General features: G+C 69.4%; 45 protein-coding genes and 2 tRNA genes (1 of these 47 running past the window's edge). 17 read left to right on the top strand and 30 right to left on the bottom strand.

Annotated features, from left to right (window positions below):
* The 13 genes from D457_RS0117480 to D457_RS0117420 all read right to left on the bottom strand — a co-directional run.
* A protein-coding gene (locus tag D457_RS0117480) for a type I polyketide synthase (RefSeq protein ID WP_017581971.1) crosses the window boundary here: on the bottom strand, window positions 1–3719 show its beginning. 4321 nt of this gene lie to the left of the window's left edge; 3719 of the gene's 8040 nt are visible here — the first part of the coding sequence; the start codon lies at window positions 3717–3719; its stop codon lies off the left edge, out of view.
* 432 nt (window positions 3720–4151) lie between these two features.
* Window positions 4152–5417: a styrene monooxygenase/indole monooxygenase family protein gene (locus D457_RS0117475; RefSeq protein ID WP_017581970.1), complete on the bottom strand. Its 1266-nt coding sequence runs from the start codon at window positions 5415–5417 to the stop codon at window positions 4152–4154.
* A 79-nt stretch (window positions 5418–5496) separates the two neighbouring features.
* Window positions 5497–6054: a GTP-binding protein gene (locus tag D457_RS0117470; protein WP_017581969.1), complete on the bottom strand. Its 558-nt coding sequence runs from the start codon at window positions 6052–6054 to the stop codon at window positions 5497–5499.
* A 22-nt stretch (window positions 6055–6076) separates the two neighbouring features.
* Window positions 6077–6436, bottom strand: a complete 360-nt coding sequence (locus D457_RS0117465; protein ID WP_013151545.1) for a DUF742 domain-containing protein — start codon at window positions 6434–6436, stop codon at window positions 6077–6079.
* Between the two features lie 46 nt (window positions 6437–6482).
* Window positions 6483–6908, bottom strand: coding sequence for a roadblock/LC7 domain-containing protein (locus tag D457_RS0117460; RefSeq protein WP_017581967.1), 426 nt, complete (start codon window positions 6906–6908; stop codon window positions 6483–6485).
* Window positions 6909–7002: 94 nt separating this feature from the next.
* Window positions 7003–9585, bottom strand: a complete 2583-nt coding sequence (locus tag D457_RS0117455; RefSeq protein WP_239646133.1) for an ATP-binding protein — start codon at window positions 9583–9585, stop codon at window positions 7003–7005.
* A 729-nt stretch (window positions 9586–10314) separates the two neighbouring features.
* Window positions 10315–11559 (bottom strand): crotonyl-CoA carboxylase/reductase, encoded by a 1245-nt coding sequence (gene ccrA / locus D457_RS0117450; protein WP_017581965.1) that lies wholly within the window; start codon window positions 11557–11559, stop codon window positions 10315–10317.
* 377 nt (window positions 11560–11936) lie between these two features.
* Window positions 11937–13748: an ABC transporter substrate-binding protein gene (locus D457_RS0117445; RefSeq protein ID WP_017581964.1), complete on the bottom strand. Its 1812-nt coding sequence runs from the start codon at window positions 13746–13748 to the stop codon at window positions 11937–11939.
* On the bottom strand, window positions 13745–13936 hold the full coding sequence (locus D457_RS0117440; protein ID WP_017581963.1) for a hypothetical protein: 192 nt from the start codon (window positions 13934–13936) through the stop codon (window positions 13745–13747). Before D457_RS0117440 ends, D457_RS0117445 begins: the two co-directional genes overlap by 4 nt.
* Window positions 13937–13942: 6 nt before the next feature.
* A complete protein-coding gene (locus D457_RS0117435) occupies window positions 13943–15067 on the bottom strand; it encodes an ABC transporter ATP-binding protein (protein ID WP_017581962.1) in 1125 nt (374 codons plus the stop codon).
* Entirely contained in the window at window positions 15064–16134 is a 1071-nt protein-coding gene (locus D457_RS0117430) for an ABC transporter ATP-binding protein (RefSeq protein ID WP_017581961.1), read from the bottom strand. The genes D457_RS0117435 and D457_RS0117430 overlap by 4 nt, the downstream gene beginning before the upstream one ends.
* Before the next feature lie 5 nt (window positions 16135–16139).
* Window positions 16140–17027 (bottom strand): ABC transporter permease, encoded by an 888-nt coding sequence (locus D457_RS0117425; protein WP_017581960.1) that lies wholly within the window; start codon window positions 17025–17027, stop codon window positions 16140–16142.
* Between the two features lie 12 nt (window positions 17028–17039).
* Window positions 17040–18128 (bottom strand): ABC transporter permease, encoded by a 1089-nt coding sequence (locus D457_RS0117420; RefSeq protein WP_017581959.1) that lies wholly within the window; start codon window positions 18126–18128, stop codon window positions 17040–17042.
* A gap of 366 nt (window positions 18129–18494) precedes the next feature.
* Here D457_RS0117420 and D457_RS0117415 point away from each other — a divergent pair, with 366 nt between their 5' ends.
* Window positions 18495–19157: an alpha/beta hydrolase gene (locus D457_RS0117415; RefSeq protein WP_017581958.1), complete on the top strand. Its 663-nt coding sequence runs from the start codon at window positions 18495–18497 to the stop codon at window positions 19155–19157.
* Between the two features lie 123 nt (window positions 19158–19280).
* On the opposite strand, the gene D457_RS0117410 is transcribed toward D457_RS0117415, so the two are convergent.
* The 6 genes from D457_RS0117410 to D457_RS0117385 form a co-directional block, all read right to left on the bottom strand.
* A complete protein-coding gene (locus D457_RS0117410) occupies window positions 19281–19883 on the bottom strand; it encodes a septum formation family protein (RefSeq protein ID WP_017581957.1) in 603 nt (200 codons plus the stop codon).
* A gap of 139 nt (window positions 19884–20022) precedes the next feature.
* The gene (locus D457_RS0117405; RefSeq protein ID WP_017581956.1) at window positions 20023–20529 is read right to left on the bottom strand and encodes a septum formation family protein; all 507 of its coding nucleotides are present in this window, start codon (window positions 20527–20529) and stop codon (window positions 20023–20025) included.
* Between the two features lie 209 nt (window positions 20530–20738).
* Window positions 20739–20812: transfer RNA gene (locus tag D457_RS0117400), tRNA-Lys, on the bottom strand.
* Between the two features lie 311 nt (window positions 20813–21123).
* Window positions 21124–21197 (bottom strand) — tRNA-Lys (locus tag D457_RS0117395).
* Window positions 21198–21373: 176 nt separating this feature from the next.
* Window positions 21374–21565, bottom strand: coding sequence for a hypothetical protein (locus D457_RS0117390; protein WP_017581955.1), 192 nt, complete (start codon window positions 21563–21565; stop codon window positions 21374–21376).
* A 211-nt stretch (window positions 21566–21776) separates the two neighbouring features.
* Window positions 21777–23681: an AfsR/SARP family transcriptional regulator gene (locus tag D457_RS0117385; RefSeq protein ID WP_017581954.1), complete on the bottom strand. Its 1905-nt coding sequence runs from the start codon at window positions 23679–23681 to the stop codon at window positions 21777–21779.
* A gap of 202 nt (window positions 23682–23883) precedes the next feature.
* Between D457_RS0117385 and D457_RS0117380 the strand changes: the two genes are divergently transcribed.
* Window positions 23884–24876, top strand: coding sequence for a MurR/RpiR family transcriptional regulator (locus D457_RS0117380; protein ID WP_026116740.1), 993 nt, complete (start codon window positions 23884–23886; stop codon window positions 24874–24876).
* A gap of 77 nt (window positions 24877–24953) precedes the next feature.
* Window positions 24954–26012, top strand: a complete 1059-nt coding sequence (locus tag D457_RS0117375) for an N-acetylmuramic acid 6-phosphate etherase (protein WP_039831388.1) — start codon at window positions 24954–24956, stop codon at window positions 26010–26012.
* Between the two features lie 166 nt (window positions 26013–26178).
* Here the strand turns inward: D457_RS0117375 and D457_RS0117370 are convergent, their stop codons facing one another.
* Window positions 26179–27684, bottom strand: coding sequence for a DUF885 family protein (locus tag D457_RS0117370; protein WP_051072956.1), 1506 nt, complete (start codon window positions 27682–27684; stop codon window positions 26179–26181).
* Between the two features lie 166 nt (window positions 27685–27850).
* Here D457_RS0117370 and D457_RS0117365 point away from each other — a divergent pair, with 166 nt between their 5' ends.
* Window positions 27851–29071 carry a flavin monoamine oxidase family protein gene (locus tag D457_RS0117365; RefSeq protein ID WP_017581950.1) on the top strand — a complete coding sequence of 407 codons (1221 nt, stop codon included), beginning with the start codon at window positions 27851–27853 and terminating at the stop codon, window positions 29069–29071.
* 64 nt (window positions 29072–29135) lie between these two features.
* The gene (locus D457_RS32725) at window positions 29136–29900 is read left to right on the top strand and encodes a SanA/YdcF family protein (RefSeq protein WP_017581949.1); all 765 of its coding nucleotides are present in this window, start codon (window positions 29136–29138) and stop codon (window positions 29898–29900) included.
* A 102-nt stretch (window positions 29901–30002) separates the two neighbouring features.
* Here D457_RS32725 and D457_RS0117355 read toward each other — a convergent pair whose 3' ends face one another.
* Complete coding sequence (locus D457_RS0117355) at window positions 30003–31451, bottom strand: hypothetical protein (RefSeq protein WP_017581948.1); 1449 nt, start codon at window positions 31449–31451, stop codon at window positions 30003–30005.
* Between the two features lie 169 nt (window positions 31452–31620).
* Here D457_RS0117355 and D457_RS0117350 point away from each other — a divergent pair, with 169 nt between their 5' ends.
* A complete protein-coding gene (locus D457_RS0117350; protein ID WP_017581947.1) occupies window positions 31621–32397 on the top strand; it encodes a GntR family transcriptional regulator in 777 nt (258 codons plus the stop codon).
* A 35-nt stretch (window positions 32398–32432) separates the two neighbouring features.
* On the opposite strand, the gene D457_RS36200 is transcribed toward D457_RS0117350, so the two are convergent.
* The 5 genes from D457_RS36200 to D457_RS0117325 form a co-directional block, all read right to left on the bottom strand.
* Window positions 32433–32582, bottom strand: coding sequence for a hypothetical protein (locus D457_RS36200; RefSeq protein WP_017581946.1), 150 nt, complete (start codon window positions 32580–32582; stop codon window positions 32433–32435).
* A 37-nt stretch (window positions 32583–32619) separates the two neighbouring features.
* Window positions 32620–34029: an amidase gene (locus D457_RS0117340; RefSeq protein WP_017581945.1), complete on the bottom strand. Its 1410-nt coding sequence runs from the start codon at window positions 34027–34029 to the stop codon at window positions 32620–32622.
* A gap of 237 nt (window positions 34030–34266) precedes the next feature.
* On the bottom strand, window positions 34267–34887 hold the full coding sequence (locus tag D457_RS0117335) for a SanA/YdcF family protein (RefSeq protein ID WP_017581944.1): 621 nt from the start codon (window positions 34885–34887) through the stop codon (window positions 34267–34269).
* A 185-nt stretch (window positions 34888–35072) separates the two neighbouring features.
* Window positions 35073–36101 carry a LacI family DNA-binding transcriptional regulator gene (locus D457_RS32720; RefSeq protein WP_017581943.1) on the bottom strand — a complete coding sequence of 343 codons (1029 nt, stop codon included), beginning with the start codon at window positions 36099–36101 and terminating at the stop codon, window positions 35073–35075.
* Between the two features lie 82 nt (window positions 36102–36183).
* Window positions 36184–37587, bottom strand: coding sequence for a glycoside hydrolase family protein (locus tag D457_RS0117325; RefSeq protein ID WP_017581942.1), 1404 nt, complete (start codon window positions 37585–37587; stop codon window positions 36184–36186).
* Window positions 37588–37965: 378 nt separating this feature from the next.
* Between D457_RS0117325 and D457_RS0117320 the strand changes: the two genes are divergently transcribed.
* From D457_RS0117320 to D457_RS0117310, 3 genes are all read left to right on the top strand, one after another.
* A complete protein-coding gene (locus tag D457_RS0117320; protein WP_017581941.1) occupies window positions 37966–39312 on the top strand; it encodes an ABC transporter substrate-binding protein in 1347 nt (448 codons plus the stop codon).
* Between the two features lie 117 nt (window positions 39313–39429).
* A complete protein-coding gene (locus tag D457_RS0117315; protein ID WP_152514265.1) occupies window positions 39430–40371 on the top strand; it encodes a carbohydrate ABC transporter permease in 942 nt (313 codons plus the stop codon).
* Window positions 40368–41273, top strand: coding sequence for a carbohydrate ABC transporter permease (locus D457_RS0117310; protein WP_017581939.1), 906 nt, complete (start codon window positions 40368–40370; stop codon window positions 41271–41273). Before D457_RS0117315 ends, D457_RS0117310 begins: the two co-directional genes overlap by 4 nt.
* Before the next feature lie 307 nt (window positions 41274–41580).
* Here D457_RS0117310 and D457_RS0117305 read toward each other — a convergent pair whose 3' ends face one another.
* Window positions 41581–42231, bottom strand: a complete 651-nt coding sequence (locus tag D457_RS0117305) for a DUF1707 SHOCT-like domain-containing protein (RefSeq protein WP_017581938.1) — start codon at window positions 42229–42231, stop codon at window positions 41581–41583.
* Between the two features lie 880 nt (window positions 42232–43111).
* Here D457_RS0117305 and D457_RS0117300 point away from each other — a divergent pair.
* Window positions 43112–44941, top strand: coding sequence for a UvrD-helicase domain-containing protein (locus D457_RS0117300; protein ID WP_017581937.1), 1830 nt, complete (start codon window positions 43112–43114; stop codon window positions 44939–44941).
* A 193-nt stretch (window positions 44942–45134) separates the two neighbouring features.
* On the opposite strand, the gene D457_RS0117295 is transcribed toward D457_RS0117300, so the two are convergent.
* Together D457_RS0117295 and D457_RS0117290 are read right to left on the bottom strand one after the other, a co-directional pair.
* Entirely contained in the window at window positions 45135–46604 is a 1470-nt protein-coding gene (locus D457_RS0117295; protein ID WP_017581936.1) for a DUF6114 domain-containing protein, read from the bottom strand.
* A 4-nt stretch (window positions 46605–46608) separates the two neighbouring features.
* Window positions 46609–47256 (bottom strand): DUF6230 family protein, encoded by a 648-nt coding sequence (locus D457_RS0117290; protein ID WP_017581935.1) that lies wholly within the window; start codon window positions 47254–47256, stop codon window positions 46609–46611.
* Window positions 47257–47474: 218 nt separating this feature from the next.
* Between D457_RS0117290 and D457_RS0117285 the strand changes: the two genes are divergently transcribed.
* Window positions 47475–49403 (top strand): GMC oxidoreductase, encoded by a 1929-nt coding sequence (locus D457_RS0117285; protein ID WP_051072955.1) that lies wholly within the window; start codon window positions 47475–47477, stop codon window positions 49401–49403.
* A gap of 203 nt (window positions 49404–49606) precedes the next feature.
* On the opposite strand, the gene D457_RS0117280 is transcribed toward D457_RS0117285, so the two are convergent.
* On the bottom strand, window positions 49607–50389 hold the full coding sequence (locus D457_RS0117280) for a MerR family transcriptional regulator (protein WP_017581933.1): 783 nt from the start codon (window positions 50387–50389) through the stop codon (window positions 49607–49609).
* 177 nt (window positions 50390–50566) lie between these two features.
* On the opposite strand from D457_RS0117280, the gene D457_RS0117275 reads away from it, so the two are divergent.
* From D457_RS0117275 to D457_RS0117250, 6 genes are all read left to right on the top strand, one after another.
* Complete coding sequence (locus tag D457_RS0117275; RefSeq protein WP_017581932.1) at window positions 50567–51478, top strand: AurF N-oxygenase family protein; 912 nt, start codon at window positions 50567–50569, stop codon at window positions 51476–51478.
* Between the two features lie 245 nt (window positions 51479–51723).
* Window positions 51724–52650, top strand: coding sequence for an SDR family NAD(P)-dependent oxidoreductase (locus tag D457_RS0117270; protein WP_017581931.1), 927 nt, complete (start codon window positions 51724–51726; stop codon window positions 52648–52650).
* A gap of 26 nt (window positions 52651–52676) precedes the next feature.
* Window positions 52677–53591 (top strand): AurF N-oxygenase family protein, encoded by a 915-nt coding sequence (locus D457_RS0117265; RefSeq protein ID WP_017581930.1) that lies wholly within the window; start codon window positions 52677–52679, stop codon window positions 53589–53591.
* A 321-nt stretch (window positions 53592–53912) separates the two neighbouring features.
* Complete coding sequence (locus tag D457_RS0117260; RefSeq protein WP_017581929.1) at window positions 53913–55430, top strand: flavin-containing monooxygenase; 1518 nt, start codon at window positions 53913–53915, stop codon at window positions 55428–55430.
* 43 nt (window positions 55431–55473) lie between these two features.
* Window positions 55474–55818 carry a DUF4873 domain-containing protein gene (locus D457_RS0117255; RefSeq protein ID WP_017581928.1) on the top strand — a complete coding sequence of 115 codons (345 nt, stop codon included), beginning with the start codon at window positions 55474–55476 and terminating at the stop codon, window positions 55816–55818.
* A 101-nt stretch (window positions 55819–55919) separates the two neighbouring features.
* On the top strand, window positions 55920–56816 hold the full coding sequence (locus D457_RS0117250; RefSeq protein ID WP_017581927.1) for an alpha/beta fold hydrolase: 897 nt from the start codon (window positions 55920–55922) through the stop codon (window positions 56814–56816).
* Window positions 56817–57671 lie beyond the last annotated feature (855 nt).

Here is a 57671-nt window from a genome sequence, read left to right as displayed (position 1 = left end):
CCGAAGGCGCGGCAGCGTCCGTCCGGGGACAGGCCGCGCTGGGCGGAGAACTCCAGGAACATGCCGGGGGTGGCCATAACGGTCGCGCCACTGGCCAGGGCCATGGAGCACTCGCCCCGGCGCAGGGCCGCGGCCGCCTGGTGCAGGGCGACCAGTGATCCCGAGCAGGCGGTGTCGATGGTCAGGGCAGGGCCGTTCAGACCGAGCACGTAGGCGATGCGGCCGGAGGCCACGCTCAGGGTGCTGCCGGTGAGCCGGTACCCGCCGTCCGTGCTGCTGGCCGGGTCGGCCAGGCGCGCACCGTACTCGGTGGGCATCGCACCGACGAACACGCCCACCTGCTGGCCGCGCAGGCTCGCGGGGTCCATGCCGGCCCGCCTGACCGCCTCCCAGGAGGTCTCCAGCAGCAGCCGCTGCTGGGGGTCCATGGCGTCCGCCTCCCGAGGGCTGATCCCGAAGAAGCCGGGGTCGAAGAGGTCGGCGTCGTGGAGGAATCCGCCCTCGCGCGTGTAGGTGCGCCCGGGGGTGCCGGGTTCGGGGTCGTAGAGCGAGTCGAGGTCCCAGCCCCGGTTCTCCGGGAAGGGCCCGATGGCATCGGTTCCCTCCTCCACCAACCGCCACAGCTGTTCCGGGGAGCGCACCCCGCCGGGCAGTCGGCAGGCCATCGCGGTGATGGCGATCGGGTCGTCGCCGGAGACCGCGGGCATCGAACCGACCGGGGCGGCCGGGGTGCGCGGCGCGGACTCCACCGGTTGGGGTGCCGACCCGCCCGGCTCCTCGCCCAGTTCCCGGGCGAGGTGTCCGGCGAGCGCGGCCGGAGTGGGCAGCTCGAAGAGGACGGCGTCGTCCAGGCGGATCCCGGTCTCCTCCTCCACGAGGTCGGCCAGCTCCAGCAGCATGATGGAGTCGAAGCCGAGGTCACGGAAGGCGCGCTGTTCGTCCGCGGGGTCCAGACCGTCCTCTTCGAGGATCCGGGCGCTCAGGGACGCCACCAGCCGAACGGTGCCGCCGCCCGCCGGGGACACCGTCTCGTCAACGGTTCCGGGTTCCGCCGGGGCCTCCGCGGTCCGCACGGCCGGGATGCGCTCGGGCCAATAACGGGTGCGCTGGAAGGGGTAGGTGGGCAGGTCGATCCGGTGCGCGCCCGACCCCCTGAACAGGTTCTCCCAGTCCACGTCCAGACCGGAGGTGAACGCCTGGGCGGCCGCGGTCAGCAGCTGGGCCTGGTCTCCCCGGTCCCGGCGCAGGGTCTCCAGGACCGCGCCGCGCACCTGGCGGGCGGCCAGCACGCGCTCGATCCCGTGGGCGAGGACCGGATGCGGACCGACCTCGACGAAGGCGGTGTGGCCGTCGGCCGCGGCCAAGGCCACGGTGTCGGCGAAGCGGACGGGGTTGCGCAGCCCCAGGTACCAGTACCGGGCGTCCATGGCCGGCCCGTCCTCACCCAGTTCCCCGCCGGTCAGGGTCGACAGGACCGGGAGCCGGGCCGGGCGCGGCCTGATGTCGGCCAGCTGTTCGAGCAGGGTTTCGCGAACCTGTTCGACGTGCGCGGAGTGCGAGGCGTAGTCGACGTCGACCAGCGCGGCGTGCACTCCGGCGTCCACACAGTGGTCCACGGCGGCGCGCACCGAGGCGGGGCTACCGGAGACCACCACGGACTCGGGGCCGTTGACCGCGGCCAGGTGGAGGTCGGTCAGTGAGTCGAGGAGTTCCTGGGCGTGCTCCGCGGACAGTCCGAGCGAGGCCATGGCCCCGCTGCCGCCGAGCGCGGTGAGGGCCTGGCTGCGCAGAGCCACCACCTTGGCGGCGTCCTCCACGGTCAGCACCCCGGCCACATGGGCCGCGGCGATCTCGCCCTGGGAGTGGCCGATCACCGCTGCGGGGCGCACCCCCATGGCCTCCCACACCCGGGCCAGCGCCACCATGACCGCCCACAGGACCGGCTGGACGACGTCCACGCGGGCCCCGGGACCGGCGTAGCGCGGCGCCCCCGGCTCCCCGCGCAGCACCCGGGTGAGGGACCAGTCCACGTGGGGGTCCAGGGCTCGCTCGCACTCCCGGAGTCTGCGGCCGAAGACCCGGGCGAGCTGGCCGTCGCCGTCCAGGAGGGCGCGGGCCATGCCCTCCCACTGCCCGCCCTGTCCTGGGAAGACCAGCACCGGACCACGTCCGTCACGGACGATGACCGGGGCGCCGGAGGGCCGGACGGACTCCAGTTCGCGCGTGCCGCTACCCGCGGAGGCGAGGATGACCGCGCGGTGCTCCATGACCGTGCGGGTGGCGGCCAGTGAGTAACCCACGTCCTCGGGTCGCAGGCCGGGCCTCTTGGACACGAAGGAGTGCAGGACCGACGCCTGGGCGCGCAGCGCCTCCTCTGAACGGGCCGAGAGGACCCAGGGCACGGGGTCGAGCGTGCCCTCCCCCGAGGCCGGGTTGGGTGTGTCCGGAGAGCGCCGGGGCGGCGGGGCCAGTACGAGGTGGCAGTTGGTCCCGCCCATGCCGAAGGAGGACACGCCCGCCAGCGGGGTGTCGGTCGGCCACGGCTCCCGGACGGTCTGCGGAACCAGTCCCAGCCCTTCGAGGTCGATTGCGGGATTGGGTTCGGCGAAGTTCCGGGTGGGGGGCAGCAGGCCGTGGGAAAGGCTGAGCACGACCTTCAACAGGCCGACGATCCCGGCCGCGCCCTCCAGGTGTCCCACGTTGGTCTTGGCCGAGCCCACCCGCAGGGCGCCGGAGCACCCGGAGAAGACCGTGCCGAGCGCGGTGGCCTCGACCGGGTCGCCCACCGGGGTGCCCGTGCCGTGCAGTTCGACGTAGCCCACCTGCGAGGGGTCGATCCCTGCCCTGCGGTGGGCCGCCCGCACGGCCTCCGCCTGACCCTCGGGTTCGGGTCGGGCCAGGTAGGAGGTGGGGCCGGAGTTGTTGATCGCGCCGCCGGCCAGGACCGCGTAAACGTGGTCGCCGTCGGCCAGCGCACGGTCGAACGGTTTGAGGACGACCACGGCCCCGCCCTCGCCGCGGACGTATCCGTTGGCGCGAGCGTCGAAGGTGTAGCAGTGGGCGTCGGGCGAGAGGCCACCGAACTGGGCCACGTACTCGGTGCTCTCGGGCAGCAGAATGAGGTTGACACCGCCGGCCAGCGCAAGGTCGCACTCGCCGCTGCGCAGGCTCTCCATCGCCGTGTGCACGCTGACCAGGGAAGAGGACTGCCCGCTGTCCACGGTCATACTCGGCCCTCGCAGGCCGAGCGAGTAGGAGACGCGGTTGGCGATCATGCCGCGCTGGCCGCCGGTCAGGCTGTGGTGTGATGCGGGTGTGTCCCGCAGGAGGAGCGAGTAGTCGGAAGAGACCGCCCCGGTGAAGACACCGGTCCTCGTGCCGCGCAGGCTGTCGGGGGCGGTGCGCGCGTTCTCGACCGCCTCCCAGCTGAGTTCGAGCATCAGCCGCTGCTGGGGATCCATGGCCACCGCCTCACGCGAGGAGACTCCGAAGAAGGCGGCGTCGAAGTCCTCCGCGCGGTCCAGGTAGCCGCCCCACCGGTGGTCCCGCTCAAGCGGGGTCCACCCGAGCCGTTCCGGCGGCGGGGTGATGGCCTCACGGCCCTCGCACAGCAGCCGCCAGAAGGAGTCCGGGGTCGAAGCCCCCGGAAGACGGCAGGCCAAGCCCACGACCGCGATGGGCGAGCGGGTCACGTTACCGCTGTCAACGTCCCTGGTCATCGCGTTCCTCCGGTCGAACTCGACGTGCTCCCCCGGGCGGGTCCCGGCCCGGGGTCATGTCACGGGGTTGGCTTGCCCGTCACGTGAAGATGCACGCGCACCGCCCTCTTTGCACAGTTCAGGTCCAGAAGTGACCGTCACGGGCCCCGTCGGCGAAACCCGCGTGCTCCGGAGAATCGACAGACAGGACAAGCAAGCCGCATACGACTCCATTGACACATGAACCACATGTACCTCACATGCGGTTTTGAGTCATACGCAGGGTGGATGGTATCCGCGATTCAGGACAGATGACAACGGAACCCTAGTTTTCGGTCATTGGCGCCACCACATTCAGAACGCGACACAACCAGGGATTTAACAACTTCGTTACCGAATAGAAATGCCCAATGTCCGTGGACATTGGGCATGCCGAAGTGTTCCAGGCCTGGCTCACCCTCCGTTGCGCGCCCGGACTTCGGCCAGGTACTTCAGCGCCTCCTCCGGCTGAAGAAGCCAAGAGGCGTAGTCAGGCGGGTGGTCCCAGCCCTGAATCCACCGGTCCGCGATCTCCGGGTAGCGCTGAGCACCATCGATGAGATCGTGGAAGTAATCCGGCAGGTCACCCTGGTCCCACATAGTGGAATTCATTTCCGACCACAGCTGGTTGTGCAGACCGAATTCCCAGAACCGATCGAACGCACTGACCAGGAAGTCCTCGTCGAAATCGCGGTCCCCGTGCTCCATGATCGCCTCAAGGTAGGCCTTCGCGCAGTGCATGGAGTTGTTCCAGCTCTGGCCGACGTAGGGGTCCATCGTGACGACGACGTCGGCCATACCCAGCACCCTCCCTCCGGAGGGCAGGACACCGACGGGGTTGCGCACCTGGGGCGTGACCTCGTCGGTCAGGGTACTGCCGAACCCTTCCACCAACGCCGCGTCCTTGATGCGCTCGTAGTACTCCGGCGCGTAGCGACGCATCAGGTCCTTCATACGGCGCAGCTGTTCCTCGGGGCCCGGCCGGTCGGGCCAGGCGTCCATGGGCCCGCCACGCTTGTCCACCATGACCAGGGCGTGGCAGGGGCCCTCCTGGCTGAGGATCGGCATGAGGATGGTGTTCCCGGCGTCGGCGGCCGAGGCCGCCCAGCCGACGTTGGGGTCGTCGCCGGCGTCCGGCCAGACGTCGTAGATCAGTGCCTGGGCCATGGACCGGGGCCTGGCTCCGCTGAACCGGCTCTGGTCGTAGTCGAACAGCTGGCCGAGCTCTCCGTGGCCGACCGCGACGATGATCAGGTCAAACATGCGGGAGAAGTAGTCGAGGTCGGTCACGGTGACGCCGTGGATGACGACCTTGCCCCCGCGGTCCTCGAAGAACTCCAGCCAGTCGGCCATCTTCACCCGGCGGTCCACCGACACCATGTAGTCGTTGGCCTTGCCTGTCCGGCCCACGAAGGACAGGGCTGGTTTGTCCTTGCCGGGATAGAGGTGGATCCTCTGGTTGCGGACCTGCGGACAGAGCACGCTCCACAGGTCGAGGTCGTACTCACGCTCGTGATTCAGCGACGTGGGGAGGGTGAACTGCGTGACGGAGGACCGCCCCGTACGGATCTCAGTCGAGGACTGCCCCGTGATCACCGTGACGTCGTAGCCATGGGTCAGGAGACCGTGAGCCAGGTGCAGACCGGCGTGGCCAGCGCCGACGATAAGGATCTTGCGCATTGTGTCGCTAACTTTCCTGGGGAACCTACGGGGCCGTGGGGAGGATCGACCGGTTGGGGGTCCACACGCTCCCTGTCTGTCAGGCGACGGGCTCGCTCGCACGGTTGTGCTCGAGCGCGTACCGCAACAGCGTCTTGAGCACGTCGCCGCCGGACGTCCTGTGCCTGGCGTCGAAATCGATGATAGGGACCTCCGGGCTGACTTCCAGAGCCTCGCGGACCTGCTCGGAGGTGTAGTCCAGACGGCCCTCGAACTTGTTCAGCGCAACGATGCAGGGAATGCGTTTGCTGGTCTCGAAGTAGTCGACGGCGTCGAAGGAATCCGCGAGCCTGCGGCAGTCGACCACGACGACGGCGCCCACGGCGCCGCGGACCAGATCGTCCCACATGAACCAGAACCGGGCCTGGCCCGGCGTGCCGAACATGTACATAACCAGTTCGTCGTCGATGGTGATGCGGCCAAAGTCCATCGCGACGGTGGTCGTCGTCTTGTCGGGTGTGACCGAGGTGTCGTCGTGCCCGACACTGGCCTCGGTCATGATCGCTTCAGTCGTGACCGGCGGAATCTCCGACACCGAGCGCACCAAGGTCGTCTTGCCGGCACCGAAGCCACCGGCGATGACGATCTTGCTCGACATCTTCTTGCGATTCGACCTGTTGTCACTGGAAAAGTCGTTCGAGACCACGAAGAGCCCTCTCCAGAACCTGGTTTTCGGACGGACTGCTGCCGGTGATGGTCGGGTGGATGTACACCAGGTCCTGCTCGGCCAGGTCACTGACCAGAACCTGAGTGACTCCCAGGGGGATGTTCAGCTCGGCCGACACCTCGGCGAGAGACCTTGTCTCCCGGCACAGTTTGTAAATACTGATCGACTCCGGCATGAGGGTGCCAGGAGGTTCCTGCCCGGGCTCGGACGTCGAGACCAGGGTTTGCACCATCAGCGGATGCCGTGACCGCGTCCGCCCACCCGTGAAGGTGAACGGGCGAACACGGTTACTCCTTCGCCTGCGGAAGCTCATAGCCGCGGCAACCTCATTCCTGCCGAACCGTTACGGGTCACCGTCGTCAGTTCTGGATGACCTCGCGCAGCTGCGAGCGCAGCTGCGGAGTGAGTACGTGGGCGACGTTGTCCACGAGCTTGGCCATCTGGAAACCGACGATCTTCAGCTCGGTACCGGGTGCGGTGAGCACCGCCATGCAGGAACCGTCACTGATGGCCATGATGAAGAGGTGGCCGTGGTTGAAGCGGACGAGGAGCTGCTCGCACTCTCCTCGCTGGAACAAACTGGCCCCGCCGACCGCCAGGCTGTGCAGACCGCTGGAGATCGCCGCGAGCTGCTCGGCGTGCTCCTCGGGGAAGTCGCTGGAGTGGGTCAGGACCAGGCCGTCGGAGGAGACCACCACGGCGTGCTCCACACCGCGCACGTCCCGGACGAACCGGTCGATGAGCCACGAGAAGTTCTCAACGCTGTCGTTCGTGGATTCAGTCATGCTTGTGCTCTACCTGCCTCGGCCGAGTGTCGTGTTCGCTGGGGGTCTGGGGTGTGGGGGCCCGCGCCCAGGGCGCGGGCCGCAGCGTTGGAGGTCATTCCTTGTCGCCCTCGAGCTCCTCGCCCTCGATGGCGGCGCGTTCCCCGTCGAGGAAGTCGCCGATCTCGTCGCGGATCTGCTCCGCCCGGGCCTGCCCGGTGAGCTTGGGCGGGGTGTCCTCCCGGCCCTTCGGCGGGGGCGGCGGGGTCTCCGAGAGCGCTCCGGGGTGCGGCATCATCCGCAGCGGCGAACCGTGCGGGGTGGCGCTGCGCCGGGGCAGGCCGGCGGCGGTGACCGCGGAGGTACCGCCGGTGGTCGCGGGCGGTGCGTCCTTGGAGGCGCCGGGAGCGGCGGCTACGTTGCTGCCGCTGCCGTTGACCGGCTTGCCGTTGGCGGGCTGCTGCGGGATGGGGCCGGTCGAGGTCACGGGGGCGCTCGTGCTGGGAATCATGGAGGTACGGGTCTGTCCGGGCTGGCGGGGCGTGGCCACGCGCAGGAGCCCCTTGGGGACGATCGTGAAGGCGCTGAGCCCGCGGAAGGAGCGCGGCTCCAGCCTGGTCTCCAGGCCGTGCTTCTTCGCGATCCGGCTGGCCACGTACAGGCCCATGTGCTTGGGCACCTCGTCGTCCAGGACCGGCTCACCGCTGAGGCGGCCGTTGAGTTCGGCCAGCTGTTCCTCGGGGATGCCCACGCCCTCGTCCTCGACGATGATCATCAGGCGGCCGTCTTCCAGCTCGCGGGCGCTGATCACCACCTGTGAGTGCTCGGGCGAGTTGGCGGTGGCGTTGTCCAGCAACTCGGCCAGGAGGTGACTGATGTCGTCGGCGGCCAGACCGGTGATGGAAGCCTGCGGGAGCTTGCCCAGGCTGACCCTGGGATAGTCCTTGATCTCCGAGGTCGCGGCGCGGGCGACGTCGAGCAGGGGGACGATCTCGTCGTGGGCGTCGGACTCGCCGCCGTCGTGCCCGGTCAGCACCAGGAAGTTCTCCCCGTTGCGTCGCATACGGGTGGCGAAGTTGTCGATCTGGAAGAGCTTGTCCAGGAGGTCGGGGTCCTGGGCATCGGTCTCCAGCGCCTCGACCGTCTCCAGTAGCGCGTCGACCAGGGAGAGGTCGCGCATGGCCAGCCCGGCGAGCGCCTCGTTGAGGATTTTGCCCCCGGATCCGTCCTCCGGGTTGAGCAGGGCCTCGGAGACGGCCTCAGCCACCTCCGCCTTGGCCGCCGCGGCTGCCTCGGCTTTCTCCGCCGTGGTCTCCTCGGCGGTGTCCTTGACCGGATGCTCGGCAACGGGTGCGTCGACCGCGGCCGCCGGGTCGGTCTGTTTCGGGGACTTGGCGGACGGCTGCGCCTGGGCCGACCCCTCGGAGTGCTCGGGGGCGGCCTCTTCGTCCGTCCCTGAACGGGTGAGCGCCTTGTCCTGACGCACCTCCTGGGAGACAGTCGGTTCGCTGCGCTCCGCGAAGAGCGTGGCGGCCGACTCGGCGGTGACCACCTGCGGCTGCTGTCCGGCGGCGAGCACGATCACGTGCTGCACCGGCTGACCGTACGGGTGGGGTTGGCCGTAGGCACCGAACTGGCCCGGGTAGATCACCGGCTGTCCCGGGAGGACGTAACCGGGCGGCTGGTAGGGCAGCGTATATGCGCTCTGGTAGGGCAGTGGCTGCGGATGGGCGTAGTGCACCGGATAATGCTGTAGCGGCGGCACGGGCGGCTGCGGCGGGTACTCGGCCTGCGGATACGGGTAGGGTGCGGGCGGCTGGCCCTGGTAGCCGCGCGGGTCTCCCGGGTGGCCGGCGTGGCCGGGACGCCCCTGCTGGCTCTCGGGGTACGGGCTGTTGGGGTACGGGCTATCGGAGTACTGGCTGCCCGAGTACTGGGGGCCGCGCCGGTCTGCCGGGTAGCCCTGGCCCGGGTGGCCCGGGTACGGGTACCCCTGCCCCTGGTAGCCCGGTGTCTCCTGGTAATTCTGATGATCCCGGTAGCCGTTCGGGTCCGGGTGGCCCCGGTACCCGCGGGGGGCCTGGGGGTCGTGCCTGGTGGGCCAGTGGTCCTGTCCCCGCTCCGGCCCCTGGATGTGGGCCTGGTCGCGGTGCGGCGGCCCGTAGGGCGCCTGCGAGCGGTCCGCGTACCGTTGCGGCTCGTAGGGCGCCTGCGGCGGCTCCCACTGGTTCCCGGACGCTTCGGACTCGGCCACGGGCCACTGGGGCCGGGATTCGTGGAGCTGGGCCTGGGGCTCGGGTAGCTGGGCTTCGGGGCGGTGGGGTTCGTGGGCGGTCTGCTGCCCCGGCGTCGACCGGTGGTCGGCCGCGGGCTCGGGGGCGGAAGAGGCCGGTGCCGCCGACTGCACAGGGGCCTCGGGCCGCTCTGTGTTACCTGGCATGGGGCTCCCTGGCATGGTGGGGCCCTCCGGTGTGGGGTTGTCGGTCATGGTGTCCGTGGTGGCGGGGGTGTACGGGTTGCGCGGTTCGGGCTCGTCCAGTCCGACGCCGCGCCACTGACCGACCGGGTTGGCGCCGGTGTCGACATCGTCGACGTCGACGCTCCTGGTCGTGTAGGGGTTCGGGACGCTCGTCCGGGAGGTGGGGCGGTAACCGTTCTCGGCGGACGCGGAGAAGGGTCCGGTGGGGGGCTCCGTCACGGCTGTCTCCTCGCCGTCCGCCGTCTGGTCGGGGTTCCGCGAGTGCGGATGCACGGGCTGATGCACGGGATGTCCTTGCTCGCTCTCCGATGACGAGGATGTCTGGGACTTGACCATCCGGGAGATGGCCCGGCGAAACCTTCCCTCACGCCTGGTTCCGTGCCCATCCTCCGTCGACTTCATCTTGGCCAGGGAGTGGTCATCGCGCTCGTGCGGTGACTGCGCCTGTGCCACAATCTCGTCTCCTCGAATCAGGTGGGCGGATTGGCGGTGGCCCCGCACCACCGCCCTGACCAGGGAGGAAATCGTTTCCTGGGTCTTTTTCGACCCGTGATACGACCAGGCGTCCCGAACGCCGGGGGAACGCCTCGACGGCTCCGTCCGCGGTGGGAGCGCATGCGCGGTGTGGCAGCGGGATCGGCGCCGCGAGCCCGATCCGCAGGACAAGTGTCCGCGCTCCACACAATTGCCGTTCTTCCACCGGGAACCGTCGTTCGGTTCGTCAGACTAACAAAGGATGCCCAGTTTGACAGAAGAATCAAAGAAGCACCGAAAGAGCGCCGGTCGGTACCCTTCTGACGTGCGGGAACACTGAGAAATAAGCTGCTCAACCCATGCGAAATCCGGCCGATTTGAGGTGCTTTGTCGGATTCTTGCCGGGTGTCACCTCTCTCTCAGTGACACCCGGATGTCCCTGCGCCAGCGGGAGACGTCAGCTCGCGATCCGGGTCACAGGTCCAGCCCGAACTGCCCCGGAGCAGCGTTGACCAGGGCCGCCGTGTTCCCCGGCGACTGCTTGTTGTCCCGCATCAATTGGTGCGCCTCGCCGATCTCGTCGAAGGGTACGGTCTTGGTCACACAGGGGTCGAGCTGGCCACCCGCGACCAGATCGATCACCATGCGGCACTGCGCGGGCGAGGCGAAGTGCGAGCCCTGGAGTCGCTTGAGCCGCATCCACAGGAAGCGCAGGTCCACGTCGGCTTGGAAACCCGAGGTGGCACCGCAGATCACCACCATCCCGGAGTTGTCGCACAGGTAGAGAGAGGTGGGCAGGGTGTCGGCCCCGGTGTGCTCGAAGACGATCCGGGGCGAACGCCGCTCCCCCAGCTCCTCCCAGAACTTCCTGCCGAAGGACCGCGCACCGCGCATCCACGAGGCGAAGGCCTGGGGGTCGCTCTCGTCGGGGACCCGGCCCCAGTGGTCGAACTCGGTGCGCAGGATCGTGCCGACGGCGCCGAGTTCGCGGCACAGCTCGGCCTTCTCCGGGGTGGAGACCACGGCAATCGGCTTGCCGCCCGCCTGGCGAGCCAGCTGGATCGCGGAAGTGCCCAGACCGCCCGCGCCACCCCAGATCAGTACCGGGTCGCCCGGGCGCACGACGTTGGGGTACCAGCCGAAGAGCTGCCGGTAGGAAGTGGCGGCGCTGGCCAGGAAACCGGCCGCGACCTCCCAGGTCAGATTGTCCGGTTTGCGGTGGCACTGGACGTCCTGGACCAGGGCGAACTGGCCGAAGGACCCGAAGTTCTGCTCGTAGCCCCACACGCGCATGCTCTTGGAGGCGATGGGGTCGCCGCCCATGCGGATGTCGTCCGCGCTCTCGTCCCACTGGCCCGGGGCGGTGATGACGTGGTCGCCGACCTCGACCCCGCGCACGCCCTCCCCCACGGCCCAGACCACGCCGGAGCCGTCGGAACCACCGATGTGGTACCCCTCTGGCTCCCCTGCCTTCTCCCGCACAGCGATGACGTCCGCCGGGTGGCCCTTGGCCGCCCAGATGTTGTTGTAGTTGATGCCCGCGGCCATCGTGTAGACGAGGACGTGGCCCGGCTTGAGCCCCGGCACCGGCACGATCTCGCGGGCGAAGGCGTCGCGGGGCTCGCCGTAGCGCTCCCGACGGATGGTGAAGGCGTGCATCCGCTCGGGCACGTGGCCCAGCGGCGGAACCTCTCCGAGTTCGTACAGGTCCTTGGGCATAGTGCACCAGTCCTTTCGAGGAGCAGGAGCAGGGGGGCGAACAAGGGGTGTGGAGCGGGGTGTGGAGTCGCCCGAGGAGGCCGGAGTCGGGGCCCCGAGGCGCTCAGGGGGCCCTGGTCTCCAGGGACGGACGGGGTCGGAGGGTGACAACGCGAATGCGCGTGCGAATGCACGGGGGACACTACCTTCATTGCGCCCGAACGCGCATAAAAGGCCCTCCCGATGGACAAAATCCCGCATGCCCGTAATCCCACGGACTCACGTTCGGGTCCGTCCCGGTACCGCTTCCGAACACGCCTGTAGGGGCGAGGCCGCAGGCACTCGCCCCTACAGGGGATCACTCATCCTGCCCGGTCGGGCCGAGAGGGGTTCGGGAATCAGCCCTCGTTTGGGGTCAGATCACCCTGGATCAGCGCCAGGATGATGGGGTTGTCCTCGTAGATGTCGTTCTGCGCGGCCGGGTGGTCATCGTCGAACGCCTGGACACGCACGCCCTCGATGGCCGGAGCGAGATACTTGTAGGTCCAGATCGGAATACGCGGCAGCAACTCGTTGAAGACGATCGCCATGACCCGCACGGCCTCCTTCTGGTCCTCCTCGGACTCGGCACGCCGGGCGGTGTCCACCAACTCCTCCAGGTCGACCTCGCCCTGTGAGGGGCTCTCCACCTTGAGGTCGAAGGACTGTCCCGGAGAGTCCTCGGTACCCGCGTTCTCAGCGAGGAAGTTCATCTGGAAGGCGCCCCAGTAGTCGGGCAGCTCGGGGTTGCCCCAGTGGCGCACGGCGACCTCGAAGTCACCGGCGGCCCAAATACCCCACGGGTTGTCCTCGGGGACGTTGCGCGCCTCGGTCTTGATACCGAAGCTGTTCCATGCCTCCTCGACCTGGGTGGCGGTCAGCTCGAAGTCGCCCCAACCCGAGACACCGATGACCTCGAAACTGGCCTCATCGCCGTCGGGGAGGTACCACTTGCCGTCCTCCTTGGTCCAACCGGCCTCCTCCAGCAGCTCCGTGGCCTTGTCGATGTCCTGGTCGAAAGTCTCGAAGTCCTCGAGCTCCTCGGCGCTGAAGACCTCCTCCGCCTGGATGTCGGCCAGGCCCGCGTAGTGCGTGACCCGGCCGTAGGCCTCACCTCGGGCCACCTGGCCGATCTGGTCGCCGTCGAGGACGTAGGCGAGCGCCTTGCGCACGCGCACGTCCTTCAGCTCGGGCTTGGCGGCGTAGTTGAACATCAGGCCGCAGCCGTCGTAACCAGGGTGCTCGATCCACCGGAAGCCATCGACCCCCTGGAAGGCCTGCTGGTCCGCGGCGGAGGGCGCCAGGGTGGAGTAGTCGACCTCGCCCTGCTGCACGAGAAGGGCGGACTGCCGGTTGTCACCCTTGTGGACGACGACCTCGTCGAAGTTGACCTCCGTACCGCGGTAGCCGTCCTCGTTGCGCACTAGCGTGATCCGCGCGTCCGTCATCTGCGCCCGGTCGAACTTGTAGGGACCGCTGCACACGATCTCATCCGGGTTGAACTCGATGAACTCGGCGTTCCACTCGAGGTGATCGTCGTCGCCCTGGCGGACTCCGCCGTTGACGAGCTCCAGGGCCTGCTCGCCGAAGTCCGCGTACGTGGTCTTGGAGACGATGCGGTGTTTGAGGATGCTCAGTTCGATGTTGGGGAACGGGTCCTCGAAGCCGAGTCGTACGCTCAGGTCGTCCAGCTTCTCCAGGTCCTGGACCTGCGGGAACCCGGTCCCCCACGAGGGGGCCTCCAGGACGCGCATGGCGTAGCTGCGGACCATGTCGTCGGCGTTCAGGTCCGTGCCGTCGCTCCATTTCAGACCCGAGCGCAGGGAGACGATCAGGTCGTCGCCGTCCCACTCGTGCCCTTCCAACAGGAGGTAGTCCCACTCGTGCGCGCCCCAGTTGTAGAAGGCGCCACTGCACAGGAAGAGGTCCCGGTAGACGGAGTTCATCAGCAGCGCGCCGTCCTCGACGTGCACGTTGCGGGTCTGGGAGTCCAGATCGAAGTCGAAGACGCCGGCAAACCTGGTCACGCCGTCGCTGTCACCGTTACCACCGGAGCAGGCGGACAGGGCGCTGGCGCCCGCCACACCAACGGCGCCGAAACCGACGGCCTTGAGCAGCCGCCTCCTGCTCAGCTCGTTCAGGAGGGCGTTGTTCGAGGGGGTGGGGGTCATTCTTGGCGTTTCCTTTCGAGAAGGACGGCGATCCAGCCGAGGGCGAGTACGACCAGGCCGATACCGATGGTGACGACGCTGATGACGAACTCGGCTGTGCCGGGGGAGGTGAACACGGCCGTGAGGGTGCATGCGAGGGTGAGGAACGCTCCGACAAACAGGCCGAAGCGTCCGATGAGGAGCAGCAACTCACCTCACCCCCTGGTGACGACGTGGCAGGCCAGCAACCGGTCGTGGCTGCGGACCAGCGGAGGCCGTACGGTGTCGCAGCTGCCCTGGGCGTAGATCGGGCAGCGCGGGTGGAAGTCGCAGCCTGGCGGCAGGTCCGTGAGGTCGGGGATGTCCGCGCTGCGCAGCCGGACCCGCTCCTTGTTCTTCGCCAGGTCCGGGTCCGGCTCGCAGACCGCGGAGATGAGCGCCTTGGTGTAGGGGTGCTGGGGATCGTTCACCACGTGCGGGGTGGGTCCGTGCTCCACGACCTTGCCGAGGTACATGACCGCGATCTCGCCCCGCCAGGCGAAGTACTTGGCCACGGCGAGGTCGTGGGTGATGAACAGGAAGCTCACGCCGAGTTCGTCGCGGAGCCTGCCCAGGGTGTTCAGGAGGCTGACCCGGATGGACACGTCCAGCATCGACGTGGACTCGTCGGCGATGATCACCTCGGGGTTCATCGCCAGAGCGCGAGCCACGGCGACGCGCTGGCGCTGGCCGCCGGACATCTGGTGGGGGTACTTGTCCAGGTAGTCCTCGGCCGGGGTGAGGTCGACGCGCTCCAGGAGTTCGGTGGTGACGCGGCGGGCCTCGTCGCGGCCCTTGACCAGCTTGTGGCGGCGCAGTCCGGCGGAGACCGTGGAGTAGACGGTGCGGACCGGATTGAGGGAGGCGTAGGGGTCCTGGTGGATGTACTGGACCGAGCGCCGGAAGGCGGCCCGCTCCTGCTTGTTCATCGTGGCGACGTCCTTGCCGCGGAACAGGACCTCGCCCGCGGTGGGGTCGGACAGGGCGGCGGCCATGCGGGCGGTGGTGGTCTTGCCGCAGCCGGACTCCCCCACCAGGCAGAGCACCTGGCCGGGGCGGACCTCCAGGTCGACCCCGGCGACGGCGGGGACCTCGCCTCTCGAGGTCTTGAAGATCTGCTGGGCGCCCTTGAGGGACAGCACCGGCGGTTCGGCGCGGCGCTCATCGGAGCCGAGGGCCCGGGCGGTCGCGGCGGCGCCGATGACGGTCCCGGGGGCCGGTTCAACCGTGCTGGCGGCGCGCGGGGCGGTGTCGTCGTGGCGCGGTTCGGCGTGGGCGGGGTTGACGGTCCGGTCAATCAACGGGAGACCCCCTCGGCGTGGAGTGCGGCGTCGGTGGAGCGGAAGCAGGCCGCCGTGTGGCTCAGGCCCGCGTCGCGGTGCTTGAGCACCTCGAGCACGGGACGGGTGGCGGTACAGGAGTCGAGAGCGTGGGCGCAACGGGGCGCGAAGGAGCAGCCCGGGGGCAGCGCGTTCAAGCTGGGCGGGCCGCCGGGCAGGGACTCGGGCACGTGGAGGTCGCCCACGACCGGCGGCACGGAGTTGATCAGAGCCGAGGTGTAGGGGTGCCGGGAGCGGTAGAAGATGTCCCGGGTGGTGCCGGTCTCGATGAGCCGTCCCGCGTACATGGTGCCGACGCGGTCGGCGAGCTCGGCGGCCAGGCCGAGGTCGTGGGTGATGAAGACCATCGAGAAGTGCAGCTCCTCGCGCAGCTCGGCGAGGCGTTCCACGATGGAGCGCTGGGTGAGGATGTCCAGGGCCGTGGTGGGCTCGTCGAGGATGAGCAGCTGGGGTTCGAGGGCCAGGGCCAGGGCGATGAGGCTGCGCTGGCGCATACCGCCGGAGAGCTCGTGCGGGAAGCTGCCCAGTACCCGAACCGGGTCGAGGCGGACCATCTCCAGCAGCTCGGCGGAGCGTTCGAGGATCTCCTTGCGGGGGCGGCGCCGCCCGGCGCGCTCGTGGGCGCGGAAGGTATCGAGGAAGTGCTCCTCGATCTTGAGCACCGGGTTGAAGGCGTTCATGGCGCCCTGGAAGACCATGGCCGCCTCGTTCCAGCGGAAGCGGCGCAGCTTCTCCTTCTCCAGGGTGCGGACGTCCACGCGGGTGCCGTCCTTGCGGCGGAAGAGGATCTCGCCCTTGGGGACGACCCCGGTGCGCGGCAGCAGCCGCAGCAGTCCGAGGCCGAGGGTGGTCTTTCCGCAGCCGGACTCGCCGACCAGGGCCATGGACTGGCCGGGGTAGAGGTCGAAGGAGACGTCGTGGACCGCGGTGACCCGGGTCCTGCGGCCGGTGCGGTAGCCGACGTCGACCCCGCGGACCGACAGCAGGGCCCCGTTGTCGCTGTCCCGGGCGGTGGGGTGGTCGTTCACTGGGCTCACCTGTCCCGGAGTCGTGGGTTGAGGGCCTGTTCCAGGGAGCGGGTCATGGTGACCAGCCCGATCTGGAAGAGCATGATCATCACCATCGGGGCGACGAGGAAGGGTGCCGCCTGGGGCAGGAGGAAGGCGTTGTTGTCCCAGGCCTGCTGGATCATCAGCCCCCAGTTGTCGGCGGTGCTGGGCAGCAGGCCCAGCAGGTACATGCCGACGACCGCGTAGATGGCGTTGGTGATGGCGATGATGAAGTTGATGAAGATGTAGCCCGCCATGTTGGGCAGCACCTCGACGCACAGGATGCGGGTGGTGCCCAGGTCCTGGAGGCGGGCGGCCTCGATGAACTCGCGTTCCTTCAGGGTGAGGACCTGCGCGCGGATGGACCGCATCAGGTAAGGCCAGGTGACCAGGCCGATGATGAAGGAGACCACCATCGGGGAGGAGGTCCGGTAGAAGGAGGCGATGACCAGCATCAGAACGATGAAGGGGATGGTCATCGTGATGTCGGTCAGCTGGAGCAGGAAGTGGTCGACCCTGCCCCGGACGTAGCCGGCGATCGCGCCGAGGGTGACCGCGATGGCGACGGTGATGAGGGCGGCCATGAGACCGACCATGATGGGTTCGCGTCCGCCGAGGATGAGCTGGGTGAGGGTGTCCTTGCCCTCGTGGTTGGTGCCGAGCCAGTGCTCGGAGCTCATCGGACCCCAGATCTTGCTGACGTCCGTGGGGTTGTGGTTGTCGATGAGCAGGGGGCCCACGAAGGAGAAGAGCAGGACGCTCAGGACCAGGCAGAGCCCGATGAACCCGCTGGTGCTGCGGGTGATGCCCTGCCAGATGCTGCCCCAGACGCCTGTGGCGGGCGCGGGACCGGTTGCGGTGGTGACTGCCATGCGTGCGTCCCTCTACTTCCGGATACGAGGGTCGAGCCTGCTGTAGAGCAGGTCCGCGGCGAGGTTGGCGATCACCACGCACGAGGTGATGATGATGAGCAGCCCCTGGAGGAGCGGGTAGTCGCGGTAGTTGACCGCGTCGAGCAGGAGTCCGCCCACGCCCTTGTAGACCAGGACCTGTTCGACGAAGATCGCGCCGCCGACGAGGGTGCCGAAGGAGATCGCGATCTGGGCGACCAGCGGCAGGACGGCGTTGCGGCCGACGTAGGCGGTGGCGATGCGGCTGTCCCGCAGGCCCCGGGCCCGAGCGACGGTCACGTAGTCCTCGCCGAGCACCTCGGTGGTGGAGGCCTTCATGACGAGCATCCAGGTGCCGATGATGGCGAGCACGTAGGTGAAGATCGGCAGGGCCGCGTGGTAGAACGCGTCGCCGATGAAGATGAGCGTGAACCCGGGCTGGACGCCGGGGCTGAGGGTGCCGCGGAGTTCGATCGGGTTGAACCAGCCCAGGTACATGCCGCCGACGACGACGAGGAGCATCGCGATGAGGTAGTTCGGGACGGCGCCCAGGACCGAGGCGACCACGCTGAGCACGTGGTCGAGGAACTGGTTGCGGCGGTAGGCCATGACCATGCCCAGCGCGAGGCCGAGGACGATGGCGATGAGGGTGCCTGCGCCGATGCTGAAGAGGGTCCAGGGGAGGTAGGCGCCGATGGCCTCGGTGACGCTGAAGGCGGGGCGGTTGATCGTGTTGCCGAGGTCGAGCGTGGCGAGCCCGACGAGGAACTCCCACCACTGCCGCAGGAGGGACGCCTCCGGGTCGTAGGCCAGCGAGTTCATCGCGATGGCCCGCGCCTCGTTCATCGACATGCCGCCCTGGGTGAGACGGCCCGCCATGACGTCGATGGGGTCGCCCGGCATCGCGCGGCCGAGGAAGAACGTCACGTTGGCCACCACGAAGACCACGACGAAGGCCTTGCGGACCTTCACGAAGACGTAGTTGCGCCAGATCCGGTTCAGGAGGGGGTTGTTCTTCCGGGGGGCGGCGGGCCCGGATCCACCTGTGTCCGGTGGTGGGGAGGCCGCGATTTCGGTGGCCACGGGGCTCCTTCGAGCAAGGGGGCACGGCGGTGTCGGGGACCGTGGGGGCATGGCGATTTTTTGTTAGGAAACTTTCCTAATAGAACATCACGGTAACGCCACCCGTGTGCCCCACACCACCCTCGTGACCAAACGGCGTCTTTTGCGCGACCCGATCGGCATCACAAAAAGAACAGAAGACAACAAACCAACCCATAGTTCCCAAGGGCATCTGGCCGCATCCGGCCACCTGAGTCACACATGACATTTGTGGGTGTTGTGGCTCTTGAGACGCTTCGTACTGTTACGGCACCACTACACACGCCTGCCGAAACGGGCCCCAGCCCCCGCCCCATCCCGGTGGTCGCAGAACGGAGGGGAACCCCCGTGCCCCGAGCACGCACCATCATCCGAACGGCCTCGGTGGCCACCGCCACCGGACTGGCCCTCTCTCTGACGGCGGTCCTCCCCGCCGCCGCCGACCCGGCAGGCGAAGCCTCCCCCGGCTACCCCGTCAACCAAGCCGAGTGGCCAGACCGGATCAGTCAGTACCACGCACAGGCCCGCGCGTACGGCGACGACCACCCGTACAGCTCCGGGGCGCTCTGGGCCACCCCGCAGGCGTGCACCTTCACTCGGAACCCGCCGACCGAGCCCGCGGTCGAACTGGTGCGGGATGGCTATCCCGAAGCCCTGGTCATCGCCGCCGACCTCGACGCCAACACCCATTACGCGGGCGGACCAGCCCTCGCCGAACGGCTGGACAGTCCGCTGCTCACCGTCGTGGACGAGGGCGGGCACAGGTTCGCCTTCATGCCTGACCAGTTCACCGAGGAACTCGGCTATCCCTGTGTGAACGAGGTCGTGGCGGCCTACCTGATCGACGGCGAGGTACCCGGCGACAAGGAGTGCACGGGGATCCCCCGCTCCGCGGAGCCGCTTACCTCCCACGCGGACAACGCCCCGACCGCACTCGCGCCAGAGGTCACCGAACCCCTGGAGCAGGTGTTCGTGGGCCCGCTGGGGAGCGGGAACCGCGCCGGACCGTGAGGCCGGGCCCTGGGGTCAGCCGGTAAGCACCCGTTGGCGGGACCACGACAAAACGGCCCGCGCCACCGGATGGCGCGGGCCGTTCACGTTCCAGAGGGCTACCGCCGGGTCGACCGGCGACGGCTACAGCTGCGAGTCCTCCAGGCTGCCGGTGGACTGGCTGCCGTCCATGTGCCCGACCAGGCACAGGTAGTCGCGGCTGCCCATCTCCCAGCCCTCCTCGGTGGGCCACAGCGAGGTCTGGTCGAGGGCCGAGGTCAGGTACGGGGAGCCGACGAAGTCCTCGAAGGCGTCGATACAGCCCTCGTCGACCATGTCGGAGAGCTCGTCCTCGCCCGGGTAGGCACCGCTCTCGTCGACCACGCCCTCGTAGTAGACCTCGAAGTCGTGCGGCTCGTCGCAGTCCACGATGGGGACGCTGCTGACCGTGTCGTCGTAGTCGGTGGTCCACTCGTTGAGGCAGTCGCCGACGGCCAGGATCATCACGTCCTGGTCCTCGGGCTCCACCTCGACCGGCTCCTCGGTCTCGAAGGGCTCGGGCTCCTCCGTCTCAACCGGCTCCTCGGTCTCCGCGGGCTCGGCCGCGGGGCCGGGGTCCTCAGCACTGTCGGTGAAGGCGGGGGGAAGCAGGGGCAGTCCGCACGCCGAGAGGGACAGTGCGGCACCGGCGGCCACAGTCGCCAGGGCGATACGGCCGAGCAGGGGGTGACGCGCTTCGGACAACATGACGGCTCCACTGGATCGTTGGTCTCCCACCGACCCGGAAGAGTGAATCGGCGTTACTTATCCAGACGCGTCCGGACAGCAGAAGGTTTCGCCCAGTTCGCGAACCGGCCCCGGCAGGGCCGAAGCCGGTTCGAACGGGTCAGGGGTTGGCAACTCCGAGACTGCCGGTGACCGGATCGCCGTCGACCACGACGTAGCAGAGGATCTCGCGGTCGTCGAGAAGGTCCCAGGTCTCGACGTTCGGCTGGAGACTGCCGATGAAGATGTCGGACTCGGTGACGTTCTCACCGAGGAAATCGTCGAGGGCGCTTCCTTCACAGATCTCCTCAGCCGACCTCCTCACAGAGGTGTCGCCCGGGAAGTCTCCGTCGGGAAGGTCCTCGGCGTAGAAGAACTCGGCGTTGTGCGGCTCGGCGCAGTCGATCAGCGGGACGTCGCTGACCTCCTCGTTCTCACCGCCGGGAACGGCGAACATCTCCTCCTCGTTGAAGCAGTCCCCGACCTCGACGTCCATGGCGTTGCCGGTCCCGAGGAAGGCGTTGACCAGGCCGCAGGCGGAGAGGCTCACGGCCGCACCGGCGGCGAGGAGGGCGAGGGAGGTGTTACGCAGGGCAGGGGAAAGGAGGGCAGGGGTGGGGGAGGACATGGAGGAGCTCCGGATTCTTCGTGAAGGGGCCCGCCGGTCGGGGGGTGGCGGGCAGGAAAAGAATTCACCAGCTGGTACGCGGTGTCAACGGGATTCGGGGGGATACCGCGCCGTGCGGGGGCGGTGAGGGCGGCGAAGGCAGGTAGTGCAACGGGAACGGCCCCGGTCGGTGGACGCGATGTCCTCCGACCGGGGCCGTCGTACTGCTGTGCGCCATCAGGGACTCGAACCCCGGACCCGCTGATTAAGAGTCAGCTGCTCTGACCAACTGAGCTAATGGCGCCTGTTTTCGCTGTGAGCCCTGCGGCTTTCTGCGGCAACGGAGTTAACTCTACCGGAACTTTTGAGCCCTCCGAGCCAGGAAGGGCCCGATGTGCGCCACGCCATGCAGGACGCCCGCATGAGCGGGGCTCAGGCGGGGAAACAGCTGCCCGGGCAGCACTCTCGGGTGGCACTCCGGACTCTCGGGTGGCACTCCGGGCGGGGTTCTCCGACGCACCTCGGAGACCCCACCCTCGGGGCGCAGCCCGGGCATACGGGAACGGCCCCGGTCGGTGGACGTGATGTCCTCCGACCGGGGCCGTCGTACTGCTGTGCGTCATCAGGGACTCGAACCCCGGACCCGCTGATTAAGAGTCAGCTGCTCTAACCAACTGAGCTAATGACGCCTGTTTTCGCTGTGAGCCCTGCGGCTCTCTGCGGCAACGAAGTTAACTCTAGCAGGAGCGTGAGGTGGTCGCGAACCGGTTTCGGGGCCGGCCGGGGTCGGCCCCGTCACATCGCGGCCCTCGCCCCTCGGGCTCTTTCGAACCTGACGGGCGCGGTCCGGGCGGCCTGCTCCGGTTTAGGAGAAGGCCATGACCAGGGCGATGATGATGCCGATGGTCAGGACGACACCGACGCCCGCCAGCACCAGCGGCAGGATCGGGCGGCGCGGAGCCTCCTCGGGCTCGGGGTTGTCGTCGACGAACCGGCGGAAGTGCTGCGTGGTTCCCGCCGGGTCCGGGTCGAGATTGGGATCGTTGTTCTGCGTCATGGAGCTGACACTAGCGACTCATGAGACCGCTGAGCACCCCCTGGGGCAGATCTGGTCGATCTCACAACTCTCCATTGGGCTGGCCGGAACCCGGACTTTTCGAAAACCCCTTGTGAGCGCCGTTGTGGCTGATGTGACTGCTGTGACTCCGCTTTCCCGGGCCGAGAATTTTCTCTGCCTGAAAGCCGCCCGTAAGACCGACCGCGAAGACTCAGGAGCGGGGTTCGGAGCCCGGTCGGTACTTCCCCGCGGCCGTGCCCGACCCCAAGGGCCCGGCGCGCAGCACGGCGGCCATCCGGGCCGTGGGCGAGACGCCGTGCGCCGGGTCCGCCCGTTCCACCAGCCGGACCAGCTCCGCGGCGGGGTGCTCCGGATGGGCGTCCAACCAGGCCACCGCCATCCGCAGCGCCAAGGGAAGACCACCCGCCAGCTCCGCGATCCGCCGCAGCGCGTGCGGTGGGCAGCGGCCGGATCCCAGCAGGGAGCGCAACAGGGCGACCGCGTGTGCCTGCGGCAAAGCGTCCACCGGAACGGCCCGCAGCCCGTCCCGGATCAGCAGGTCGGCCAGCCAGTGACGGCTGGCCACCACGGCCGAGCTCCCCGGGGTACCCGGGAGCAGGGGCCGTACCTGGTGGGCGGTGGCGGCGTTGTCGAGCACGAGCAGCACCCGGCGCCCCGCCATCAGGGAGCGCACCCGGGCGGCGGCCTCGTCGGGTTCGGTGAAACCGCGGTCCGGGTCCGCGGAGTCAGGGTTTCTGGGGTTGGCCGTCCCCGCGGACAGGGAGCGGACGAGGCGGCCCAGGACGTCCGCGGGGTGGAGGGGGCCACCGTCGGGGCCGCGCAGGTTGACGTAGAGCTGGCCGTCGGGGAAGTGGGTGGCCACCGAGTGCGCCCAGCGCACGGCCAGGGCGCTGCTGCCCGCCCCGGCCGGGCCCCGGACCAGGACGCTGCCGGGCACGGGGGAACAGGGGTCCACGAGGCGGTCGATCTCGGCCAGGGTGTCGGCGCGGCCGACCAGGGTGCGGGGGGCCGCGGGGAGTTCGGCCGGGATGAGGCAGGTGGCGGGCCCGGTGGCGGGTTCGGGTCCGCGCCGGGCGGCGCAGGGCTTGGTATCGGGGTGGGCCCGCTGACGGGGCACAGCCGTTCCTGACCCGGTGGTTCCCGGATCGGTGGTTCCCGGTTCCGGGGTTGTCGATCGGAGGGCCACCGGCGGGGCGGCACTCCGCAGGGCCGCCCCGGGCCAGACGACGCCCTCCGCTCGGGAGCGCAGACCGAGCCTGGAGTCGAGATCACCGCGCAGGATTCCGTGGAAGGTCTCCTGGAGTTCGCGGCCGGGGTTGGCGCCCAAGCGTTCGGCGAGCACGGAGCGGGCCCTGGCGTAGACCCGTAGGGCCTCGCTCTGGCGTCCGGCCCGGTAGAGGGCGATCATCTGGACCCGGATGAGGGGTTCGCGTTCGGGGTGGTCTGCAGCGATGGGGCCGATGCTGGCGGCGACGCGTTCGTGCTCGCCCCGGGCCAAGGCTGCGTCGAACCCCCGTTCGGCCACTCGCAGAAGCTCCTCGTTCAGGCGCGGGACGTCCTGTGTGTGCAGCAGCGGCGCGGCGACGTCGGCCAGGACCGGGCCGCGCCACAGGCGCAGGGCGTGGGAGAGGAGGTCGGCGTGGGTGTCGGTCTCCCCACGGGCGGCGGCCAGGTCCGCCCGGCCGGCCAGGGCGCGGAAGAGCAGGAGATCGGAGCGGTGGTGGTCCAGGTCGATCCGATAGCCGCCGTCGGCGCCCTGGATGAGCGGGGCGCCCAGGTGCTGTTCGAAAAGGGCGCGGGCCCGGGCGATGTGGACCTGGAGTGTGCCCCGGGCGGCCTGGCCCGGGGTGTCCCAGACGCGGGCGATGAGGTCGTCGGTGGACACGACCCGGCCGGTGTTGAGTAACAGGGTGGCCAGGAGGGCGCGGCGGCGGTCCCCACGCAGGCTCAGCGAGACACCGTCGACCTGGACCCCGAAGCGGCCCAAGAGACTGACGTAGAGTCCCTGGGAAGCGGGTTCCAGCCGAGCGGGTTCGGCGGGTTCGAGTTCGACGGTCGCCTCGTCCCGTGTTCCCGGCGGGTCGAGCAGCGACACGGATTCATCCCCCCTGTGAGGCCGACACGGATGTGTTCGGGTGCCGACGTGTCGCCTCCCTCCCAGGGTGCCGCCTGAGCTGGGATCACGCAATCAGAACAGGGCCACTTGCCGCACGGGCCGTCCCTTGAAATCCTTGAATCTCCCGGTTTTTCCCGTCAGTGCGTTGACTCAGCACCACGACCGAAAGAAACTTTCCTCCATGGCGCAAATTCCGAAGTCGTCTGGTGACCGTGCGAACCGGGGTGACGTTTCCTCGTCACCGGTCCCGACGACGGTCCTCCGGATCAGGTCACTGCTCCCTTCCCTGGCCCCCGCCGAACAGCGGGTGGCCCAACGGGTCGTGGACGACCCCGAACGCGCCGCGGCCTCCTCCATCACGCAACTCGCCAAGGACTGTGCGACCTCCGAGGCCACCGTCATCCGGTTCTGCCGCACCATCGACTTCAGCGGCTACCGCGAGCTGCGGCTGGCCCTGGCTACCGAGGCCGGGCAGGCGCGGGGGGCGCGTGCCGACTCCGCGGAGCTGGCCAGCGACATCAACCCCGACGACACCCTCATCACCGTCGTCCAGAAGATCGCCTACACCGACGCCCGCGCGGTGGAGGAGACCGGTGCGGCCATGGACGTGGAGGTCCTGCGCTCGGTCATCGACACGATGTCGAACGCGCGGCGGATCGACGTGTACGGGGTGGGCGCGAGCGCGTTCGTCGGCGCCGACCTCCAGCAGAAGCTGCACCGGATCGGGCTGACGTCGTTCGCGTGGTCGGACGCGCACGTGATGCTGACCAGCGCGGCCCTGCTGGAGGAGGGTGACGTGGCGATCGGGATCTCGCACCGCGGCACCACCATCGACACCGTGCAGGCGCTGTCCGAGGCGGGCCGCAGGGGCGCGCGGACGGTGGCGATCACCAACTTCCCCCGGTCCCCCATCGGTTTCGCCGACCACGTGCTCACCACGGCGGCGCGGGAGACCCTGTTCCGCTCGGGTGCCACGGCCTCCCGGCTGGCCCAGCTGACGGTGGTGGACTGCCTGTTCGTGGGGCTCGCGCAGATCCGGTACACGGACAGCATGAGCGCTTTGGAGACCACCTACGAGGCGGTGCGGGGGCTGCGGCTCAGCGACGACCGCAGACGTCGGCGGAGCGGTTCACCCGCCACCGACAACGACGGCACCACCGGAAACGACGACTGACCCGCTACCCGCGTCGGTTCCGTGGTTCGGCCCTTCCGGGCGCGGCCCGGCGCGGCCGGATGGAAGGACAAGCACGGGTGCGGACCGAACAGGAGAGCGCAGTGCAGGGCGGCACGGAACAGAACCCGCAGGACCGGGGACCGGACGGACGGGGGCCCGGCAGCGGGCCGGGCCGAGGAGCGGGTAGCGGGTCCGGTAGCACTGACGCCGTGATCGTGCGGGCGCCCACCGAGGCCCGTAACTCGGGTACCTACGACATCGACATGATCCCGGCGCTGGACATCCTGCGGCAGATCAACGCCGAGGACACCACCGTCGCGGCGGCTGTGGGCGCGGTGCTGCCGGAGCTGGCCCGCGCGGTGGAGCTGGGGGTGGCGGCGCTGGAGAAGGGCGCGGCCATCCACTACTTCGGGGCGGGAACCTCGGGGCGGATCGCCGCGCAGGACGCCGCGGAACTGCCGCCGACCTACGGAGTTCCCGCGGAGTGGGTGGTGGCCCACCACGCGGGCGGCGGCGAGGCGCTGGTGCGCGCCGTGGAGGGGATCGAGGACGACTGGGAGTCCGGTCGGATCGACGCGTCCGGAGTGGCCCCCGGTTCGCTGGTGGTCGGCCTGGCGGCCAGCGGGCGGACCCCTTACGTGGGCGGTGCGCTGGAGGCGGCCCGTAAGCGGTCGGCCGCCACGGTGTTGATCAGCGCGAACCCGGACGCCCCGCTGGCCGGGGGCGCCGACGTGCACGTGGGTGTGTCCACGGGCGCCGAGGTGATCGCCGGGTCCACCCGGATGAAGGCGGGCACCGCGCAGAAGCTCCTGCTCAACGCGTTCTCGACCGCGGTGATGGTGCGGATGGGGCGGACCTACTCGAACCTGATGGTGGGTGTGGACGCCACCAACGGCAAGCTTCGCGGGCGAGTGGTGACCATCCTGGTGGAGGCCACCGGCCTGGACGAGCAGACGTGTGCCGAGGCGTTGACGGGGGCCGAAGGCGACACCCGGACGGCGCTGGTGTCGCTGCTGGCCGAGGTGGACGCGGCCACGGCGGCGCGGGCTCTGGAGAAGGGCCGCGGCCGGGTGCGCGCGGCCCTGACCGAGCTGGGCCTGCCGGGCCAGCAGGCCCCGGGGATCCAGGCATGCTGACCACAGAGGTTGAGCACACCTAGATCGTTGATGGGGGTGGCTCCCCCGTATTCCCCGTGATCTTGCTACCAGAAGCAAGTTCGGCGCCTTGGGTTCCAGTGGCTCCGGGCTTCTGGTAGCAAGATCATCCCGGGAGAGGGGCCGCCTGGTGTTTCGCGGACGGGGGTCAGGTGTCCAGGGCGGCGGGGATCAGGCCCAGGGGCGGGGAGCCGAGCTCCAGGAGGGCGCGGTGGAAGCGGGGCAGGGAGAACTCACTCCCCCACTGTTCCCTGGCGCGTTCGCGTAGCGCCATGATCTCCAGCTTTCCCCAGGTGTAGCGGCCGTAGGTGGGGTCGAACGTGGCGCGCCGGGCCTCAGAGAGGGCCGCCGGTCCCTGGAGCGGGGTGTCCTCGCTGAAGCGGGCCGCCGCCTCCTCCACGGTCATCGTGCCGGTGTGCATGCCGATGGCCACGGACAGCCGGGTGACGCGGATGAGCGCCTCCAACCACACGCCGATCTCGAAGTGGTCGGCGGTCCAGTCCGGGTCCCCGAGCCGCTCGGCCGCGTACGCGCCGAAGCCCTCCTCCAGACACATCTCCTCGGCGTAGTGCGCCCAGCCCTCGGCGAAGGTCATGGAGTGCAGGGCCCGCCGGACCTCGCTCGGGGCGCGGCGCAGGGCACGCCCGTGCGAGAAGTGGCCGGGCGCGACCTCGTGGACGCTGACCGCCGGGAGGGTCGTGTGGCTGAACTGCTCCAGCCACTCGGCGGCCTCCGTCTCGGACAGCTCCGAGTCGGGCGGGGTGATGTAGTAGAAGGACGGGTTGTCCTGCTCCCAGGGCCCGGACCAGGCCATCATCGCGGTGGCCCAGCGCAGCGCGGGCGGGGGCACGTCCACCCGGCACTCGCCATCGCCGTAGGGGGCCAGCCCACGTTCCTCGGTGAAGTCGAGGGCGATCCGCGTCCAGGTGCGGGCGGCGCCGAGGACCCCGTCGGTGTCGGGGTGCTGTCGGGTGAGTTCGCGGCTGAACTCCATCGGGTCGCGCCCCGGGGCCAGCCGCTCGGTGGCCTCGGCGAGCTTGGCGCGCAAGCGGTCGCGTTCGGCGTCGGCGCGTGCGGCCAGGGCGTCGAGGTCCACCTCCATGGCCTCGCCGGTACCCATCAGACGGCTCAGCGCCTCGGTGCCCAGCGCGGCGCTGTCCGGGCCGTGTTCGGCGGCGTGCTCGACGTGGTCCAGCAGCCGTGCGTGGGCTGCCAGGGCCTCGCGGCGCACGTCCTCAGGGACGCTGTCCGGGATACCTTCGGCCAGCCCCCGGACCGCGCCAAGGAGAGACTGCGCGATGGGTGCCGAGAGGCAGTCCAGTGCGGCGGTCGCGTTGTCGGCCAGACTCGGCCAGAGCCGCAGGTGTGCGGTGCGGGCGGCGTCGCGCTCGGCTTCGGGCGCGTACTCGCGGTCGTAGCCGGACAGGTCCATCTCACCGGCGTGGTAGAGCGGGTTAGCGCGGTGCCACTGGAGTTCGCCCAGCTCGTAGCGGAGGGCGTTCTCGAAGGCGGAGAGGTGGGCCTCGTCGTGGGGGTCGGCCAGGGGTTGGCCGCCCAGCTTCGCCAGGGCGGCGCTCACCCCCTTCGGGGAGAGGTCGGCGGCCCGGCCGTCGTACTCGTGCATCCCTGCGCCTTCTCGCATGCCGCCGGGCATGAGGTCGGCGATCGCGCGCAGCCGCGGGGAGAGTTCGTCATCGTGTGACCGTGCAGAACTTTGAGACTGTGCAGAGCTGTGTGGCTGTGCAGGATTGTGTGACTGTGCAGGCATGCGCAGACTCTAACCTTGGACAGCCGCACCGGAAGAAAGGTTTTTCGCGCGTATGTTCCCCCAGCCCAGCCGTTTCCTTCGTACCTCGTGGTCGCGGGACCCCTTCGCCCTCGGTTCGTACTCGTACCTGCCGCCGAACCCGCTCGGTGCCCACGTGCGCACGCACCTGGCCGAGTCGGTGGGCGGGCGGGTGCACTTCGCCGGGGAGGCGACCTCGGCCCAGGCGCCCGCCACCACCGCCGGAGCCCTGTTGAGCGGGCGCCGGGCCGCCCGGGAGATCCTGGAGACCGCCCGGGAGGGGCAGAGCGTCACCGTGGTGGGGGCGGGGTTCGCGGGGCTGGCCTGTGCCCGCAAGCTCGTGAAGGCGGGGCTGCGGGTGACCGTGCTGGAGGCGCGGGAGCGGGTCGGCGGCCGGGCCTGGACCACGTGGGTGGACGGTATGCCGGCCGACCTCGGCGCCTCCTGGATCCACGGGCACAAGGGCAACAAGATGACCAAGGTGCTGCGGCGCTCCGGTGGCCGGGCGCTGCCGTTCGACTACGACAACGCCGCCGGGCGGGACCGGGCGGCGCTGCGTGAGCTGGGACGGCTCACCAAGGACATGGACGACCGGCCCGACGCCGACACCGCCCCCATCTCCGCGGTACTGCCGCCGGACCCCTCGCCCGCGCTGCGCTCGGCGGCCAACATGGTCTACGCGCAGGAGTACGGGGCCGAACCGCACCAGCTGTCCATCACCGCCGACGAGGAGGGCGTGGGCGGACGCGGCGGCGACCTGCTCCTGCCCGACGGCTACGACCGGCTGGTGGAACAGGTCCGCGACGGTCTGCCCGTGCGCACCGGCGCGGTCGTGACCGGGGTCGGGTACGACACCGAGGGGACCGTGGTCCGACTGCGGGACGGGGAGGAGGTCCCCGGCGACCACTGTGTGGTCACGCTGCCGCTGGGGGTACTCAAGTCCGGGTCGGTGACCTTCACCCCCGAGCTGCCCGAGGAGAAGCGGGCGGCCGTCGACACCCTCGGTATGGGCCTGCTCGACAAACTCTGGCTCTGGTTCCCCGAGGTGTTCTGGGCGGCCGACGCCGACGTCATCGAGTGGTCGGACCCCGAGGACCCGGGGCTGTGGTCCTACTGGGTCAACGGGTACAAGGCGTTCGGCCGGCCGGTTCTGCTCGGTTTCAACGGCGGGGACCAGGCCCACCGGGTCGCGGGGCTGACCGACGAGCAGGCCGTGGACAGCGCGATGTCCGCGCTCCGCCGTATGCACGCTTGAGTTCCGGACACCGGTGCCGAGCATCGCTCGGAACTCCGGCAGGGTTCCGGTCGTCTCCCCTGATGTGACGACCTCCGAATCCCAGAATCCCGACGTCGACCCCGCATCCGAGGACCGCGTACCCGAGAACGACGCCGCGGAGGGCAGCTCCGGGGCGCTGCCGCGACGGCACCGTCTGTTGGCCCTGCTGGCCGTGTCCGCCCTGATCCTGGCGTGTGTGCCGTTCGTGTGGATGCTGGCCTCCACCGGCGACCAGCGCCACACCGCCGAGACGGTGCCCGACCGGCCGGTGGCGATCGTCCTGGGCGCGGGGGTGCGTCCGGACGGCCTGCCCAGCTATCTGCTGGCCCAGCGCCTGGACCTGGCGGTGGAGCTGTACGAGGCCGGAAGCGTCCAGGCGGTGCTGGTCACCGGGGACAACGGGGTCGAGCACTACAACGAGACCGACACCATGCGCGACTACCTGGTGGACGCGGGTATCCCGGAGGACCGGGTGGTCGGTGACCACGCCGGGTTCTCCACGTGGGACTCGTGCGCCCGCGCCAAGGAGGTGTTCGGGGTGGAGGAGGCCACGGTCCTCACCCAGGAGTTCCACCTGCCGCGCGCGGTGCGCCTGTGCCGGGCGGCGGGGATCGACACGGTCGGGGTGGGCGGTTCCAGCATGAGCGAACGCGCTTTCGCCACCGTCTACGGGTGGGCCCGCGAGGTCCCGGCGTCGGTTCGGGCGCTGGGCACCGTGGTATTCCAGCCCGACCCCAGGTTCCTAGGCGACTACGAGAGCGGTGTGGACGACGCCCTGGCCGCGCACGCCGGAGAAGAGGCGCGCTGACCCGAAGGGCTGAACAGACGGCGAAACCCGCGCCCGTGCCTGTTCGGGGCTCCGGGAGCGGGTTTCGCCGTGGCTGGTCCGTCTGGGGTTCAGCCGTAGGGGTCAGCGGCCCCCGCCGAAGAGGCGATCGAACAGGCTGGTGGGCGCCTGCGGCTGCTGCGGGGCGGGGGCCTCGGGAGCCTCCTCGGCCTCCGGCTCGGACTCCACGCCGACCAGGGCGCAGAACTCCTCCATGCCATCCGGCAGCGCCCAGGCGCGCAGGGTCGCGGTGAACTCCTCGTCCTCCCACGCCGAGGCCGGGAGTTCGGCGATGGTCCACAGGACCTTCAGCGTCTCCTCCTCGTACTCGGCCTGGGCGTGCTCCTCCGCCGTGTAGCCCTTGGAGCGGGGGCCCAGGACGATCTCCAGGGCCGCACCGGTGACCAAGGCGCGCGACTCGTCCTCGCCCTTGATCAGACCGGGCAGGATGTCCAGGCGCAGCCGGCGGGCGCGGTCCCCGGCGCGACCCAGCGCCAGGAAGCCCAGGACCTGCGGGGAGCGGTTGCCGCAGTGCGGCCACGACTCGTTGAACAGACCCTCGTAGCCCACCGAGGTCCCGCCGCCGCGGCCGATCCGGCGCAGCCCCTCGCGCGGGGTGTTCTCGCCGTGGATCAGGACCAGCGCCACCGAGGCGGCGAAGGAGTTGTAGAGGTTGCCACTGGCCATCTGGTGGGTCAGGGCGACGGTGGTGTCGACGTCCGCGGGGTCGGCGACCAGACCGAGCGCGAACAGCTCCGCGGGCAGCGGCTCACCGCTGTCCAGGCCCTGGGTCATCATCTCGCGCATCGAGGTCGGGGCCTTGGGTGTGGGGCGCAGATCCTTGGCGAGCAGCATCTGCGAGGCACCGGTGATCTCGGAGGAGATGCGCTCGGCGTCGGCGGGCAGGAAGCCCAGCAGGTAGCTGACCCACTCCCCCGCGCGGTCCAGGCCGCCCCGGTTGGCGCCGCCCTTGAGCAGGGTGACCAGGTCGGGGACCCGGGCCAGGACGGCCTCGTAGGTGTCCAGCTCGGCCTGCAGGAGCTCGGCGCCGTCGTCGGCCTCCAGCACGGCGAGCCGGTTGCGCATCCGGTGGAAGTACTGCTCGTCGGGGGCCTCCTCCATCCAGGTGCGATACTGCGCGCGGACCTTCTCCGCGTCGTTGGAGACGGCCCAGGCCACCTCGTCGCGCCACTGGTCGAGGTCCCTGGCTTGCGGGAAGCGGTCCTCGGCGTGCGCGCTGACCAGCTCGAGGAGGAGGCTCAGCGGGCGCCAGCGGTCGGTGGGCGGGGTCTCTTCGGCGATCGCGATGTCGACCAGGCGGTCCACGGCCTCGGGGGCGGCCCGGTGACCGGGTGCGGGGAAGTGGATGATGTCGTGGAGGTCGGACAGGGCGCTGTCGCTGGCCGCGACCTGTGCGAGCAGCTCGGGGATGCGCTCGCCGCCGTCGGGGGCCAGAGCGGCCCAGTCCACCGCCTCCGCGCTCTCCACGTTCTCCGTGTTGTCGTTTTCTTCGTTTCCCGTGGTCGCGTTCATAGGCCCGATTATCCCGGCTCAGGGGTTCTGCGCGAATCGGCGGCGGGGTCGTGCTTCTCACCGGCCCCGGGGGAACCTTTCGGTGGGCTCTCGGGGGTGGCCCGGCGCAGGCCACCGGGCCCCGACGCCCGATAGATTGCTGTTCAGGCGGCTCAGAAAGGCACAGGTTATGCACGCGTGGGGATCCCGATCGGACGAGGACGACCCTCAGGACAAGACCCTGCGGCGGCTCCAGGACCTGATCCGGTTCGAGATGGTGTCTCGGGCCGATGAGGGCCGGGCCCGCCTGCCCAACGAACCCCTCCTGATGAGGACCTACGACGCGAGCCGGGACACCGTGCGCGAGGCGCTGAGACGGCTGGTGGAGGCAGGGCTGGTCCTCCGGCGCCCGGGGCTGGGCACCCTCGCCATCGGAGACCAGCGCAAGCTGCCGACCGACCTCCCCCCGCCCCGAACCCCCCTGGCCGAGCACGTGGGCGCCGTCCCAGGCCGCCCCCGGGTCCTTTTCTGGGGCCTGGTCCCGGCACGGCCCGTCGTGGCCCGGGAACTCGACGGGGTGGAAACGGGTGACCCCTGCCTGTGCGTCGACTACGTGCTCGTCCGGGGTGATCAACCGGTCGGGGTGGTCACCAACTACCTGCGCGCCGGGGAAGCCTCCCTGTTGGACGAGACCGCGTTCGACTCCGACCTCTACGCGCTGCTGGAGCACGCGGGCATCGGGTTCGACGCCTTTGACGTGGCCGTGCAGGCGTCCCGTGCCGACAGGAGCGTCGCACCGCTCCTGGATGTCGAGGCGGGCGAACCCGTGCTGTGGCTGGAGCAGACGCTGCGTAACGGCGAGGGCGAGGTGTTCGGCCTGGCACTGTGCCACTTCCAACGCGAGCTGCGGCTGGACTTCGTCGGTATCTCGCGGACGCGTCGGCGGACGGCCCCACCGGAGGTGTAGGCCGCCCGCCGCCCGGCTCAGCGGGACCGGTGGGATCAGTGGGCGACGTCGAACCCGAAAGCCGGTTCGGTGTACCTCTTCTCAGGAACGTCGTGAAGCAGCTGGGCAAGGGCGAGGAACTGCTGTTGCAGCGCCACGATCGCCTCCCGCTCCGTCGGGTCGGTGGCCAGGTCCTGAAGGTTCATCGGTGTCTCCTGTCGTGGTTCTCGTTACGGCCGTCGTTCACGCGGCGGCCGGGACCGGGCCGGGCTCCTGGAGATGGAAGTCCGTCCGCCGCTGGAGGGCGTCGCCCGCGCGCAGCACCAGCGCGTCCTCCCAGGCGCGCCCCGCGATGGTGAGGGAGAGCGGGGTGTGCTCGGTGGAGAGGCCGATGGGCACCGCAAGGGTCGGCACACCGACCGGGTTCCAGTAGAGCGTGTGGATGGACCGCATGGCGTTGAGCGGTTCCGCCCCGGAGAAGTCAGCGAGCGCTGGTGCCCCTTGGTGCCCGGTCGGAGTGATGACGAGATCGACTTCGTGGAAGACTGCGGCGACCCGCTCCCGAACGACGCGGCGCACCCGCTGGGCCTGAATGTAGTCGGCCGCGCTGAGCACGGAGGCGGCTCCCAGGCTCACTCGGAGCCCCTGGCTGTAGTCGTCCCACCGTTCCTTGAGGTCGGGCAGGTGGTAGGTGAGCGCCTCGCTCGCCATCACAACGAGGTCGATGACGGAGGCTTCCTCGTACATCGGCAGCGTTACCGGGACGATCGTCGCACCAGCCTCCTCGAGCTGGCGCAGGGCGTTCGCGAAGAGCGCGGGCTGCGCGGGATCGATGCCCTGGAGGGCGTACCGGTCCAGGTCGTCCACGCCGATACGCACACCGGTGAGATCACCGTTGAGAGCACCCGGGTAGTCGTCAACGGGCTCCCGCGAAGCGAACCCGTCAGAGGCGTCGGCACCAGCGAGTACGGACAGGAGCAGAGCGCAGTCCGCGGCGCTGCGCGCCATGGGACCGATGTGGTCCAGGGTGTGGGCCAACGGAACGATGCCCGACCTCGGGACCCGGCCGAACGTGGGCTTGAGCCCGGTAATGCCGTTGTAGGCGGCGGGCATACGGATGCTTCCGGCCGTGTCGGTGCCGAGCGCGCCGAGGAACATGCCCGCGGCGACCCCCGAGCCGGAGCCCGAACTGGAGCCGCCAGCCCATCGGTCGCTGTCCCAGGCGTTGCGCGGCACCGGGAAGGGCTTGGCGGCGTCCGGGATCCCGGCCGCGAACTCCATCGTCGTGACCTTGCCCGTCACGATACCGCCGGCCTCCTTCACTCGCCTGACGACGGCGGCGTCACCGGCGGTCTCCCCCCAGGCGGGGTCCAGGATGAGGCTGTTCGCGGTCGTGGGCCCGCCCCTGGCAGCCATGTTGTCCTTGATCCCGACGGGGATCCCTTCGAGCGGGCGGATCGGAGCTCCACTGGCGATGCGTTCGTCAGCGGCGCGGGCGGCTTCCCTCGCGGAGTCGTCGAAGCGGGTGATGTAGACACCGAGCTCGCCGTCACGGGCGTCGGCGTTGGCGAGGCCCTCCTCGACGAGCTCGGTCGCGGTGACACGCCCCTCGCGCAGGTCCACCGCTGTGTCGGTGATGGTCCGGGTTTTCATTCCGGTTTCCCCTCTGTGTCGCGGACCGCCAGAGTGGACCGGGGAATGTTGCGCGGCACGACACCGCGCATCACGACCGAATAACGGAGATGCGGATGCTGAACCCCCTGCTCAGCGTGGGTTTTCGTGAGCTCCGAGGGTGCTGGGTAGCGGCTGAGGGCCGCGTAACTCCCCTGTTCGCGGCTCGACTGCGGAGTTACGCGGGAACGGGGTCTTTCAGGAGGGCTTCAGGAGCCCTCAGCTGTCCTTGTCGGTGAGCTCGCCGCGGGCGGGTTCGGGGCGCAGGACGGCGTCCTTCAGCGCCTTGGCGGCCGCGCCGACCTCCCGGGCGTAACCGATGAGGGTGGAGCGGCGGCGGGCGCCGAGGCTGGGGTCGCCCACGCCCACGGCGTCGATCCCGGCGGCTCGGGCCAGGGAGACGGTGCGAGGAAGGTGGAAGGACTGCGTGACCATGGTCGCCGCGTCCACCCCGTAGAGCCCCTTGATCCGCACACAGGTGTCCCAGGTGCGGTAGCCGAACGGGTCCGCCGTCACCCGGTCAGCAGGCACGCCCCGGGTCACCAGGTAGTCGGTCATGGTGTCGGTCTCGCGGCGGGAGACCTCCCGGTTGTCCCCGGAGACCAGGACGCGGTCGACCTTTCCGGTCTCCATCAGCCGCACAGCCAGGTCGAGGCGGCGTGCGAGCAGCGGGGAGGGGCCGTCGGCCCAAGCGGCGGCGCCGAGCACCACCGCGACGGGCCGGTGGGGCACGGTCTCCACGCTCCCGCGCCGACCCGTACTGGCCAAGTAGGTCCAAGCGAAGGGCGACAGTCCGAGGGCGAGCACGCCTGCTCCGGCCGCCACGATCCAGATACCCACAGCCGAGTGTCCTCCCCGTTCGGCGCGCGGCCCCTGCCGCGCGGCCACACCATCATGGCGCACGGCAGTAGTGGGCGGTCCGGTGTCTCAGCTCTCGAGGCGGACACCCTCCCGATCGGGGCAGGCGTGTGTTCAAGCCCCTCGCGTTGCCTCTCCCGGCGCCGCAGGCTTCAGTTGGCACGGGGTCAGTCGGACCCGGTCCGGCCTCCGTTCACCGTCTGGTGAGGGGTCGCCTGAACGGGGCGCGTGCTGCCGCGGACCACCAGGCGGGTGGGAAGCGTCATGGTCGGTGGAGGCTCACCACCGGATTCCAGGAGGTCGACGAGGATCTGGGCGATGAGGTTTCCCTGCTCGGCCACGGGCTGCTCGACGGTCGTCAACTCCAGGACGTCGGCGAGTTCGTGGTTGTCGAAGCCGACCAGCGAGATGTCATCGGGAACCCGCAGACCGCTGCGACGGATGGCCTGGAGCGCCCCGAAGGCCATCTCGTCCGACTGCGCGAAGACGGCGGTGGGACGCGTGGCGCCGCTGAGGAGGGTGCTCATGGCGCGCTCACCGCCCGCCACGGTGTAGTCCCCGACCGCCTCCAACTCGGGCCGGTAGCCGATACCCGCCTCGTGCAGGACCTCGCGGTAGGCGCGGGAGCGGTCGCGCGGAGTGGTGAAACTGTGCGCGACCGGGCCGCCCCCGCAGATGTGCGCGATGTCGCGATGACCCAGCATGACCAGGTGGCGCATGGCACTGGTGGCCCCCGCCACGTCGTCGATGCGTACGCACGCGAAGCCGTCCACCTCCGCTCCCACCAGCCCCAGGGGCACGCCGAGCCCGGACAGGGTGGCCGCCTGCTCCTCCGACAGCGGCATGCTCAGCACGGCCACCCCGTCAACCCGGCGCCGCAGCGGCATCGCCTCGAAGAAGCGGTCACGGCTGACCGCGTCGGCGAGGTTGTACAGCAACAGATCGAAGCCCTTCGCCCTGAGAACCTCTTCGATACCCACGATCAGCTGCCCGAAGAACCACCGGTTTACGTAGGGCGCCACCACAGCGATCGTCTGGGTGCGCCCGCTCGCCAGGCGCGAGGCGCTCGGTGTGATGGTGTAGTCCAGTTCGCGCGCGATGCGCACGATACGCAGGCGTGTGCCCTCGGCGACGCTGGGCAGACCGCGAAGAGCGCGTGACACCGTCGCCGTGGAGACGCCGGCCCGGTTCGCCACATCTGCAAGGCTCGCTCCCACTGTTCTTCCCCTCGATCAGCACCAACCACCTCTGACCGGCACCTGGCGGCCCAGACGAAGCCTAGTGCGCTCTCGTCCCGGCCCGGGGCCGCGTCGCGCCGGGTGGCAGGGCAGACCGATGAAGCGGCCCCGGAGCGGGTTCGTCGGAGCGCAGCGCGACCGAAACGTCGTCACGGTCCGCGTAGGGATCCCGTACGCGCCTCACCTGGACCGGGAGGGTTCGGTGGTCGGCGCCACGGGCCCAGCAGGCACCCGGATCGCGCCCGTAGGACACGGCACAGGCCACGAAGACCCCGTCCGCGTACAGTTCCAGGTACTCGCCGAACAGCAGTGCGCGCAGATTCCCGACGGGGCGACGCAGCTCCGTCTCCTGGACGGATCCGGTCCGCCCGCACCGCACCCGCAACCCGTCTGACGCCACGTCCACGGTGAACCCCGACTCCGCGCCCCGGAACACGACCGTCGCCGGTTCACCGCCCACGGTGACGTCCACGACCGCGTCCCACACCGGGGCGCCCGGGTCCGAGGGCGGGCACAGGTAGGTCTCAACGCCGTGCCACCAGCCGAGCCGGGGGCGACCGTCCTGGTCAGTCTCCAGAACCTTGGGTTGAGCGAGCATTCCCCGGCACGGAGCACCGTCGTCGGCCAGGCCGTACCGGCGCTGGACGGTATGCAGCAGCAGCCGCTCACCGCCGGGGCCGTCCACGAGGCGGGGCGCGTAGGGGCCGGGCGGTGCGAGCGGCCCGAGCCGCTCCCACTCCCCGTCAAGACTGTCGGCCCGCCACGCCTCGATGTGGTGGGAGGGAGCGATGGAGCCGAGCAGCAGCCACCCTCCTGGGACTCGTTCGAGGATGGGGCACTCCAGCTCGTCGACGTCGCCGGGCACGAGGAGCGGAGGTCGCACGGTCCACTGGTGCAGATCGTCGGAAACGGCGAGCCCCACGCAGCCGGAGCGTTCGACGGGGCCGTGCGCGGTCCTGGCACACACGAGCATGGCGTAGCGGGCCCCGAAGAGCCCGCCCTCCGGCTCGACGATCCACGGATCCCGCCAGGCCTCCTGATGGCCGGTCCGGTACCACCGTTCGTCCGGACGCACGACCACTCCGCGAACGCGCCGCCATCCCGAGGCGTCGTCAGCTCGGGTCCGTGCCAGGCCCACGGCCTGCCGACGGTGTCCGTCATCATGCACCCCCGTGTAGGCCATCGCCCAACCGTCCCCGTGGCGCAGTGGGTGCATCGTCCACACGCTGGTGTCGTCGAACTCGCCGGACGGGCCCACGCCGAAGGCGGGTCCGAGCGGTTCCCAGCGCACCAGGTCGTGGGAGACCGCCCGACCGTAGGAGGTCTCCAGCAGGCTGACGTCGGAATGCTCGGTCCAGGGGGCCTGCAGGTGCAGGAGGACGTAGGGCGGGCCTCCGACGACCGCGAAGTCGTTGAGGCAGGCTCCCGGGGGTGCGTAGCGCATGGTCCTTGGTCCCGTCGGTGATCGGTGTCGGAGCGGCGCGGCCGTACTGCGGATCGCCGGGGCTTCGCCGCCACCGAGAGCGTGAAGAGGGAATGTAATCGCTTGCACAATACCAACCAACGAGACCCGACAGGCATGCAGACCCAGCGGGCAGTTCAGCGAAGCTTTATCTCCAATCCGTGTTCAGCTAGGCGCCTACCGTGCATCGTTCGTAACGGAGATGCAACGAGTGAATGTAAGCGATTGCATTTCTGTTTCACACGACTAGCGTTTGGTGGCACAGCTCACAGGACACCAGATGTCCGGCGCACGCCCCTCCCCCTGAGGCGGCACCGTCGCCGAACACGGCCGACACGCCGGGTGCCCGCCTAGGAGGAGATGAACGTGCGATCCAAGCGAACCGAACCACGTGGTGCCCTGCGCGCCGTGGCCGCGCTGGCGGCCCCGGTCCTCGTCATGGCCGGATGCGGCACCGGTGGAGGGGCAGCCGGACCCGGAGACGGCGAGGGCATCATCACGGTCTGGGCACACCAGGGCCAGGATCGGGAGGTCGCCGCCCTCCAGAACGCCGTCGACGCCTTCGGCTCCGCCCACCCCGGCGTCACCGTGGAGCTCACTTTCATCCCCGAGGCCGACTACGCGACCACGATCGCCACGACGAGCCCCGAAGAGCTGCCCGACGTACTCGAATTCGACGGCCCCACCATGGCCAGCCTGGTCTACAACGGCAAGCTCTCCCCGATCGACGACTTCGTGTCCGAGGAGGTCGTCACCAACGCCACCGAATCGATCCTCTCCCAGGGCACGCTCGACGGGTCCCTCTACGGCTTGGGAATGTTCGACTCGGGACTCGGTGTCTACGGCAACGCAGCCCTCCTCGACGCGGCTGGTATCAGCTACCCCGAAGGGTTGGAGGACGCCTGGACCGCGGAGGAGTTCACCAACGCGCTGGCGGACCTGGCCGCCGAGGACGGGGACGGCCGTGTCCTGGACGTCAAGCAGAACTACGGTTTCGGCTCCGGCAGCGAGTGGACGACCTACGCGTTCTCGCCCGTGGTCTGGTCCGCCGGCGGCTCGCTGATCGAGAGGGACAGCGCGGACGGCGCGCTGAACGGCCCCGCCGTCGTCGAGGCGCTGAGCCTGGTCCAAGAGTGGGCCGCCTACACCGACGCCAACACCGACGACAACGCCTTCGTCTCCGGAGATGTCGCGCTGTCCCTCGTCGGGCACTGGGAGTATCCCAACTACTCCGAGGCCCTGGGCAGGGGTCTCGTCGTGCTCCCCCTCCCCGACTTCGGCAACGGCGTCAAGACCGGTCAGGGCTCCTGGGCGTGGGGGGTCTCCGGCACCTCAGAAAACGGCTCCGCCGCTGGCTCGTTCATCGATTTCCTGATGGCGGACGAACAGGTCGCCGCCCTGACCGCGGCCAACGGCGCGCCTCCCGGCACGAAGTCCGCCGTCGAGGCGAGTGACCTGTACGGTCCGGGCGGAGACCTGGAACTCTTCGCCACCCAGCTGGCGCGGACGTGCGGCGCGGGGCCGGTCGACACCGACTGCGTGTCCGTGCCCCGGCCGGTGACCGCCGGATACCCGGTCATCACACGCCAGTTCGCCGACGCCTTCACCACCATCTGGGACGGAGGCGACGTCGCCCGAGCACTCGACCACGCGGTCACCGCGATCGACACCGACTTCGCCGACAACGACTCCTTCACCATCTCGTAGTCGGCCCGGCCCACAACGGCCGGACGCCGCACCTTCTACCCGGGCCGCGCCCGCCACAGAGCGCGGTTCCGGTGCGGTGCCCGGCCCCGCGTATTCCTGCGACGCTAAGGATCCTCCATGAACGCTCTCGCTCCGCCGGGTGCTCCCCGGACACGCCCGAAGGCACGCGGCGAAGGGTGGACGGGGCCGCTGATGGCCCTGCCCGCCGTCGCCGGGCTGGGCCTGTTCGTGGCGCTGCCCTTCGCCATGGCCATCGGGCTGTCACTGTTCAACGTGCGCCTCGACTCCTTCCGGCAGCCCGACTTCTTCGCCCTGGAACAGTACCGGCGCATCCTCGTCTCACCGGAGTTCAGCGGCGACTTCTACCGAGCGCTGGGCAACAACGTTCTGTTCGCGGCGGTCATCGTTCCCCTGCAGACGACAGTCGCCCTGGCGCTCGCACTCCTGCTCAACCGTCCGCTGCGCGGCATGCCGGTGTTCCGGACGTTCTTCTTCATGCCGGTCGTCTTCCCGATGGCATTGATCGCGACGGTCTGGCGGCTCATTTTCGACCCCAGCCAAGGAGGCCTGCTCAACTCCGTGCTCGGGTTCGCGACCTTCGGCATGTTCTCCCCGCACGACTGGCTCGGAGCGGCGGGCACCGCCATGCCGTCGATCATGCTGCTGTCCCTATGGCAGGGGGTCGGTTTCCAGATGGTCATCATCCTCGCAGGCCTGCAAGGCATCCCCCGACAGCTCTACGAGGCCGCGGAAGTCGACGGAGCGGGCCGCTGGCAAAGGTTGTGGGCGGTCACCCTGCCGGGGCTGCGCAACACACTCGTCTTCGTCGCCCTGGTCACCACGATCCTGTCCTTCCGCCTGTTCGACCAGGTGTACATCCTGACCCGCGGTGGCCCCGACGGAGCCACCAGCACGGTGATGCACCTCGCGGTGACCACGGCCTTCGCAGAGAGCAACGTCAGTCGCGCGGCGGCCATGACCGTCGTGCTGTTCGTGGTGGTCCTCGCCGTCACCCTGCTGCAGCGCCGCATCGTCGCCCAGGAACGGGAGATCTCATGACCGTGCTCGCCACCCGACCGGCCGTGCCCGAACGTGCCGCGGCACCGCGCCGCAAGCCGATGCGGCGGCTCCACCCGCTCGTGCGGCGCGGACTCGACTACCTCCTGATGAGCACGGTAACGCTGCTCTTCGCCTCACCGATCCTGTACATGTTCGTCGGCAGCCTCAAGCCCGATGACCAGGTTCTCGGCGGATTCTCGGTCTTTGTCCCGAGCGACTTGTCCCTGGACAACTACGCCGGCGTCTTCGCCACGTTCAACAATCCGAGCACCGGGTACTTCCTGAACTTCCTGGGCACGTCGCTGATCGTGACCAGCGTCGTCGTCCTGGGAGGCCTGGTCGTGAACTCCCTGGCCGCATACGCCCTGGCCCGGCTTCGCTGGCGGGGGCGCGATGCCGTCCTCATCCTGGTCCTGGCCCTGGTGGTACTCCCCTTCGAGGCGATCGCGGTACCGCTCTTCTACCTGCTCAACGACTTCCGGAACACCCTGGCGGTGCAATCGGTACCGCTGATCGCCAACGCCTTCTCCATCTTCCTCTTCTACTCCTTCTTCCTGAAGCTCCCGAAAGAGATCGAGGAGGCCGGGCGAATGGACGGCGCCGGCCCCCTAAGGATCTTCGTGCAAATCATCGTCCCCATGAGCAAACCCGTTTTCGCCACCGTCGCCATCCTGTCCTTCCTCACCCAGTGGGGCATGTTCTTGTGGCCGGTGCTCATGGTCAGCGATCCCGCTGTGCGGCCGCTTCCACTGGCGATCAGCGTCTACCAGGGGCAGCCGCCGTTCCAGTGGGGGGACATCATGGCCTTCGGGGTGATGATGGTGCTGCCCATGCTCGTCGTGTTCCTGGTCTTCCAACGCTGGTTCGTGCGCAGTGTGGCCTCAACGGGGCTCAAGGGCTGACCGTGTCGGCAGTATCCGGTACACCGCCACCAGCCAGGCGATAACGCGACCGGCTCACACGGCCCGAACACCTCAGGCCGTGTCAGCGCAGGCGCCGACCGCCCACGGTGTTGCGCCGGTCTCGGGTCAGGAGTCCTCGTCGGTGAGTTCCCCACGCGGGTTCGAGGCGCGGGTTCGAGGCGCGGGTTCGAGGCGCGGGACGGCGTCCTGAGAACCGTAGAGCCCACGGAATCGCACGCGGGTGCCCCGTGTGCGCCAGCCGAACGGATCCCGCCTCCGCCAGAGCAGCCGCCCCGGGAGCAGGAGGTCACCCGAAGAGGTCACTCCAGCCGCCGGACTTCTTGTAACGGACCCTGAGCGTGCCGCCCTGGCTCTTGCCGGAGATGACGAAGTGCGGGGTGCCGTGGCGCGGGATGGAGTCGATGTCCGAGCGGATGCTGCCGAACCACGAGGCGTCCATGTTGATCTCGGCGGTGGCCCCCTCGGGCAGGATCAGGTCCGCCGACCCCCAGGAGGAGTCCAGCCACACTTCGATGACCGGGGTGGTCAGGCGCGCCTCGCGGAAGTCGAGTCTGGCGGTGCTGAAGTGGGCATCGACCTCGACCCGGTGGGGCACAGTCCACTCGCCCTTGCGCACGACGGGGTAACCGTGCGCCTTGAGGACCAGGGGCTGGCCACCCACGAGGGGTTGACGGCCCGTGGGCGAGAGTCCCCGGCCGCCGCCGGTCGGGGCTGCTCCGGTGGGTGCGGGACCGCCGAACCCGGCCGCCCCGGCGGGCAGGTCGGCCACGACGGGCCGCAGATCGGCGTAGGTCTTGGCGGCGTAGACCGCGCTGAGGCGCTCGTCGAGTTCTTCGAGGTCCAGTCGGCCCTCACCCGCGGCCTCGCGGAGGATCTCGGCTACCTGGTCGCGCTCGGTGTCCGAGATGCGCATGTGGTTCATGTCGTCGGGGGCCACGTGCTCGTCCCGCTCCTTCCGCCTGTTTTGGTCACCACCAACGTTAGGGCATGGGGCCGGTTCGGGGATTCCCGAGTTCGCGGCGCCGACGGCGGAGAGAGCCCGTTTGTCGTACCCGGCGAAGAGGATGCGTTCCGAGCCTCAGGGGCCCCTGGGTTCACACCTCGCGCGGCCCCGCCCTGGACCGCCGCGGTTTGCCCGCGCCTCACCGCTTTGGAGAGCACGGGGACTGGGTACCGCTTCTCTAGGGTGGTTGAGGACGTGGTTGAGGACTCTGCCGGGGTAGGACGGACCCCGGCAGAGTCCTGAACCACGCGTCGTGCCTCCCCCGGGTGGCTACACAATGTCGCACCGCACACCTTCCTGCACAGAGCGTGTCCGAAACCGGCCAGACTGTGAAACCAGACCCGGGATTCCCTCATGTTTCCGGACCCCTGCCACCTCAGTCCCACTCTCGAATTTCGGCCACCCGCACCCCGCAGGCCAGGACGCCCTCCCCTCTCCCAACTCCCCCAGGAGAAACAGGACGGCGCTGCCCCGAGACGCGAGTTTCGGCCAGCACTATAACCCGCATTTTGGACATAGGCCGCGACTGGAGAACCGCAGGTCACGATCCCCCTCCGCGGGTGCCGTCGAAAATCTTCGCGAGACTCTCGAACACCCTTCCGCAAAGCATCCTTTGAACTGCGAAAATGCCATCCTCAAGGCGATCCGCGCGATCGCCGAGAATCGCCCTCCAAGCGGCGTTTGCCCAAATTCCCCGGCGAGCATCTTTCCAGTGAGAGCGGAGCCACCCGCCGGCTCCACCCTCGCCAGACACCATCCGCTCCGACCGTCCGAAAGAGCCGCCATCAGGTCGAAGACCGGAGGAATCCACGACGTGTCCGCCCTCGCGATCGCCCCGACGTTTCTCAGCGACTTCACCCGCCTCACGCCCGACGTCCAGCTCAACACCCTGGCCGTGATGCGCGCCTACCAGGCCGGTGACCAGCCCGGACTGGAGTCCGTCGCGGGCGCCGCCGACCCCCGGGTCCGGGTCGTCAGCATCGCCCCCGACTGGTCCGGCGTCATCGTCCCCGACCCCGACGTCGAGCCCGGCACCGAGGACGCCGGGCAGGACGAGGCGCATGACCCGCCCTACCGGCTGCTCACCGTGCGCCCGCGCGACGAGGCCCTGCGCTACGCCCGCAGCCTGCGCCCCGAAGCCCTGCCCGACACCCTCGTCGAGGCCGGGATCGACCCCGTCGACCTCACCCCGATCGGCCCGCCCGAGCTCGCCGGAGCGCTCAGCTCGCCCTTCGCCCAGTGGCAGATCACCCTGCACCCGGACCAGCACCGGATCACCGAGGCGCACTTCAACGGTTCGGCACAGATCACCGGCGGCCCGGGCACCGGCAAGACGGTGATGGCCCTGTACCGCGCCGCGCACCTGGCCGAACTGGATGCCGCCGCGCACCCCGGGGACACCCGAGAGTCCGTCCTGCTCACCACCTACAACCGCGCCCTGGCCCAGTCCCTGGCCGACCGTCTGGACCAGCTGCTGCCCGACCCCGGCACCCGCTCCAGGGTCAAGGTGGCCACCATCGACAGCCTGGCCCGCTCCATCGTGCAGACGCACACCAGCACAGCCCCACGGATGGCCGGTAAGGACGAGCTGGCCCAACGCTGGCGCGCGGTCGCCCTCGCCGACGGCCTGCCCTTCTCCGGCCGCTTCCTGGTGGACGAGTGGGAGCAGGTGATCCTGGCCAAGGGTCTGGAGCTGCTACCCGACTACATCCGCTGCGAGCGCAGCGGCCGCGTCCAGCACCTGGCGCCCGAGCACCGGCGGCAGGTGTGGGAGACGGTGCGGCGCTACGTGGGCGCGATGCGGGTGGAAGGACTGTGGTCCTACCCGCAGCTGGCCGGTGAGGCCGCCCGGGTACTGGGCCGGTCCGGCCCGCTGTTCCGGCACGTGGTGGTGGACGAGGCCCAGGACCTGCACCCGGCGCAGTGGCGGATGCTGCGCGCCACGGTCCCGGAGGGCCCCGACGACCTGTTCATCGTGGGCGACCCGCACCAGCGGGTGTCCGACAACCGGGTCTCGCTGGCCTCGCTCGGCATCAACGTGCGCGGCCGCGGCCACCGACTGCGGGTCAGCTACCGGGTGACCCAGGAGATCCTGGACTGGAGCATGCCGATCCTGGGCCGCCGGGCCGCCCTGGGGATGGATGACGACGCCGACACCCTGGCCGGTTACCGTTCGCTGCTGCGCGGACCCGCACCGGTGGTGCGCGGCTGTGAGAGCCGGACCGAGGAGCTCACCGCGCTGGGCGAGTGGGTCCGGGTGTGGCTGGAGGCCGGGGTGAACCCGAGCGAGATCGCGGTGGCCGGGCGCAACCAGTGGGTGGTGCGCGGGGTCACCAAGGAGTTGGCGGCCCGCGGCGTACTGACCACCCCGTTGGAGGGCGCCGGCGACACCGCGGCGGTGCGGGTCGGCACGATGCACCGGATGAAGGGGCAGGAGTTCCGCTGCGTGGCTCTGGTCGGGGTGAGCGACCACCTCCTGCCGCCCAAGGCCGCGCTCGAGGCGGCCGAGGGCGACCAGGTCGCGCTGGAGCACGCCTACCAGCAGGAGCGGACGCTGCTGTTCGTGGCCTGCACCCGGGCCCGGGACGCGCTGTACGTCTCGCATGTGGGACAGCCCAGCCGCCTGATTTCGGAGAACTGGTGAGGTGAGGGCCGGGTTCGAACCCGTGAGTCCCTGAATCGCCCGCAGCAGCCGGGTCCCGGTCAACCGGCCGGGACCCGGTCCAGTTCGGCTCGGATCCGGTTTCGGGAACGGGAAACGGGGGCGCCGTCGCTGCGGCGCCCCCGTTCTTGATGCTGTTCTCCGGGGCAGAGGTTCCCCGAGGTCTGTCGGGGAGCTAGGCGGTCCCGCCGTACTGACCGTTGAGGTTGGGGATGGTCATCGAGTCGGTGGAGGCCATCGGGTTGTCCACCTCCACGCCGGTCACGTACATGATCGGCAGCAGGAGCGGCGGCGGGAAGTCCGGCGTGAAGGTCAGCGGAATGCCCAGCAGCCGCACGTGCATGCGTGTCACGTGCATCTCCACGTCACCGGTGAGGTTCATGGTGGGCAGCCCGAGGCTGCGCCGGGTACCGAGGTCGTCGAACCACAGTTCGCCGTTGCGGATATCGCCGCGGCTCATGGTGAGCCGAATGTAACGCTGAGGGCCGTCTGCGGTCGGGCACTCCACCACACCCCGGTAACGGGCGCCGTACATGGTGAGGCTGTCGGCGGTGAGGCCGGAGTCGCGGACCGAGCCGCGGAAGCAGTCGTAGTCGGAGTCGACCATGACCTCCGGGTACTCGTCCTCCTCCTGGGCGGCCTGGCAGGCCAGGACCACGGCGAGGAAGTCTTCCTCGTCCTCGGTGACGGCGTCGTCACCGATCCTGAGCTGGCACTCCTCGGGATTGGCGTCCTCGTCCTCCTCCAGCTCCTCCTCTTCGTCCTCCTCCTCGCCGTCGGTCTCGTCCTCGGTGTCCTCGTCGTCGTCCGGCTCCTCGGGGTAACCCTCTCCGGGGTCACCCCTGCCGGGCTCCTCCGAGGCCTCGTCCGAGGGTTCCTCGGAGGGCTGTTCCTCGGACTGTTCCTCGTCGCCCCCGGGGAGGAACCAGTCCCAGGGCCAGCCCAGGTTGGGGGCGGGCGCCGAGGCGACGGCGACGGCGACGGCGAGTGGCAGGGCGAGCGCGACCAGGGGCCGGGTGCCGCCCTGCGGGTCGGTGACGGTCTCGGTCTCCGCTGTCGCGATGCCGTGGTCACCGGGGGTTTCGGCACGTGTGCCGGTGCGGGTGCCGGGGGTGTCCCCGGCGGAAGTGCTGCTGGTGTCGCTGTCCGCGTCAGCGCTGCCCGTGTCGGCGGCATCGGCGTCGGTGTCGTCATCGACCCCGTCGCGCGCCTCGTCCTCGGGGGAGGCCGCAGCCCGGCGGCGCTTGCGAGAGCGCCGCCGGGCGTCGGGTGCCCACGCGAACACGAGAGACCCGCCGACGATTCCGAGCAGCATCCCGATGACGAACCCACCGAAGTTGGAGGTCACGAAGGACACCAGCGCGAGCATGACCCCGACCAGGCCGAAGAACACGTGCTGGGCGGGCTGGAACCAGCTCAGCACGCCGAGCACGATCAACAGGAACGCGATGAGCGGACCGGACACCCCGGCGATCCCCGCGTAGATGATCAGGTCGATCGGCAGGATCAGGCTCTGCGCGGCCGGTGCGACCAGCAACTCGATGCCGGCCGCGATGAGAAGGACTCCGCCCCAGAACGGACGGGTCCGTCGCCAGTCGCGGAACCATCCCCATCCCGAGCGAAGCGGGTTCAGTGCGTGGGCCATGGGATCAGAAGCACTCGTGGTTACCGGGCTTGATCGCCAGGTTCAGTCCGGACAGGCGCAGGGAACCGGAGGTGACCGCCCAGGTGGTCAGCTGCATGTCGGAGACGGTGATGCTGTCGGACTGGAGTCCGAAACCACCCGCGGGGCCCTGACCGCCCTCCGCCTTGTCCAGGGTGCTGGCGTCACGGCCGATCTCGATGGCGCTGAACTCGGCGTTGCCCTGGAGCTGTTCGATGTCGATGACGAGGTTGCTGCCCTGGACCGGGTTGGTGGCCCCGGCGTTGATGACGAGAGTGGCATCACCGATGGGCAAATCCCACAGGGAGGACATGCACAGGTTGTCCAGTTCTGCGGTGTTGATCGTGGACAGGCCGACGGGGCGGGCGGAGCCGTCCACCGAGTTGGCGACGTCGCCGTACTGGCTGAAACCGTTGCCCTCGAGCGAGTCCGCGGACATCTTGAAGCTGTCTCCGGAGACCGCGAAGGAAGCGGCGAGAAGGCCCTGGGTGGTCATGCCGCCGAGAACCGCAGCTGCCACAAAACCGGGGACGGCGACGAGGGCGAATCTGCGCCAGCGTGTTCCACCGCTGCCTTCGGGCTGCTCAGGCATGTCCTGAGTAGCCTCGGGCGCCTCTTCGGGAGCCTTGGGCATGTGAACCTCCAGTGTTCCGCCGCTGGGGGAAGCGGCGAGGGGGAACGAAACTTGCGCCGAAGCACGCCACGCGTGTTACATGGAACACACCTTACTCGGCGGTAGTGACGAACATTACAATATGGGTTGTCACATTTCTAGATGGCGCATTCATCGTTGCGGACTCGTATCCGGCGCATTACGGGCAACCGCTTCCGACCTGGAGAGAGACCCAAGCCATGTCCCCTCAGCGCATAGAAGACCCCGCCGACGGCAGAGCACAACCGGATGACAGCGGCGTGAACGGTGCCGCCCCGGACGACGCCTTCGACTACGACGTGGTGGTGATCGGCTCCGGCTTCGGCGGGTCGGTCAGCGCCCTTCGCCTCACGGAGAAGGGGTACCGCGTCGGCGTCCTGGAGGCCGGGCGCCGTTTCACACCCGAGACGCTCCCGTCCTCGTCCTGGGACGTGAAGAACTTCCTCTGGGCCCCGCAGGCCGGGATGTACGGCATCCAGCGCATCCACCTGCTGCGCGACGTCATGATCCTCGCTGGTGCGGGGGTCGGCGGCGGCTCCCTCAACTACGCGAACACGCTCTACCACCCGATGGACGCGTTCTTCGATGACCCGCAGTGGCAGCACATCACCGACTGGAAGTCGGAGCTGTCGCCCTTCTACGACCAGGCCCGCCGCATGCTCGGCGTGCGCACCAACCCCACCGTCACCCCCTCCGACGTCCACCTGAAGGCGGTCGCCGAGGACATGGGCGTCGGTGACACCTTCCGCCTCACCCCCGTCGGCGTGTGCTTCGGCGACGGGGAGGACGGCGAAGGCAACAAGGCGGCCCCCGGCGAGTCCGTCGGCGACCCCTACTTCGGCGGCGCGGGCCCCGACCGCAAGGCCTGCAAGGAGTGCGGCGAGTGCATGACCGGCTGCCGGCACGGGGCCAAGAACACCCTGACCGAGAACTACCTGTACTTCGCGGAGCGTGGCGGCGCCGAAGTACACCCCCTGACCACGGTCGAGCGGCTGCGTGAGCGCCCCAAGTCCGAGGGCGGCGGCTTTGCGGTGGACACCCTGCGCACGGACGCGCCGCGGCGCCGGTCGAACGCCCGCACGTTCACCGCGCGCCAGGTCGTGGTCGCGGCCGGGACCTACAACACCCAGACCCTGCTGCACCGGATGCGGGACAACGGGATGCTCCCCCGGTTGTCCGAAAAGCTGGGCACCCTGACCCGGACCAACTCCGAGGCCCTGGTCGGCGCCATGAGCAAGCAGGTGCCGCCACCCGAGGACCTCACCCAGGGCGTGGCGATCACGTCCTCCATCCACCCCAACGCGAACACCCACATCGAACCGGTCCGCTACGGCAAGGGCTCCAACGCGATGGGGCTGCTCACCGCGATCCAGGTGCCGGGCGGCGGGAAGATCCCGCGCTGGCTGCGCTTCCTCGGGCTGGCCGCGCGCCACCCGTACGTGTTCATGCGCAGCTTCTCCAACCGCCGCTGGTCCGAGCGGATCATCATCGGGCTGGTCATGCAGTCCCTGGACAACTCGCTGACCACCTCGGTCAAGCGGGGCCTGCTGGGCGGGAAGAAGAAGCTCACCTCCCGGCAAGGGCACGGCGAGCCCAACCCCACCTGGATCCCCGAGGGGCAGGAGGCGGCCACCCGACTGGCCGAGCGGATCGACGGCTACCCGGGCGGCACCGTCGGCGACATCTTCAACATCCCGATGACCGCGCACTTCCTGGGCGGCTGCCCGATCGGCAACAGCCCCGAGAGCGGCGTGATCGACCCCTACCACCGGCTGTACGGGCACCCCGGGCTGCATGTGGTGGACGGTTCGGCGGTCACCGCGAACCTGGGCGTGAACCCGTCCCTGACCATCACCGCGCAGGCCGAGCGGGCGATGTCGATGTGGCCGAACAAGGGCGAGGAGGACGCCCGCCCGGCACAGGGCGAGGACTACCGGCGTACCAAGCCGGTCTTCCCGCGCAACCCGGCCGTCCCAACCGGTGCCTTCGCCGAGCTGCGCTTCACGAAGTCGCTGCCGCTGTCCGTGGTGAGCTCCACGGAGCCCCCCGGCGGGGAGACGGCCGAGGAGATCGCCGAACAGATCGAGGAGAAGACGGCCGAGATCGGCGCCGAGACGCCCAAGATCTGACCCGGTTCCGGTCCGAACCGGGCCGCACGCGGGCCCGGACACCTGAGCGGTGTCCGGGCCCGTGATCTGTCCGGGTTCGAGCGGTGGGGGCCGCTGTGCGGAGGGTCGAAGTCTTCGGGGGTCGAAGCTGTCGGGGGTCAGAGCGAGCCGGGTGCCGGGGAGCACGGCTCTGTGTTGCTGTTGCTGTGGCTGTTGCTGTGGCCTCAGGGGCCGTGCGGGTCCTCCGCGTCCTGGGTGCTCAGGCCCTCACTCCGCAGGGTCTCCATCCCGTCGGCGAAATGGTCGCCCATGATGTTGGTGAGGTGGTTGGCCATCTCCTGGGCCAGGACCGCGTCCACCGCCTGCTGGGCCAGGGGACGCACGTGGCGGATGAGTTCGGCGATCTTCGCGATGTCCTCGGGCTGGAGCACGCTCCCCGCGGTGTACTCGGCGATGATGTGGTCGGAGACCAGGCGGATCATGTGCTCGGAGACGTGACCGATCTTGTCGCGCAGGTTCTCGGCTATATCGAGCACCGAGCCCACGGTCATGCCGAGCTTGACCAGTTCCACACCGGCGTGCAGCAGGCGCGGGCTGGGCACCCGGAAGCGCAGACCGTCGCGTTCGAGCACACCGAGGTCGAGCGCACGCTTTATGGTCTTCGGGGTCACCCCCTTGCCGAACAGTTCCCTCAGGTCACCGAGGCTGATGTAGTCGGCGATCTCGTCGCTCCAGGCGTCCCCGATCGCGGATTCGAAGCCGAGGACCTCGGACAGGTCGCCGCCGCGCTCCCACACCTGGAACATCTCACCGATGTTGGCGAAGGTGTAGCCGCGGCGGAGTAGCTGGCCGATCAGCCGCAGGCGCGCCAGATGTGCTTCGGAGTAGATGCCCACGCGACCCTGGCGTCGAGGCGGGGCGAGGAGACCTCGGTCCTGGTACACCCGGACGTTGCGCACCGTCGTGTCGGCGAGCCGGGCGAGTTCGTCAATGCGGTATTCGGCCATGCAACCCAGCCTAGAGACCCCGGAGAGCCGTACTCATCAGTAAATCCGTCCCTCCGTGCCGTTGAACGATGTCAACGAAGATTGTAACGTTCAGGAGAATCGGAGTGAACGGGGTCACATCACTCGAACCACCCGTTCGGCGCGCCTCCGACACGGAACACCCCCTGGAGGTACCCCATGTCCGTGGCAAACGCGCAGACACCGAAACTCACCGATCGCGAGGACATCGCCAAGCGCCTCCTGCGCGGCTCCGCGAAGGCCTCCTTCGATCCCCTCGTGGAGATCGACTGGGACGCCCCACTAGAGGACAAGTGGGGCATGCGCCCCGAGCGGGTGTCCATCTATGGCACCCACCTGTGGGACCGGCTCAGCGAAGACCAGCGCAGGGAGCTCTCCCGCCTGGAAATGGCCAGCACCATGGCCACCGGCATCTGGTTCGAGACGATCCTGATGCAGATGCTGGTCCGGCACGCCTACCACAACGACCCCACGACCCTGCATGTCCAGTACGCGTACACCGAGATCGCCGACGAGTGCCGCCACACGGTCATGTTCGCCAAGGCGATCGAGAAGCTGGGCTCCAAGGCCTACCGCCTCGACCCGGTCGCGCACGTGCTGGGCAACCTCTTCAAGGCGATCGCGCACGGCCCGCTGATCTTCGCGGGCGCGCTGTTCGTCGAGGAGATCCTCGACCAGCTACAGCGGGAGATGATCGACGACGACAGCATCGAGCCGGTCGTGCGCTCCACCTCCCGCATCCACGTGATCGAGGAGGCCCGGCACATCCGCTACGCCCGCGAGGAGTTCCACCGCGACTGGATCAGGCGCGGCCCCGTGGACAAGGCCTACTCGCGGCTGGTCCTGGGCCTGGTCACGTACTACTCGGCCACCCGGCTGATCCACACGAAGGTCTACGAGCAGGTCGGCCTCGACCCCAAGGAGGCCTACCGGGTGGCGCACCGCAACCCGATCTTCATCGACAGCAAGACCGAGCTCTCCCGCAAAGTCGTGAAGACCCTGGACATCGCCGGGGCGATCACGGGGCTGGGCCGGTACTTCTGGAAGAAGGCGGGCCTGCTCGGCCGCTGAGCAGCTGAGCAGCTGAGCAGCTGATCGATTGAGCCGCCAGCCGCAAAGACACCGGTAAACACAGAGCCGCAGGTGAGCAGCCCAGGGGCCGTGCGCTCGGACGCACGGCCCCCTTCCGTGTGGGTCAGACCGGCTTAGCACCCCGGAAACCCGGAACTTACCCGCGAGTAAATTTCTGGCGACACCCCATTGCATTGTGACAATGCTCGTTGTAACGTTCCGGCAATGACTGTGGAGGAGATCACATGACGACCCCCTTGCCGCGCCACCTGAGTCGGCTGCCCGGCCAGAACGCCATCGTCACCGGCGCTTCCGGCGCGTTCGGCAGCGCCACCGTGGCGGTCCTGCGCCACCTCGGCGTCAACGTCGTCGGCATCGACCGCAAGGCCGCCCCCGGTGTCATCGCCTGCGACATCACCGACGACACTCAGGTGCGCGAAGGGGTCGCCGAGGCCATCGAGCAGCTCGGCGGTCGCCTGGACCTGCTCATCCACTACGCCGGGGTCGGCCCGTCCGTGGACATCGGCCACCTGCCCGACTCCCACGCCCACCAGGCGCTGGAGGTCAACCTCCTGGGCACCTGGCGAGTCACCGCCGCGGCGATGCCCGCTCTGCTCAAGAGCCGGGGCCGCGTCATCATCACCGCCTCGCTGCTGGCCAACCTCCAGCTGCCGCTGGCCGGCGCCTACACCGTCTCCAAGCGCGCGGTGACCGCCTACGCCGACTGCCTGCGCGCCGAGTACGGCACGCACGTCGGGGTGACCACGGTCTACCCGGGCTTCGTCGACACCCCCATCCACGAGAGCTCGCGCGCCACCGGCGCCTCGCTCGACGGGCTGGTCCCCGCCGAGACCGAGCGCGACACCGTGATGACCGTGGTCCGCGCCGCGGGCGCCAAGCGCGCCCCGCGCGACGTCGCCTGCACGGCCTTCGGTACCGCGGCCCTCCACCTGACCAAGCACTTCCCCGGCACCACCGAACAGATCGTTTCGCTCCAGCTCGGTCTGCTCCTCACGGACGGCGCCTTCGCGGAGGCGGAGATCGCCCAGGGGCTCCACGCGCGACACGGCTCCCCGTACGCCCAAACCAGCGCCACCGCCGGCGCGACTGCCGGCGCCACCGTCCGCTCGACCGTCAGCGCCGCCCCCGCCCCCGCCGCCAGCACTTCTTGAATCAGCACTGTCTGAGGAGGAACCCGATGACCGCCGAAGTAATCGCCAAGCCTAAGGTCACCGACCGCGAGGACATCGCCAAGCGCCTCCTGCGCGGCTCCGCCAAGGCCTCCTTCGACCCCCTCATCGAGATCGACTGGGACGCCCCAGTCGACCCGGACATGTGGGCGATCCGCCCCGAGCGCATCTCCATCTACGGCACCCACCTGTGGGACCAGCTCAGCGACGAGAAACGCAAGGAGCTCTCCCGTCTGGAGGTCGCCAGCGTCGCCACCATCGGCATCTGGTTCGAGACGATCCTGATGCAGATGCTGGTGCGGCACGCCTACCACAACGACCCCACCTCGCTGCACGTCCAGTACGCGTACACCGAGATCGCGGACGAGTGCCGCCACACGGTGATGTTCGCGAAGATGGTCGAGAAGCTGGGCTGGCACACGCACCGGCTCGACCCGGTCACCTTCCACCTCGGCCGCGTCTTCAAGGCGATCGCGCACGGCCCGCTGATCTTCGCGGGCGCGCTGTTCGTCGAGGAGGTCCTGGACCAGCTCCAGCGCGAGGCCGTCCCGGACGAGCAGATCCTGCCGCTGGTGCGCGCCGTGGCCCGCATCCACGTGACCGAGGAAGCGCGCCACATGCGCTACGCCCGCGAGGAGTTCCAGCGCGACTGGCCCGAGCGCGGCGCTCTGAACAAGGCCTACAGCCGGATCGTGCTGGGCCTGGTCTCGTACTACTCCGCGACCCGCCTGATCAGCCCGAAGGTCTACGAGCAGGTCGGGCTCGACCCCAAGGAAGCCTACCGGGTCGCCAAGGGCAACCCGCACTGGGTCGAGACCAAGACCTGGGCCGCCCGCAAGGTCGTCGGCACCCTGGACACCGCCGGTGCGATCTCGGGTCTGGGCAGGTACTTCTGGAAGAAGGCCGGTCTGCTCGGCCGCTAGGGCTCAGCGACTGGAACCAGCACCCCAGAACCCCCGAATCCCCGAGAACGCAGACCGCCCCGAGAGGATCACCTCTCCCCAGAACGCCGTCGTCGGAAGGCGAAACGCGCCACGTCTTCCGACGGCGGTCCCCCAAACGTCGGGGGCTGAGAGCGTAACGCGCCACGCGCTCAGCTCCCGACACCCCCTCCCCCGGGGGCGAAACGCGCCACGTCCCCGGGGGACTCATACTTACCGGTCGGTATGCAGGGGTCGGCAAGCAGAGTCCGCCGATCCGCAGGAGTCCAGGGCCGCACCGGGCCGCACGAAGGGAACAGCATCGTGACCGAAGCAGTACCGCACTACCGGGTCGCCGTCATCGGCTCCGGGTTCGCCGGAATCGGGATGGCTGTCCGCCTCAGGCAGGCCGGGCTCAGGGACTTCGTGATCCTGGAGCGGGCCGACGGCATCGGCGGGACCTGGCGCGACAACTCCTACCCGGGTGCCGCCTGCGACGTTCCCTCACACCTGTACTCGTTCTCCTTCGCGCTCAACCCCAACTGGAGCCGGAGCTTCTCCCCGCAGCCCGAGATCTGGGACTACATGAAGCGGGTCGCCGGTGAGCACGGGGTCGACCAGCACGTCCGCTACGACAGCGACGTCAAAGCCGCCCGCTGGGAGCCCGACCGCAACCGCTGGCGGATCGAGACCTCCAGCGGCACCGTCACCGCCCAGTTCCTGGTCAGCGGCGCCGGTCCACTCGCTGACCCCACCTACCCGGACATCAAGGGCCTGGGCACCTTCGAGGGCAAGCTGTTCCACTCCGCCGAGTGGGACCACGACCACGAACTGACCGGCCGCAAGGTGGCCGTGATCGGCACCGGCGCCTCCGCCATCCAATTCGTGCCCAAGATCCAGCCGCAGGTGGGCAGGCTGACGCTGTTCCAGCGCACCGCGCCCTGGGTGATGTTCCGCCACGACCGCGACATCACCAAGGCCGAGAACTGGCTGTACAGGAACATCCCCGGCGCCCAGCAGATCGCCCGCAAGAGCATCTACTGGGGCCGTGAGAGCTACATCTTCGGTTTCGCGAAGAACCCCAAGCTGCTGGGGATCGTGGAGCGCCTGGGCCGGGCCAATATCAACCGCAGCGTCAAGGACCCGGAGCTGCGCCGCAAGCTCACCCCGACCTTCCGCGCCGGGTGCAAGCGCATCCTGATGTCCAACGACTACTACCCCGCGCTGGCCAAGCCCAACGTGGACGTGGTCACCGAGGGCATCGTCGAGGTCCGCCCAAACGCCGTGGTCACCCGGGACTCCTCCGGCAGGGAGACCGAGCACGAGGTGGACACGATCATCCTCGGCACCGGGTTCCAGGTCACCGACCCACCCATCGCGCACCGCATCTTCAACCCCGAGGGCCGCTCGCTGGCCGAGCACTGGGGCTCCGACGTCCAGGCGTTCCGGGGCACGACCGTCAGCGGCTTCCCCAACGCGTTCGTCCTGGCCGGGCCGAACACCGGCCTCGGACACACTTCGCAGGTCTTCATGATCGAAGCGCAGATCCGGTACACGATGGAGGCGCTCAAGTTCGCCTGCAAGAACCGGATCGACCGCCTGGAGCCGCGCCCCGAGGCCCAGCGCGCCTACACCGAGATGGTGCACAAGTCCATGCAGGGCACCGTGTGGGTGACCGGCGGCTGTGACAGCTGGTACCTGAACGAGGAGGGCCGCAACACGACGCTGTGGCCCACCTTCACCTGGAACTTCGCGCTGCGCACGCGCTGGTTCGACCCGCACAACTACGACCTGCGCCGCATCCGTTCGGCCAGGAAGAACAAGGAAGCCGTCCCGGCCTGAGCACGCCGGGGACCACAGTCGGAGCCGGAGAAGGAGAAGCAGTATGAGCGGGTTCGATGACGAGGAAGAGGAGTACCGGGGCACGGTCACCATCGTTCTCCAGGATCCCCCGGAGAGCGGCGGCTCCGGGGAGAGCTTCAAGGTCAAAGCCCACCTGGCCGGACACTTCTCCCCGCTGACCGGCGACTACCGGTGGAAGGGCCGCCTGTCGGCCGACCCCGGCCTCACCGAGGCCTACAAGAGCGGAGCGCGCACCGTCATCGTGCGCACCCCGGACGGCCACGAAGGGGTTGGCGTCCTCGACAGCGCCAACCTCTGGGGCGGCCACCCCGTCAGCGGATCCGGCACACCGCCCTTCGCCGTCCCCCAGATCGAACTCGACGACTGAGTTCCCGGCCGCCCCCGCGGCCCCCAGAACGTCCCCCCAGGTCACGCGCCGTCCTGGGGGGACTCCCCTTCCCGAGTGACCAGAGTGAGAGGTAACCCCCCATGGCGACACGACACGTGGGCCACGCCCAGGAACTCAGGGTGCGCTCCGCCGACGGCACCCAGCTGCACGTCGAGGTCCGCGGCCCTGCCGAAGGACCGACCGTGGTGTTCGCGCACTGCTGGGCGACCTCCCTGGCCTCCTGGGGTCCCGTCGTCCGCGAACTCGACCCGAACCTGCGGGTGGTCCTGTACGACCAGCGCGGCCACGGCCGCACCCAGACCCCCATCACCCGCGCCGGTTACGGCACCGACAAGCTCGCCGACGACCTCTGCGCGGTGCTCGAAGCGACCGTTCCTGACGGCCAGAAAGCGCTGGTCGCGGGGCACAGCATGGGCGGCATGACCATCATGGCCGCAAGCTCGCGCGCGACCTTCAAAGAGAAGGCCGGCGCCGTCCTCCTCACCAACACCGGCTGCACCGACCTGGCCCGCAGGTCCACCGCCATCCCGCTCCCCGGCTCACTCGGCACCCTCGGCGCCAAGATCTTCCTGACCGCCCCGCTCCCCCTGGGCCCGGCCAACGCCGTCAGCGCCGAGATCTTCAGGTTCCTGGTCATGGGCAAAAAGACCGACAAGGCCACCAAACGCCTGTGCGCCAAGCTCGTACACGACTGCGGCGGTATCCCCCGCGGCGAGTGGGGCCGCGTCATCACCAAGCTCGAACTCGACGAGTCGGTCCGCGAGATCTCCGTGCCCACCGTGGTCGTCGGCGGCGACGAAGACAAACTCACTCCCCCGTGGCACGCACACCACATCGGCGACCTCGTCCAGAACTGCGAAGAAGTCCGCGTGATCCCCGGCCTGGGACACATGGGCCCTCTGGAGGTCCCCAAGACCCTGGCCGAGCTGGTCGACAAGCTGGCGATCAACCACATCGCCACGAGCACGAAGACCTAGAACCCGACATACAAGGGGCGCGACGCGGAGGGGGCGTCGCGCCCCTTCGCCATGTCACTTCCTGAAGACGGGCTCCACCAGCAGGAGGAGACCCCGTTCCCGCCTACACGGGGAGCACACCAGTGCCCTGCGGGTTCGGGGAGATCGAGGGGGTCGGGGGTTCGGGGAGATCGAGGGGGCAGGGGGGCGGGGTGGCAGACGGGCCCCGAAGGGGGCAACTACTCATTACCTCGGCCTTCGGCCGGAGCCCTCCCCAGCCCTGCGGGGATCGGGTCGCGTGTCGCGGCTGGTCAATGCGGGCAACGAAAAGCGGCGGCGAAGGCGGCAGTCTCCCCCAGGCCCGCGCGGACCGGACCGCGTGTCGCGGCCGGTCGCGCGTGCCATCGGACACCCGGCGGTAAGGGTTGGGTTCAGCGCTGTGGTGTTGGCTCTGCGAAGGCCAGGAGGGTCCGTAACCCGCGACTGGGGGTTGTCCGCTGCTTCCGAAACCCCCTCATCCCCGATGATCTTGCTACCAGAAGCGAAATCGGCGCGCTGATTTCGCTTCTGGTAGCAAGATCATCTTTGAAACAGGGGCCGAAACCGGGCTCGGGGGACTGTCGGGTCGCCGTTGGTGTTCGCAGGCAAGCGTGACCGGCCGCGACACGCGACCCGATCCGCGCAGGCCTGGGGAGCCCGGGGTCTTCGCTGCCGTTTTTCGTTGCTGACCTTGACCGGCCGCGACACGGCCGGGCGTTGGGCTCCGAGGTGTGGAAGGCTCCGGCCGAAGGCCGAGGTAATGAGTAGTTGGCCCCTTCGGGGCCCGTTGGCCACCCCGACCACACCTCCCCCGTTTCCCGACAGCCGCCAACCGCC

The sequence above is a fragment of the Nocardiopsis valliformis DSM 45023 genome, assembly GCF_000340985.1.
Lineage (GTDB): Bacteria > Actinomycetota > Actinomycetes > Streptosporangiales > Streptosporangiaceae > Nocardiopsis > Nocardiopsis exhalans.
Note: the sequence above shows the minus strand (reverse complement) of the source record. Positions and strands in the feature narration are given on the sequence as shown.

Excerpts from the sequence above, each read along its gene's own strand:
- D457_RS0117475 (WP_017581970.1), bottom strand. The coding sequence starts at position 5,417 with ATGCGCAAGATCCTTATCGTCGGCGCTGGCCACGCCGGTCTGCACCTG.
- D457_RS0117470 (WP_017581969.1), bottom strand. The coding sequence starts at position 6,054 with ATGTCGAGCAAGATCGTCATCGCCGGTGGCTTCGGTGCCGGCAAGACG.
- D457_RS0117465 (WP_013151545.1), bottom strand. The coding sequence starts at position 6,436 with ATGAGCTTCCGCAGGCGAAGGAGTAACCGTGTTCGCCCGTTCACCTTC.
- D457_RS0117460 (WP_017581967.1), bottom strand. The coding sequence starts at position 6,908 with ATGACTGAATCCACGAACGACAGCGTTGAGAACTTCTCGTGGCTCATC.
- ccrA (WP_017581965.1), bottom strand. The coding sequence starts at position 11,559 with ATGCCCAAGGACCTGTACGAACTCGGAGAGGTTCCGCCGCTGGGCCAC.
- D457_RS0117445 (WP_017581964.1), bottom strand. The coding sequence starts at position 13,748 with ATGACCCCCACCCCCTCGAACAACGCCCTCCTGAACGAGCTGAGCAGG.
- D457_RS0117425 (WP_017581960.1), bottom strand. The coding sequence starts at position 17,027 with ATGGCAGTCACCACCGCAACCGGTCCCGCGCCCGCCACAGGCGTCTGG.
- D457_RS0117410 (WP_017581957.1), bottom strand. The coding sequence starts at position 19,883 with ATGTTGTCCGAAGCGCGTCACCCCCTGCTCGGCCGTATCGCCCTGGCG.
- D457_RS0117405 (WP_017581956.1), bottom strand. The coding sequence starts at position 20,529 with ATGTCCTCCCCCACCCCTGCCCTCCTTTCCCCTGCCCTGCGTAACACC.
- D457_RS0117390 (WP_017581955.1), bottom strand. The coding sequence starts at position 21,565 with ATGACGCAGAACAACGATCCCAATCTCGACCCGGACCCGGCGGGAACC.
- D457_RS0117380 (WP_026116740.1), top strand. The coding sequence starts at position 23,884 with ATGGCGCAAATTCCGAAGTCGTCTGGTGACCGTGCGAACCGGGGTGAC.
- D457_RS0117370 (WP_051072956.1), bottom strand. The coding sequence starts at position 27,684 with ATGCCCGGCGGCATGCGAGAAGGCGCAGGGATGCACGAGTACGACGGC.
- D457_RS0117365 (WP_017581950.1), top strand. The coding sequence starts at position 27,851 with ATGTTCCCCCAGCCCAGCCGTTTCCTTCGTACCTCGTGGTCGCGGGAC.
- D457_RS0117355 (WP_017581948.1), bottom strand. The coding sequence starts at position 31,451 with ATGAACGCGACCACGGGAAACGAAGAAAACGACAACACGGAGAACGTG.
- D457_RS0117350 (WP_017581947.1), top strand. The coding sequence starts at position 31,621 with ATGCACGCGTGGGGATCCCGATCGGACGAGGACGACCCTCAGGACAAG.
- D457_RS36200 (WP_017581946.1), bottom strand. The coding sequence starts at position 32,582 with ATGAACCTTCAGGACCTGGCCACCGACCCGACGGAGCGGGAGGCGATC.
- D457_RS0117340 (WP_017581945.1), bottom strand. The coding sequence starts at position 34,029 with ATGAAAACCCGGACCATCACCGACACAGCGGTGGACCTGCGCGAGGGG.
- D457_RS0117325 (WP_017581942.1), bottom strand. The coding sequence starts at position 37,587 with ATGCGCTACGCACCCCCGGGAGCCTGCCTCAACGACTTCGCGGTCGTC.
- D457_RS0117320 (WP_017581941.1), top strand. The coding sequence starts at position 37,966 with ATGAACGTGCGATCCAAGCGAACCGAACCACGTGGTGCCCTGCGCGCC.
- D457_RS0117315 (WP_152514265.1), top strand. The coding sequence starts at position 39,430 with ATGAACGCTCTCGCTCCGCCGGGTGCTCCCCGGACACGCCCGAAGGCA.
- D457_RS0117310 (WP_017581939.1), top strand. The coding sequence starts at position 40,368 with ATGACCGTGCTCGCCACCCGACCGGCCGTGCCCGAACGTGCCGCGGCA.
- D457_RS0117295 (WP_017581936.1), bottom strand. The coding sequence starts at position 46,604 with ATGGCCCACGCACTGAACCCGCTTCGCTCGGGATGGGGATGGTTCCGC.
- D457_RS0117290 (WP_017581935.1), bottom strand. The coding sequence starts at position 47,256 with ATGCCCAAGGCTCCCGAAGAGGCGCCCGAGGCTACTCAGGACATGCCT.
- D457_RS0117285 (WP_051072955.1), top strand. The coding sequence starts at position 47,475 with ATGTCCCCTCAGCGCATAGAAGACCCCGCCGACGGCAGAGCACAACCG.
- D457_RS0117280 (WP_017581933.1), bottom strand. The coding sequence starts at position 50,389 with ATGGCCGAATACCGCATTGACGAACTCGCCCGGCTCGCCGACACGACG.
- D457_RS0117275 (WP_017581932.1), top strand. The coding sequence starts at position 50,567 with ATGTCCGTGGCAAACGCGCAGACACCGAAACTCACCGATCGCGAGGAC.
- D457_RS0117270 (WP_017581931.1), top strand. The coding sequence starts at position 51,724 with ATGACGACCCCCTTGCCGCGCCACCTGAGTCGGCTGCCCGGCCAGAAC.
- D457_RS0117265 (WP_017581930.1), top strand. The coding sequence starts at position 52,677 with ATGACCGCCGAAGTAATCGCCAAGCCTAAGGTCACCGACCGCGAGGAC.
- D457_RS0117255 (WP_017581928.1), top strand. The coding sequence starts at position 55,474 with ATGAGCGGGTTCGATGACGAGGAAGAGGAGTACCGGGGCACGGTCACC.
- D457_RS0117250 (WP_017581927.1), top strand. The coding sequence starts at position 55,920 with ATGGCGACACGACACGTGGGCCACGCCCAGGAACTCAGGGTGCGCTCC.